Below are 57,671 nucleotides of genomic sequence, written 5' to 3' on the forward strand. Positions count from 1 at the left end.
CGCCCGCGGCGGCGGTTTCTTCTTCCTGCTCAACGTACTCAACCTGCCGTCCCTGCGCGACTGGCGCGCGACGCTCATCGAGCCCCAGGCCGGCTGGCGCGAAGTCGTCCGCCTCACCCGCCGGCTGGACTTCACCCCGGACGCTCCGCTCGCCGCCTTCCTCGCCGCGGCCTGCGACCTCGCAACGGACGGCGACCCAGCCGCCGCACTCGCGGCGCTTCCCGCAGGCGCCGACCCGGCCCCCGTCCATCACGCCGCGCTGCGCCACTACGGCGAAGCGGCCCTGCATGCCGCGCTCGCCGAGCGCCCCGCGCGCATCCGCGCGACTGCCAGCCACCTCGACGTGCATCTGCGCCTCAGTGACGTTCACCGTGACGTGCACCTCGACATCCGCCGCACCGGCCTCGACCTCGACCCCGGCTGGCTGCCCTGGCTCGGCCGCGTCGTGCGCTTCCACTACGACAGCGGAGGTTTCCCGTCATGAACGCACCCGCGACCCCACACCCCCAGTCCGCGCCCCGGCTCGACGGCGCCCGCCTGTCGCGCGCCTTCGTCCACGCCGGCATCGCTCACTTCGCGAAGCTGAGCCTTGGCGCTCCGTCCGCGGTGTTCGACGCCCTCGCCGCGAGCCACGCCGGCGACGACCTCGCGACCCTCCTCGACACCCCGCGCGACGACTGGCACGCCGCCTGCGTCGCGCTTGCGCGCGTCGCCCCCGACCTGCGCGGCCCCCTCGGGCGCCTGCTCGCCGACCTGCAGCTGCAGCTCCACGAATGGTTCGCGCTCGCGCTGTGCGGCGAGAACGAATCGAGCTACCTGCTCAACCTCGCGCTCGCCGAACTGCAGTCGCCCGGCGCGCTGCGCCCCGGCCTGCACCTCGTGGCGGCCGCAAGCGACGCCCTGTTCGGCGCCCAGTTGCCGCCGCTGGCACTCCCCAACCACCGCCTCGTGCGCGCCGGCGTCCTCGACGTGGTCGGCGACGGCCCGATGCCGACGCGCACGCTGGCCGTCGCGCCCGAACTGTGGGCGCTACTGTGCGGCGACACCAGCGCCTGGCGCGACACCGCCCCGCTGCCGGTCAGCGACGCGGTGCTGCCGCAGAGCTTCTGCGACCAACTGCCCTCGCTCGCCACCCTGCTGCGCAGCGGCACCACCCGCCACGTCGTGTTCCGCGGTGCGCGCGCGGCCGGCCTCGCCGCCGCCGCACGGCTGGCCGCCGCCGTGGGCCGTCCGCCGCTGCAGATGGAGGCCGCCATCTGGACGCGCCAGCCCGCGCTCGCCGCCGCGTGCCGCTACGCCGGCTGGCTGCCGGTGCTCGCGCTGGAGCTCGGTCCGGGCGAACGCCATGTGCTGCCCGAGCACCCCGCGCTCGCCGTGCCGCTGCTCCTCGTCACCGGCCGCGACGGCGCGATCGAAGCGCCCGCACTGGTCGAGATCGACCTGCCCCCGCTCTCCACCCACGAACGCTGCGGCGCCTGGCGTGCCGCACTGGCGGCGAACGACGAGCCACCCGGCGACATGCAGTCGAACGCGCAGGTGAACGCGCAGGCAATTGAATTCGCCGGCCACGCGCTACTCGACGGCCCCACCGTACACACGCTGGCCGAACGCGTGCGCCTCGACGCCCGGGTGCGCGGCGAAACACCCGGCCTCGCCCACCTGCGCCGCGCCCGCGCCGGCTTCGGCAGCGAACGCCTGCGCCAGCTCGCCCAGCCGGTCACGCGCGAAATCGGCCCCGACGAGCTGGTGCTGCCCGACGAACTGCTCGAACGCTTCGACGCCCTCGTCGCCCGCTGCCGCCAGCGCGAATCCCTCTCGGACGGGCTCGGCGCCAGCCTCGCCGAACCCGCGCCCGGCGTGCGCGCGCTGTTCTGCGGCGAAAGCGGCGCCGGCAAGACGCTCGCCGCGAGCCGGCTGGCGACGCTGCTCGGCGCGCCGCTCTTCCGCGTCGACCTCTCCGCGGTAATGAACAAGTACATCGGCGAATCGGAAAAGAACCTCGGGCGACTCCTCGACGAAGCCGCCGCGCTCGACGTGCTGCTCCTCATCGACGAAGCCGACGCCCTCTTCGGCCGCCGCGGCGAAGGCAAGGAAACCGGCGAGCGCTACGCCAACATGCTCACCAACTTCCTGCTCACGCGCATCGAACAGCACCCCGGCATCGTGGTCCTAACGAGTAACAACCGCGGCCGCATCGACAGCGCCTTCACCCGCCGCTTCGACGCCATCATCGAGTTTCCTCCGCCGGGCGTGGCCGAACGCCTGCGCATCTGGCAGTCGCACCTGGGGCAGCGCTCCCCCGACGCCGCCCTGTGCCGTCAGCTCGCAAGCTACTGCACACTGCCCGGCGGCCACATCCGCAACGCCGTGCTGCAGGCGGCGGCCCTCGACCCCGCAGAGGCCGGGAAGGAAGCCGGCGACACCACCCGCCCGATCGCCGCCGAACAGCTAGTCGCCGCGCTGATCGAGGAATACCGCAAGATCGGCCGCACCCCGCCACCGCAGCTGATGCATGCGCGGGCCACGTCATGAGCAGCCTCGCTTCCGGCCTGCGGCGCAAGACCGCGCCCGCTTCCGACAAGAAGACGCCCGGCGTGACACCCGAAAAGCAGCCGACCGGGAAGACGGCGGGTGACACGAAGACGCCCGGCGAGACCCCGGCGGATTCAGTCGCGAAGCCGCAGGGCAAGGAAGGCGAGGCCGGCGCCGCGAAGCAATCCCCCGCGGGCGCCCCCGGCTACCTGCAGGCCAAGCTCGCGGTGAGCCATCCTCAGGACACCGCCGAGCAAGAAGCCGACCAGGTCGCAAGCCAGGTGCGCCGCGCGATGCGCACCCCGGCGAACGGTTCCGGCGCCTGCCCTGCCTGCGGCGGCAACGCGCCGCGCGGCAGCCTCGAACCCGCGATCACCCCGCCGAAGAAGGAAGTCCTATCGCCCAAGCTGATGCGCGCCGCGGCAAACGAAGAAAAACCGACCGCCTCGCCAGGCGCGGAGACCGGCAAGGGCGAAGCGAAGCAAGGCGGAGGCGCCGACGCGCTCGCCGGCAAGGCGGCCCCCGCCGAAACCGAACAGCGCATCGCCGCCCGCCGCGGCCAAGGCGCGCCGCTCGACCCCGACCTGCGCGCGCAGCTCGAAAGCCAGCTCGGCCGCGACCTCTCCGCGGTACGCATCCACACCGACGCCGAGGCCGACGCGATGTGCGTCGAGATGCACGCGCGCGCCTTCACGGTCGGCAACGACGTGTATTTCGCCGCCGGCAGCTACGCCCCCGAGAGCGACGCCGGCCTCGAACTCCTCGCCCACGAGCTCACCCACGTCGGCCAGCAGGCCGAAGCCGGCGGCCCGCAAAGCGCCGCGCCGAAGTTGCAGCGCGATTTCTGGGACGACCTCTTCGGCGGCGGCGGCGACCCCGCCGACCCGATGGCCGCGTGCAACAAGGAACTCGACAACGCCGAGAAATGGGCCAAGGCCGGCCCCTACCCGGCCGCGCCGAAGGGCATCGTCGGCGCGGCGGGTTTCGGCGGCTTCGACGCGCAGTACCGCCCCGACGCCGTCGAAGGCGAAGGCGTGCTCGACATCAAGCAGGGCGTCGCCGCCGAATTCAAGGACACCCTGGTGCAGAACGCGGGCGTCGTCGCTCCTCACCCGGACCTCCCGGCCACGCCGGAAATCACCGCGCTCGCCGCCCGCATCAACGCAATCCCCGTCGCGATCGTGCGCAGCGCGCTGCTGTCGCTCTACCAGTGGACACCGGCTGAACAAGCGCCCTGGCTGGCCAACCTGAAGTCGCTGATCGAATCCACGTGGGGCGGCAAGCACAGCTTCTTCCTCAACAAGCCGCGCTGGACCTGGCTGGGCGCCGAAGTGCAGGTAGCCCTCGACATCGGCCGGCGCGCGAAGGCCGCCGGCGACCACATGACGGCCGAGATCTTCAAGACGCCCCCCGGCGAAAGCCTGCGCACCTTCGACATCTCGCACGAAGTCGGGTCGGGCAGCAAGGCCGACCCCGCCGACCAGACGGTGCGGCTCGCCAGCACCACCACCGGGCCGAAGGAATACGACCTGCTGCGCCAGTCCGTCGAGTTCGGCTACAACTCGGACGTGCTGACGGGGACCGCGGTCGCCCGGCTCAACGGATTCATCGCGCGTTTCAACGGCGCAGTCGGGAATGCCGCGCATCAGGAAGTGCGCGTCGAGATCGTCGGCCACACCAGCGCCGCCGGTACGGAGAAGTACAACCTCGACCTCTCCGAACGGCGCGCCAACGCGGTACGCGACTACCTCGCCAACAACGGCTTCGCGAACACCGCCACACGCGTGACCATAACGCCGCGCGGCGAAACCGAAGCCGACCAGACCCAACCAAAGCGCGCCACCGACCAGCGCGCGGACCTCATCGTCGATGGCGGCGAGCGCATGATCACGGCCGCCCACGAATGGGGGCACGCCTTCGGCGTGGATGACGAGTACGTGACCGGCGGCACGAGCATCGGCGATCCGGTCGACCACGACGCGATGACCAAGGCGATGACCGACGCCAACGGCGTCCATCTGCCCGGCGCAATCAAGGAACACAACGGCGGCATCATGTCCTTCGGCACCGAAGTGCGGCCGCAGCACTACGCCACCTTCCATCACGCACTGACCACCGTCACCGCCCAGTCGCCGTGGTCGCTGGGCCTGCACAAGCCCAAGTGGCAGGTCGCGATGGAATGCGGCGCCCCCTCACCCAAGGGCGACTGGCCGACGCCGACCCCGAACCCGCCGACCCCCGGGACCCCGCCGGGCAGCCCCGTGCCCGCGGACGGCAATGGAAGCGCCGTCGCCTAAATTCGCCCGCCGGCCAAGCGAACGGCCGGCGCGCGAAAGCCCGCGCGCGGCCTCGCGCAGCGCCAACACGCGCGCCCAGGGCACGTCCCCGGCCGCCTCATTGGCCTCCACTCCCGCGCCGCCGCCGGCACTCCCCGCCTACGCGACGCCTCCCGCACGCGTCAGCCAGCCCGGCGAGAGCATCGAGCGCGAAGCCGAGCAGCGTGCCAACGCCGTCGCGCCGCCCGCCACGCCCGACCCCACACCGACCGCGGCCGCCCCCCCTGCGCCGAGCCCGGCGACCTCCGGCGACAGCGACACCGTCCCGACATCGTCCGCCTCCCCATCGGCGTCCTCAGCAACGCCTTCGGTCAGTGCGACCACGACAAGTGCGACACCCGCATCCGCATCGTCCGCCGCGACCCTGCCCGCCTACGCCGCTGGCCGCGTCGCCGAACGCCGTGGCCGCGGCGAACCGCTGCCGCAGGACGCCCGCGGCATGCTCGAAGGCCATTTCGGCCGTGACTTCGCCGACGTGCGCATCCACACCGATGCCGAAGCCGCGCGCCTCGCCACCGCGCTCGGCGCACGCGCCTTCACGTCCGGGCGCGACATCTACCTCGCGCCCGACGCCTTCGCCCCCGACACCGCCGAGGGGCAGCGCCTCCTCGCGCACGAACTCACCCACGTCGTGCAGCAGGACGGCCAGGCCGCCGCCGTGCTCGCGCGCGCGATCGAACCGGCCGTGGCCAGCAGGTACCACGAGACCGACCGCACCACCGCCGCGCTCGCCGCGCTCGAACGCCTCGAGATCCCGGCGGTAAAGTCGCGCCACCTGCCGCTCTACAGCGGGCTCGCCGGCGCCGGCAACCTCAAGCGCGTGCGCGGCTACGGCCGCGAGGGTGCCGACCAGCGCTCGGTGTGGAACAGCCAGGCGCAGGTCGGCGCCGACGCGATCCGCGCGCGCCTCGGCGAACGCAACATCCCCGTGCCCGCCGACGCCAACGGCCGCATCCGCCTCAAGCCGCACCGCGGCGCGCGGCTCATGTCGAAGCGCCTGTCCGAGCTGCAGACGATGCTGCGCATCCCGGACTGGGACCGTCGCGGCCGCAAGGTCGCCCAGTTCCAGGTCGACCACATCGTCGAGCTGCAGGTCTCCGGCCAGATGGGCTCCGGCGTCGGCAACAGCCCCGAGAACATGGAACTGCTCGACCAACCGTCGAACAGCAGCTCCGGCGGCACGATCCGCAGCGGCATCTATCGCAAGGTCGACGCCTTCCTCGACACCTTCGACCCCAAGCCCGACCGCGGCCGCTTCCTGCGCCAGCACGACGTCGCGTTCACCAGCGTCGCCGCCACCGGCGGAGGCTCCGCCGCAGGCGCCTCCGCGTGGTGGACCAAGACCGAGATCGAGGAAGCCGAACCGCTCAGCACCGCGAGCCCGCCCAACGCGGCCGAAGACGCCGACACCCAGGGCACGGCAGGGGAATTCGTCCTCAGCGCCGGCCCCGGCGGCATCACCGTCGGCCGTTTCCGCCACAGCCCCGGCGCCGCGCCGAGCATCAGCCGCACGCAGGCGCGCGCGCTCGCGGGCCTCAAGATCACCGCGATCAACCTCACCGACAACACCGGCACCCCGGAAGGCCCGCTCGGCTCGCTCGCCGCCGAATGGGATCTCCCCGCCGACTGGCAACCGGAAACCCCGACAGTCACGGTTTCGCTCACCGGCGACGGCGAATACCGCGGCTACCCCTCGGCACTCCCCGCGCTCAACCTCGAATACGCCAAGCTCAGCCCGGTCAGCTTCACCAGCATCTCGACCGAAGACGGCGAACTCTCCGCCGACGGCACGCTGACCCCGTCAATCCCCCTCCTCAACGCGCCGATCACCGTGCGCCTGCGCGGCAAGGACATCACCTTCTCGCTCGACTACGGGCCCGACCAGATCAGCCTGCCGATCCCGCGCACCACCATCGACGACGCCTACGTCAACGTCTTCTACTCCACCGCGCGCGGCCTGGGGCTGGGCGGCCAGGTGATCTACTCGATCGAAGGGGTCGGCAGCGGCGAACTTGCGGCCTCGGTGTCCACCGCCGGCGGCGTCCAGTTCGAAGGCGGCTTCACCTTCGAGCGCTCGCTCTTCGACCGCGCCCGCGTCAGCGCCTGGTGGCGCAACGGCCAGTTCGGCGCCGAAGGCACGATCGGCATCGACACCCCGGACAAGATCAAGGGCATCAAGAGCGCCACCGCCACGGTCAGCGTCAACGAGGGCCGCTGGGCCTTCAACGGCAGCGCCGAACTCTCGGTGCCCGGCGTCAGCGCCGCCTCGATCGCCATCACGCAGGGCGAAAACGGCCTCAACATCGCCGGCGACGTCGCCCTCACCGCCAACCCCGCGATCCGCTCCGGCTCGATCCACGTCGAATGCGCGCAGACCGACGGCGACTGGAAGGTCTCCGCCACCGGCACCGCCGAACCCGCCATCCCCGGTTTCGACTCCCAGCTCACCGTCACCTACGACGACGGCGCCTTCGACGCCCAGTTCAGCGGCGCCTTCGAGCGCGGCATGCTCTCCGGCCAGATCACCGTCGGCGCCACCAACCGCAGCATCGGCGAGGATGGCAACCCCGGCGGCCCCCCGAGCGGCCCCGACGCCCCCATCATCGTCTACGGCAGCGGCTCCGCCACCATCCAGATCGCCCCGTGGCTGCAGGGCACCGCCGGACTCCGCCTCGACCCCAACGGCGAGATCACCGTCTCCGGCGAAATCGCCCTGCCCAGCTCGCTCGAGATCTTCTCCAAGCTCGAATACGACAAGCGCCTCTTCGGCATGTCGACCCAGATCCCCATCGTCCCCGGCGTCGTCGCCGAAGTCGGCGGCAACCTCAGCGCCAACGCCAGCATCGGCCCCGGCGCGCTCGACCAGCTGCGCGTCGGCATCGAATACAACCCCTCGCACGAGGAAAACACCCACGTCACCGGCGACGCCCACCTCAACGTCCCCGCCGAAGCGGGATTAAGACTCGCCGCCCGCGCCGGCGTCGGCCTCGGCATCACCGGCGCCAGCGCCACCGGCGGCCTCGAGATCGGCGGCGCGCTAGGCATCAACGGCGCCGCCGAAGCCAGCGTGCACATCGACTGGATGCCCTCCCAAGGCCTCGCCATCGACGCCGAAGCCACCCTCCACGCCCAACCCAGCTTCCGCTTCGACGTCTCCGGCTACGTCGCCGTCACGGTACTCGGCGCCAGCCTCTACGACGAACGCTTCGAACTCGCAGCCGTCGAACTCGGCTCCGGGCTCGAATTCGGCGTGCGCTTCCCCGTCACCTACCGCGAAGGCGAACCCTTCGACGTGTCGCTCGACGACCTCGAATTCGAAGTGCCGGACGTCGATCCCGCGGCGCTGGTCGACCAGCTTGGGGCGCAGATATTCTGACCCGCCGCTCACCCGGACAAGATCGCAGCATGCCTTTGCCATATTTCGGCTTGCGCGATATCGTATCCAATAGGCGTCCCGTAGGGCGGGAGAAGCAAAGCGCATCCCGCCACCCAAACGACGAATCTCACTCTCCGCGAGTGTCGCGCGAGGCAATCAACTCCCCAGCTCGGCTTGCCCGATAATCTGTAACATACTACGATACAGTCAATGATAAAGAGCTTTCGCCACAAAGGGATCGAAGCTTTCTTCAGAACGGGCAGCAAGGCTGGCATCACTGCCGCCCACGCCGGCCGGCTGGCCCGCCAGCTCGCCCTGCTAAATGAGGCGACGCATCCTGGACACATGGACGTGCCCGGTTGGAAGCTGCATTCGCTGGCAGGCAACTTGAACGGTCACTGGGCCGTGTCGGTCAGCGGGAACTGGCGCCTGACCTTCGCATTCGAAGGCGAGGATGCCGTGCTCGTCGATTATCAGGACTATCACTGAGGAGTTCGCCATGGCATCGATGCACAACCCGCCCCATCCCGGCGAAACGCTGCGCGAGGATGTCCTGCCCGAGCTCGGACTGACGGTTTCCGAGGCCGCCCGCCAGCTGGGCGTTTCCCGCGTCCAGCTTTCCCGCGTATTGCACGGGCGCGCACCCATATCGCCTGACTTGGCCCTGCGCCTCGAACAATGGCTCAAAGGGCCAACCGCCGACGTTTGGCTGCGCATGCAGATCGCGTACGATCTGTGGCAGGCACGGCATGGCGGAAAGCTGCCTCACGTGGCGCCCGCACAGCAGAAGGCGGCGTGACGGAACGCACCCCGCGGCCGTCACACGCCCATCAAATAGTGGTCTTCCCTATCGCCCTTTAGCCACAGCCCTGTCGTACCAACGGAACGAATGCCTCGATCCATGTTATTGGACAATATTCTGCATGGATATACACTTGAACTCACTAGACCAAGGACTTGCGCGCCGGAGCCGGTTTATCCGCCATGTCCAATATCACTTTTGCGCCGACACTTGGTGTCGACCATACGTTAGGGGTCGTCAGTGCTTCGGCTTCCGTTATGCAGTAGGCGCAAAACACATGGCACGTTCCAGCTAGGTGCGCCGCTTCCAATTCGGCCTGCGTCGGCCCAATCCCCCGCTGCACGCGCTTGCCGTTTGCGTCGAATGTTTCGATCTCCAGCCGGTCGTCGGAAATGAAGTGGTCGTGCGAGCCGCCGTGCTCACATTCACAAGGCCGGCGCGGCGTCTTTCCGCAGTCAATGCCTGCGATCAACAGTTCAGGTGAGCAGTGCTCCCACCTACCCGTAGTTTCAACGTTGAAGTGCAATAGTTCTCAGGACGCATAATAAATCTCCAGCGGCGTTTTAAATCCGTGTCTTTTTCTCGGCCGGATATTCAGCTCATGCGCGATTTGATCGCATTCGTGCTGGGTTAGATTTTTCATGCAGACGCCTTTTGGGATGTATTGCCGGATCAGGCCGTTCAGATTCTCGTTACTGCCGCGCTCCCACGAGTGGTACGGCGTGGCGAAGTAGCAGAGCAAGGGGAAGCGCGCTTCAAGTGTTTTGTAGTCATGGAACTCGGTGCCGTTGTCCAGCGTGAGGGTATGGAACTTGGCAGCGTGCTCGGTGATGGCGAGCGTAGCGGCAGTAGTCACTTGCGCGGCCGTGCGCGCGGTTAGTTTCTTGATAATGGCGTAGCCTGATTTGCGCTCGAGCAGCGTGAGGATGCAGTGATGCTTGTCCTGACCGATCACCGTGTCGCCTTCCCAGTGCCCGACCGTCAGGCGCTGCTCGATCGCGCGCTCACGTTCCGTGATGTGACGCTTACCCGCCAGCACGCCGCGCGAATCTTTGCTGTTGTACCGTTTGCGTCGTTGCTTGGGCATGATCCGCGTGTGCCGGTAGAGCGTCCCACCGGCCTTCTTGTCCTTGAGGATGTGCCGATAGATCGTCTCGTGACTGATCGTCCACACGCCTTCGGCCTTCACCGACGCCGAAATTTGCTCTGGGCTCCATTTCCTTTTCAGCAGCTGTTCCACCTGCTGCATTTGTTCCGCGCTGAACCAGGACGTCCGACGCGAACGGCGTCGTCGCGCCGCCGCATACTGCTGCGCCTTTTGCGCGCGATAGTTCCCGTCATGCCGAGTGGCGTTGCGTTGCAACTCTCGGCTGATCGTACTTGGCGAGCGCCCCAGTTCGCGCGAGATCTCGGCCTGCGAACATCCGCTGCGCATCAACGCCGTCATGCTGTATCGTTCTTCTTGGGTGAGCTGGTGGTACTTATGCATCATTGCATCCTTTTTCTTGGCGGGAATTGGATGCAAGGAGTATCTCAGCTCGCCCTCCTATTTCGTACGGCATTGCGCTTACTTTGTGAATCCGCGACCCCTAACATTTACGTCAACCGGACCTTGCGCAATAGGCGCTGTGCTCATGATTTATCTCCCTTCCGGCGCAAGGCCGGTTACGTTAGCGTTAGGCTTATTCAATCACGCATCACACGAATGAAAAATCCATGAAACAGTTATTCATTCGCAGCGCCATTCTCATTTCAATCTTAGGTATCAGCGCATCAGCAGTAATGGCTGTCGAAGTTGACGCTTGGGTTGGCCGGTACCGTGCGGCTTGGCCTGGAGGCTCTTCCGGCACAGATGGAGAACTCTCTATAGTCAAAGCATCCAAACCTGATCGTTGGTTACTCACATCACCCACAGATAAAAGGGCTATCGAACTACGCCCCTTTCTTCCGGGTGAGTATGAGGGTTTGCATACAGCAGGCACCGTTAAATGCTTGAACGGTGGCAACGTGGCTCTCTGTCGAGGAAAACCGGGAACTACCGTGTCTTTCGATGGTGGAGGGCCTGTTCCAGAAAATTTTGCAGTCCGCACAGGCTATTTCGGAGTTCTTATACAAAATGGGGCCGCGGCTTTTGAACTCACGAAACAAGGTTCAACGCCATGAACCTGCAAGGGCCTAACACTGCCCTAAGGGACTTCCCGTCAACCTCATCCTCTTGCAGACCGGCCGTAGGCCGATCGTGACGTCGATCACGTACTCATCTTCGGACCTCCGCGATCACGCGCGTGCATGACCGGTTTTCGACTGCCGGCATCGCCATGGACAAGGACAGAGCAGACTGCCTTTCCCTAATCGGCCTTGTTCGGCGCGCCAGCGCCGGGGCCCTGCGATTAACCGCACCGGCTGGCCTCAATCAGTCGTCGGCGCGACCGGGGCGCGGGGATCAGCCGCGACACCCTGCGTGGTCGGCCATTGGGTTAGCCAGGCTCTCAGCCGGTCGGTCTGACCTGTTTGTCTATCGCGTGCGCGCAGTCACGGGAACACCTTCAAAGAACGCCGATGCTTCAGGATGCCGGTTGTTCGACCGAGTCGTGCCACTGGCGCCACGCCTCGGGGTTGTAGCCTTCGCCCTTGGCGAGCACCGCCCACAGCTGGCGGGCATGCTTGTTGGCGATGGCGACCAGGGTCTTGTGGTAACCGACGCGTCCGTTGAGCGTCACGATCCACTGCTGCAGGCGCGTGAGCGCCTCGGGCGTGTTGCGAGCCTTGCGCAAGGCGGCGGCAAGCACGCTGCGGGCGCCCTGCACGAGCAGCGTTCTCAGGTAGTCATCGCCCCGCCGGGTGATGCGGCCGAGTTTGGGTTTGCCCCCGCTGGAGTACTGGCTCGGGGTGAGTCCGAGCCACGCGGCGAACTGGCGGCCGTTGTGGAACATCGTGGCGTCGCCGACGCTGGCGACCACGGCATCGGCGGTGAGCATCCCAACGCCGGGCAACTCGCGCGCACGTCGGGCGGCCGCGTCATCGGCCTGCTGAGCGGCAATCTGCCGGTCGCATTCGGCGATGCGCAGATCGAGCGCGTCGAGTTGATCGCGCACGCCTTGAATCAGGTGGCGAATCGGTGCCGGCTGCGCGGTGTCGAATTCGTGCTCGGCGAGTTTGCGTCGCAGCCGCGCGGCGCCGATCTCGACCACCATGCCGAATTCGGCGAGGAGCCCCCGGATGCGATTCAGGAGCGCCGTGCGCTCCTCGATCCAGCCCAGCCGCAGGCTGTGCCAGGCGAGCCGATGCTGCTGGGCCTCGGTCTTGACCGGAATGAAGCGCATCCCCGGCGCGAGCAGTGCCGCGACGATCGCCGCCGCATCCGCCCGGTCGTTCTTGACCGCCTGGCGCTTGCGGTAGGGACGCACGAACTCGGCGGCCATCAGCCGCGGCTCCAGCCCCAGCGCCTGCATCGTCCGCCCCCAGCAATGCGCTCCGCCGCAGGCTTCCATGCCGACGAGCGTGCCGCGCGGCAGTGTCGACAACCACGCGAGAAACCCGGCGCGGTTGAACTCGCGCGTCTCGATCACCCGGCCCGCGCCGTCCGTCACACAGGCGACGAACACGTTCTTTGCCAGATCCACGCCGACCGTCGTAGTATTCATTTGGACTTCCCCTTTCGCGATCTCAGATTGAGCTTCAGCAATTCAATCTTGGCACTTCGACGCCGGGCGGCCAATGCCGCGGGCGGAAGTGGGAAGTCCCTTTGTAGTCAGTCGACCTCGTTCCCTTCGGTCACTGGACGCTGCGCGATGAAGCCGCGCAGCGCCGGTCACTTCTACGTTTGGGAAAATCCAGCGATATACGGCAAATGGCAGATATCGGATGGATAGCTCTTCGGATCGTCGGCGGTACGATTGTTGCAATTATTGGCTACATAATCGGCCGCCGTTTCCTGGATGCAATTGGGCTGGAACGGCGCTTTAGCTCAGACGCATGGCGCTACACATTGGCGCAGCTTGGTGAGCTTATCCTTGTAATTTTTACCATTGGCGCCGTGGTCATCGGAGCAGCCGCCGTAGGCATTGCTCGTGCGCTCCTTGAATGAGAAATACGAAAGATAGGGGACGCCCACGATTTCCCCGAACGTTACCTCATGTTTTCAAACCTTTACGTTGCCATTGGCACCAATGGCGCGTATCGTTGACCGCGCGATTTCCAGGTAGTGTTGCTGTCTTGTCGGTTTCGTGTCCGCAGTTCTGCGGCGACAATCCCCCATTCTCACCTCGCCCTCTTGATCTCGCCCCACCCAGGGGCCATGCCCCGGCATTTTTCCGAGAATCAAGATATGACCAATGGTCGCGTCGGGTTCCGTGAACGGATTGTGCCAATTCACGACAAGGAGCACTTCATGCTACGCCCCATCCAGCGAACCGAACTCAAGACCTACTACTACACCCCCGTGCATTGTCCCTTTTGCGGCACCCGTGTCATGGGAGCCGACCCGGTCGACGAAACACGCATTACCGCCTGCGCTCACACCTTGTTCATCGCCCATGACACGGCGTTCGAATACCGCTCCGAGCGTTTCGACAGGAACCTCAGTCTGGACGGCCTGACCGCGAAGGAAGTCGAGGAACGTTGGACCCGAGAGGACGGCGGCGTCGACGGTCTCACCAACCAGGTCACGCTGGCGGACGCCATCAAGATTGCCGCTTACGCGCCGGCCCCGTCCGCCTACGGTTCGTACTACGGATTCGCCCCCACCGAGTGATCCGCACACCTCCGGGGTGAGGTCTTGTCGCTTGCCTCCAGCCTCCTGCAATCCGCAAGACCTGCCCCATACCGCGCTCGGCTCAGATGCCGAGAATCTTCATCGCCTTGGCCAAGGTGTCGACGGATTCTTGATGCTTGCCGGCCTTGTGCAAGGCTTCGCCGTCGGCGCGCAGTTGCTTGACCTCACTCATTTGCGCATCGGTCAGCTTGGGGCTGGCGGTGATGGCGGCGTCGATCTTTTTCATGTCGGCGGGGCAGTGGAGGGCCAGGGCACTGCCGGAAAACAGTGCGGCGAGGGTCAGGATGACGAGCTTCTTCATGGAAACCTCCTTGGGGACAACGCGGACGGACATGCCTGCGTGTGAAGTGAACAACTCGCCACCACCGCTTATTCCGCTGGGGGTCGTGCGGCTCGGCATCAAGGGGGCGTCGCAGGCCGTCCTGCCGCAGACCTTTGGCTGTGCGTAGCGGCTTTGCCTATTCGGCTTGCACGCTGAAGTCCGTTCCGCCTCGCGGGCTCGGCGTAAAGGTCACCCGGTAGCGTACCGCTTGCCCACATCGATCGACCGTCCAACGCTCCACGTACTGCCTTGGCCGCCGGCTTCTCTCGATCAACTCGGTGTCGAGGATCTTGTGGTTGGCACAGTCCGGGGCTTTCGCGCTGTCGAGCATGACGATGATGCTCAGGACGGCTTGCTGCAGGGGTTGCGTTGCGCCGCTCTCGCCACCGACAGGAGTGCGCTCGCCGCGCCGGATCGCCGCCTGTTCGGCGTCGTACCGCTGCGTCTTCAGCTCATCCTCCAGTTTTTGCTGACGCGCCTGGTGCCGCTCGCGAAAGGCGTCCGCCTTCTCCCTCCAGCTTTCGGTCGGCAAACGTTTCTCGGTTTCGGGCGATGCCGGGGGCCGTTCCGATTCAATCTCAAGGGCAATAGGGGACTGACCACGTTTTTCGGACAACGGACTGGATGGCCGCGGAGTTGTGTAGCATCTATGCATGCGCCATCCAATGCCATGCCGCGCCGCCCCCGCCTGTCACTGCCCAACGTCCCGCTGCATCTGATCCAGCGCGGCAATAGCCGGCAGGCCTGTTTCTACGCTCGCGAAGACTACCGACGGTATCTCGACTGGCTCGACGAGTACGCGGCAGCAACCGGTTGCCGCATCCCCATGACTGAGTGCCGGAGTGCGACACTGTCAGCGTCCCGTACAAAGTGACAAAAGTGCCAATGATCACCCGCCTCGCAGCGTCCCCCGCCAAGCATCCGTCTGCCGCGCTCCTGTGTGTCCAGATCCTGGGCATCCTGCTCTATCCACTGATGGAAGACACGTCGGCGGAGCGTGCGTTGTTCGGCGTTATCGGCCTGCTTGTGCTCGGTGCGGCGCTGTATGTCGTGAAGCGCGGTCCCTGGTTGACAGGCTTCGGCGTCGTGCTCGCCCTGCCGGTGGTGGTGCTTTCCATATGGCTGGCGTTCGACTTCGATCCCCGCAGAATGGTCCTCATGGCCGCGTTCGAGGCCGTGTTCTACTTCTACGCAGCGGGCAGTTTGATCGCCTACATGTTCGAGGATGATGTCGCATCGGCCGACGAGTTATTCGCCGCGGGGGCGACGTTCACCCTGCTCGCATGGGCATTCGCCTACGCCTACGTGGTGTGTCAGACCCTGCTGCCGGGTAGTTTCGGCGCCCTCGTGGCCCCGGGCGACCCGCGCACGTGGATGGAGCTGCTCTTCTTGAGCTTCACGACGCTGTCCGGCGTCGGGCTCGGCGACATCGTACCTCTCCTGCCGATGGCCCGTGCCCTCGTCATGATCGAGGAATTCTCGGGCGTGATGTATCTCGCCCTGGTCGTGTCACGGTTGGTTGGGCTGTCAGTGACAACTCGAACGGCGCGGGGGAAATAGGGGACGGACCACGATTTCCCGGAAGGTGAACGAGGATGAGTAAGTAGATTTGCCGCGCTGGGGACAACGATTCAAAAACGTCACCCCCTATTTCACTGCCCTACACCACCATCGGCGCAAGCCCACCGTCCATCGTCAGGATTGCGCCCGTAATGTAGCTGGCGCGCGGCGAGCACAGGAACAGTACGGCGTTGGCGATTTCTTCCGGCTGCGCAATGCGTCCGAGGGGAATTCTCGCGCTGGATCGTTCGAGCGCCTCGGCCGGGGTGACGCCGTTCAGACGCGCATCGGCGTCCAGCCCTTCCTTCATGCGCTCGGTGAGCGTGATGCCGGGGTTGATTGCATTGACGCGCACGCCCTTGGGGCCATAGGCGGCAGCCAAGCCGGCGCTGACGAGCATCAGGGCCGCATTGGCCGCACCGCCCGGCAGGTGGATCGGCGATGCGACTTTCCCGCCCGCGCCGACGATGTTGATGATGACGCCGCAGCCGCGCGCGCCCATCCGCTTGATCATCGGATCGATCAGATGGATGTAGGTGAAATATTTGGCCTGCATCGCGTCGTGCCAATGCTGCGGCGTCAGCTCTTCCGGGGGTGTCCGTTTCGCGCCGCCAGCCGAATTGACGAGCATGTCGACCGGCCCGTGGCGGGATTCCGCCTGCTCGATCGCGTCCGCAGCGGCGGCCGCATCGGTGAGGTCGGCATGGCACACGACGATGCGATCGCCGGCGTCGGAAAAGGTGTCGAGCAGCGACTGCCGGGCGGCTTCAAGATTCGCCGGATCGCGTGAAACGAGGCTGACCCTCGCACCCTCCTCGAGGAATCCCCGCGCGCACGCCAATCCGATTCCCTTGCTCCCGCCGGAGATGAGGGCGTGTCTGTTTTCGAGTTGCAGGTCCATATGGCGCTCCAGAAAAGGCGGCGAGGAGCGGAAACGAAATCCGGCATGACAGCAAGCGCGGCTCCGCGGGATTGATTATCACACGCTCGCCCCCTGCGCCTTTAGCCTCTGGTCGGAGATGATGAAGGCCCGTGGTCCGGACGTGAAAACGGGAGCCAGACCCTGCTCTCCCCGATAGGCAAGGCGCCAGCTGCCACTCCCGATACCAGCCCCCTGCAAATTGCCATGTCTCCCCTGCCTCGCAGACAGGGATTTGCACCAACGCCGGCATACGGATCAACCTGTGGGCAGGCGGCAACGGCCCGCCGGTGCTGCTGCTCCACGGCTGGCCGCAGACCGCCCAGATCTGGCACCGCATCGCGCCGCGACTGGCCAAGCACTAGCAAGATGCACGATCTCTTCGACGTGCTCGCGACGTGGCGCGAGAAGGCCGATACGGTCACCGGACACCCGCTGCCCTGCGGCCACTTCATCCCCGAAGAGGCCCCCAATGAGTTGCTGGCGGATCTGCTGACCTTCCTGCGCGGATGAGCGCCATCCCCGCATCCGGCCCCTGTCTCCGTTCCGTGCAGTAGCATGGCGCCATGCATACCCTCATCGACCACGTATTCATCGGCGCGCTGCGCCCGCTGCCGCCCGAAGGCCAGCTCACGGGCATGTTCAAGCAACCGGTCGACGGCCCCGTCGCCGTCACGGCCGAAGGCCTCGCCGGCGACCGGCAGGCCGACCGGCGCTACCACGGCGGCGCCGAGAAGGCCTTGCACCATTTTCCCGTCGAGCATTACGCGCGCCTCGCGCTGCGCTACCCCGAGCGCGCCGCCATGCTGCAGGCAGGCGTGCTCGGCGAGAACCTGTCGACCCGCGGCTGGACGGAGGAGTCGGTGTGCATCGGCGACCTGTTCCGCATCGGCAGCGCCCTCGTCCAGCTGAGCCAGCCGCGCCGGCCATGCTGGAAGATCGACCACCGCCTCGATATCGAGGGCGCCTCGCTGTTCGTCGCGCAGGAGGGGATCACCGGCTGGTACTACCGCGTGCGCGAAGCCGGCACGCTTGCGGCAGGCGACGCCTTCGAGCTGGTCGAGCGCCCCAACCCCGAAATCAGCGTCGCCACCTACTGGTGCGCAACGCAAGCGCACCGCCCGGACGCCGCGGCGCTGCGCGCGATCGCCACCGCCACCGGCCTCGCACCCGAGCAGGCCCGGCGCCTCGCCGAACGTGCCGCGTGGCTGGAGAACAATCCCCGGGGCGGCTGAAGGCGCCACTCACGGCGCGGACGGGGCGACGTCAAACCGCGCGGGGCGATCGAACGCGCCCGGCACCACCGGCCGCGCCGCAGACTTGTCATTGACATTTTCACGCGCGCGCCCGTGATATGCTTTCGGTCTTTTCTGACCATTCCTCCGCGCTGCCTGCCCGAACTGCGCCCGCGCCCGCTTCCCCGATGATCCCCCCTCTCGCCGCCCGCTCCCGCCTGTACGACCTGCACTGGCACACGGACGGCCCGCCGCTCGCAGTCGAAGCCTGGTGGGGACGCGAAACCCTGTCCGGCGGCTTCGAGTTCCACCTCGACACCCTGTCGCAGGATGCCTTCCTCGCCCTCGAGACTATGCTCGGGCAGGCGGTGACGCTGCGCACTGCGCTCTCCGACGGCAGCCGCAGCGAGCGCTCGGGCCTCGTGCGCACGGTCGCCAACCCCGGCAGCGACGGCGGCTGGAGCCGCTACCGCCTGACGGTGGTGCCGTGGACCTGGCTGCTCACCCGCGGCCGCCACAACCGCGTGTTCCAGGACAAGTCCGTGCCCGAGATCCTCGACGCCGTGTTCGCCGATTACCGCGCACACGCCGCGTGGCACTGGCACGAGGACGTCGCCCCTTTCCTCGCCGCGGCCCGCCCGCGCAGCTACTGCGTGCAGTATCGCGAATCCGACTACGCCTTCGTGTCGCGCCTGCTCGCCGAGGAAGGGCTGGGCTGGTGCATCGAGGAAGATGGCGAGGCCCCCGCGCGCCACCGCATGCGCCTCTTCGCCGACAGCACGCGCTTCGCGGAGGATCCCCTCTCGGCGCACGCGCTGGGCGGACGCGGCATCCGCTTCCACCGCGCCGACTCGCAAGAGGACCAGGACAGCATCGTCGCCTTCGGCGCCCAGCACCGCCTCGCCCCCACCGTGGGCACGGTGCTCGGCTACGATTACCGCAGCAAGCGCGCGACCGCAGCGAGCGTGCCGACCGCGCGCCGCGTCGGCAGTGCGGATCTGCCGATCCTCGAGCACTACGACTACGCCGGCCAGTACGCGCACGCGAGCGTGGGCGAGGCCGAGCGCTACCAGCGCCTCGCGATGGAAGCCACGGAGACACGCGGCAGCACCTTCCTCGGCCGCGGCACCGTGCGCAGCCTGCGCCCCGGCAGCTTCGTCGCCGTGAACGGCCTGCCGCTCGACCCCACTGCCCCCGCAGCATCCGCCACCATCGCCGGCGAACGCTTCGCGGTGCTCGACGTCATCCATGCCGGCATCAACAACCTCGACGCCGCGCGCATCGACGCGATCGCAGCGCGGCTGGCGCAAAATCCGGTGGTCGATGACGACGCGGGGCTCGCCACCGGCGACACGCTCCAACCAGTGCAGGCGCCGCGGGAACTACCCGCCGCCGTCATCGAACTCGCGCGCCGCCGCGGCTACGGCAACGCCTTCGACGCGCTGCGCGCCGAGCAGCCGTGGCGCCCCGTGCTCGCGGACGACACCGGCACGCGCGTCAACCCGCGCCCGACCGCGCCCGGCCCGATGAGCGCCATCGTCGTCGGCCCGCAGGGGGAGACCGTGCCGAACGGCGCCGACGAGCTGTGGTGCGACGCGCTGGGCCGCATCAAGGTGCGCTTCCACTGGCAGGAAGGCGAAGCCGCGGACGACCGCTCGAGTTGCTGGGTACGCGTCGCCACGCGCCAGGCCGGCGCCGGCATGGGCTGGCAGTGGCTGCCGCGCATCGGCCAGGAGGTGCTGGTGAATTTCCTCGGCGGCGACATCGACCGTCCCGTCGTACTCGGCGCGCTCTACAACGGCCGCGGCGAAGGCGGCGCTCCCCCCACGCCGGGCGGGCGCAGCGGGCCGGCAGCCGACACCGCCGTGTTCGACGCCGCGACCGACCACCGCCCGGCCGGACAGGGCAACCTCGCAGGAGGCAACAGCCCCGCGTGGCACGGCGCAGCCGGCGACAGCCACCGTCACCCCGGCGCGCTGAGCGGCTTCAAGACCCGCGAATTCGGCGCCCGCGGCCCCGGCGCGGGCCACAACCAGCTCGTCTTCGACGACAGCGACCAGCAGCTGCGCGTGCAGCTCAAGAGCACGCAGCACGCCTCTGAACTGAACCTCGGCCACCTCATCCACCAGGCCGGCAACTACCGCGGATCCTTCCGCGGCACCGGCGCCGAATTGCGCACCGACGCGTGGGGAGCGCTGCGCGCGGGCCGCGGCATCGTCATGAGCACCTGGCCGGCCCGCCACGCCTCCGAACCCGCCGGCGACTTCGCCCCTGGAATGGCCCTGCTGAAGCAGGCGTGCACGCTCGCCGACACGCTCTCGCGCGCCGCCGACACGCACCAAACCGTGAAGCTCGCCGCCGCGATCGGCAGCACCGCGGCCAACGCGAGCGCCGCCAATCCGGACCACCCGCCCCTCAAGGCGATGAGCAAAATCGCCGCCGGCATGGTCTCCCGCCACGATCTTGCCGAGGCCACCGCCGACGCGGACGCCGGCCACACTACCGTCGCCGCCGACAAGGTTCCCCACCTTTCCGCCCCCGCCATCCTGCAGGCCGCCCAGGCCGGCATCGGCCTCGTCGCCGGCCAGAGCGTGCAGATTGCCGCGGGCGACACCGCCACGCTCATGAGCGGAGAGGACACTAACCTCGCGATCGCAGGCAGCGCCCGCATCCACGCCGGCCAGGCGATCGGCCTGCTCGCTGGCGCCGTCGAACCCGGCGCGGACAACACCGGCATCCGCCTCATCGCCGCCAAGGACGACATCGAGCTGCAGGCGCAAAGCGACGAACTGAAGCTCCTCGCCCGCGACGACATGAAGCTCGTCAGCGCCAGCGCGAACATCGACTTCGCCGCGGCGAAGAAGATCGTCCTCAGCGTCGAAGGCGGCGCCAGCATCACGATCGACGGCGGCATCACCGTCGCGTGTCCGGGGACGATTACGGTGCATGCTTCGAAGAAGAGTTTTGGGGGGCCTACGAGCCTGGTGCACGAATTCAAGCAGAACCCGACGCAGGACTATGACGAAGGCTTCAGGCTCATCGACGCGCTCAGTGGCAAGCCCGTCGAGAACTTCTCCTACCGTATCCGTACCGCCGGCGGCGCGCTCGTGCAAGGCAATGCCGCCGCCGACGGCAAGACGGTGAGGGTGAATGCGTCAGCGCTCGAAGCCATGCATCTCGAACCCGATCTCATCCCCCTCCAACGCCCCGTGACACCGAAAGTCCGATGACGACGCCCGCTTCTCCCCTCACCATCTCCTATGCGACCCCGGTCGACGACAAGACCTGCAAAGACGTGCTGCTGCAGCCCGACATGCCGGGAATCATCATTTTCGTGCATGGCGTCAACAGCGAGGGGGAATGGTACGAGGCCGCCGAGCAGCACATTCTCGCCGGCCTGAATATGCGGCTGGGACGGAACGACCTGACGCCAAGGGAGTGGGATCCCGATAAGGCCCAACCGAAACCCGAAACCAGCGACCGCTCTCCCATCATTCACTTCTTCTGGGGTTATCGGCCGCAGGACGGCGAAGAGCGGCGCTGGCGCGTCCCCTTGCGGGACAGCAGTGATAAACGCAGATCGGCCTGGGCCAGGAACTACTCCCCCCGTCCCCCACTATATTGGGGCGGGGGACCGTTCCAGAACGGATGCAACAACCTGCCTCTGCTCTGGTCCCCTCTGGGCTTCCGACGCGATGTGTGGGCGGCACTCATCCCGATCGACGTGCAAAAGTTGAACCCGGAAGTCGACCGCCAGTTGCAAGACGCGCCACCACGCACTTATTACGCACACGCCGCGGGCCGGCTGGCAGGACTCGTGCGCAAGATTCGCGGCAGGTTCGCTGCTGACACGATCACGCTGATCGGTCACAGCCAGGGAACGCAGATCGTTCTGGCCGCGCTCGCCTTACTCGAGTCCACGAACCAGCCCGACTGCGTGATGCTCATGAACGGCCCCTACGCGTTCGACGCGAAGATCACCGACACCGTTGCCCAGGGCGACGATGCCCCCACGGCAGACGCCCGGCGCAAGACGTTCGAAAACATCGTCCGGCACTTCGATTCGGGCCATCGTAAGCTGACCCGCGAACTGGTCGAGTGTCTGCGGGTTGGCCAAACGGCCGACGGCGCCCCCTGGACCCCGTCGGCCCCCGGCGAACGCGACAATACCGGACGTATGTATATCTACTTCAATCCCCATGACCGAGTCATGGGCTCGACTGCACTGCAGAGCATCGGCTGGCAGGGGCTTCCGACTCAACTGCTCAAGACGTATACCGGTACCCTTTATCAACGCATGCTCGCGCGCTCCACGCCTTGCGGAACAGCCCCGGGCGAACAATACCTGTGGCCGCGCGAGCCGGACGGCAGCCTCAAACCCTTCTGGAACCTCATGAAGAAGACCAAGGGCTTGATTCCCATGGACCTGTGGGTGACGCCCGATCGAAATCAGCAGGTACTTATCAACGCCGAGGCGGTTTTTCATCCGATCGGCGCCGAAGAAATGCTCAATTTTGATGATTTGTCGAGCACCGCAAAACCATGGGACAGAAGCGGCGATTATGCATTTTTTCGCGACATCTACATCCCAGAAAGATGGATGGAGGAACGGTTGTCGCACGATCAGAGTACTTCGATCCGCCTCGAAACTCGCGAAGAGATGGAACAGCGGATTGGAGCCTATGTTCCTGAACCGACGGATCACAGTTCCCTTCCAATGCACGATCAATTTCTGACCCGTGTTCTAGCTTACGATCTACCGATCGGGCATTGCCAAAGCCATCAGGATCAAAAATTCTGGACTGACCTGAATCGCCTAGCCGACTGGCGCAGCACCGATCCATATTTCTTCGAGGGCACACTAGACATTCCGCCGATGCCGCCCCTCATCGACACCGAGACTTTCGACACACGTCGCCGCCAGCAGGAGCAGACGACCGCGCAATGGAAGCAGCGCAGCCAGAAAGAATCGCAGTTCGCATGAAACCAATTCTCCCCGCCCTTCTGGCCGCCCTCGCCTCGCTTTCCGGATGCGGCACCATCGCCTCCATCGCCACCGGTACAGGGGCCATGCCTCTGAACGAAATCCCCCGCTACGACGGACCACGCCAAGTCATCTATCGCATCGATGAGTATCGCTACATCACCACCGAGGCCTACCAGCATTGCGACCGCTACGGCTACCTGTACTGGCACGACGACCGGAAGAACCTGCACGCGAAGATCGGGTGGACCTCTCTGTGGCGGGGCCGGTTCGTCATCGAACCGGGCGAGGAGCGCATCGCCGTCCCTAATTTTGGCTGCGAAGACAAGGGCTGTTACCTCACCATTGATTTTTCCAACGACGGAGGCAAGACGTGGGACGTCTTTTCGTCAGCCAATCTCGGTGGTCGTTCAACCGTAGAAAATAACCCCGTCGAACGTGAGCGCATCCACTCCATCGAGGTACGGGTCACAACCGACGGCCTGATTTACGTCATCCCCGCTCATCGACACCACTATTACCGCTACCGACTGGACGGCACGCCCGACCAACGGCCGCGGGAAACGAGTCTGGAGGATCGCAAGAACGGGATTTACAACTGGGAAGACGTTGCCTCTGTACCCGAAGTCAAAACCCCTTCGGGCCAGGAGCGCTTCACCTGTGATTCCTCGCTCAATCCTCCGGCCCGCACGGACGATTAATGAACTTCCCGGGCATCGGTGGGCAGGTCATACCGGGCACAGCAACGGGAGGAGAAATGGGGTAAGAGTCGATTTTTTCAGAAACCGCCGACACGCTGCGCCGCCAACAGGAACAGACGACCGCAATGTGGAAGCAGCACCGCACGAAGGAATCGCAGTTCGCATGAAAGCCCTCCTCCCCGCCGCCCTCACCGCCCTAGCCACCCTGTCCGGATGCGGCACCATTGCCTCCATCGGCACCGGCGCCGGCGCCGTGCCCGTTCACGAACCACCGAAATATCACGGACCCCGCCAGGTCATATATCGAATCGACGAACATCGGTACATTACTATCGAAGACTACCGTCACTGCGACCGATACGGACTGATGTACTGGAATGACGATAGGGTGAATCTTCATGTATTGATGAGCCATAACAAACGGGTGGGGAACGGCCCATGGTGGGGAAGATTCGTGATCGAACCCGGCGAACAGAAGATCGCCGTTCCGGGCTTTGCTTGCGGAGACAAGGCGTGCTATCTCAATTTCACCTTCTCCATTGACGGTGGACGGAGCTGGAGCGAGGTCTTCACATCAGAGAAATACAGTGACAATCCGTGGGGCACCAACGACTCCTCTGCCCGAAAAAAGATTGAAGCCACTGACGTGCGCGTCACCGCCGACGGCCTGATCTACGTCATCCCCGCACATCGACACCACTATTACCGCTACCGGCTCAAAGGCACGCCCGACCAACGGCCGCAAGGAACAGCCTTGGCAGACGACAAGAACGGCCTCTACGACTGGGAGGATCTTTCCACCGTCCCCGACGTGAAAACCTCGTCCGGCCAGGAGCGCTTTACCTGTGATTCCTCGCTCAACCCTCCGCCCCGTCCGGACGATGAATGACGGTTCTATGCGCATTCCAATTGAAATCGATTTCTCAACAGACATTGCGACGGCGGCAGTGGTCGCGGGGATGGCTGGGCGTGCTCTTCGCCGGATGCTCGAGCGGGACATGCGCAGGCAGTGAATCGCGACGACGTTCTCGGAGTCTCCGCTCGATAGGCAATCTTGCCACGCTGTTCGCACTGATCCTTGCTGCGACAGGCTGCGCGAAGGATGTCAGCGAGTCCGCCCCCTCGCAACAGGCCTACATCAAACACGAATCTTGGGAGCGTCGTTGCCTAGGTTACTTCGAAATCGACCTCCCGAAGAATGTCGAAATTGCCGAACTAACGGAGGGGTACAGCTTTGGGAATGACGTCAAGGGACTTGGGGGCGACCAACGAATTGGGTCTGTCGAAATCAGCGAAGCATTAGACACGTCTCTGCCGGAGTTTCAAGAGGATTCGCTCAAGAACGGACGGCTTTATTACGAGCGAATTCTGCGCGGAAAATACGATACCCGTCGGCGCGCAGAGGCATATCACCGAGAGGTTCAGGAGCTCCGGATTTCCCGGCCATTGAGCATGGCTTGGCGCGTCGCCAACAAGTTCACCTTTGCCACTTGGGTTCCTGAAGGCAGCCGGGTTCTCTGGCTGGAGGGCCGCATGAGCGACGATCCGGACAAGGACAAGGGTTCCGCCAAGCTCGCCACGAAGATGATCGAGGACATGTGGCCCCGCTACCGCCCGCGCGAACCGACCCACATCCCCACCGAGCCCGGCCTGTGCCTGCCCTACGGATTCGTCTCGCCGCCGAAGGACCGGCCCGAGGACACCTTCACGGTCCACCTCCCCCACCGTAAGCCCGAGCATCCGTCACTGGTGTTCACGATAAGCATGGGGGCAGCCCTCGACGCGGGTCCGGACGTCAAACGCATCGACGATCTACGCGAAGAGTGGCGCGAGACGCCGCAGGAAGCGAAGCAGCGGCGCGAAGAGGACAAGCGCCGTGGCAACTGGCTCTCCGTCGGTCCCGGCGCGATGGTGGACGAGTATCTCAAGACCGAATACCTCACCGTCGCCGGACAGCGGGCGCGCCTGAGCGGCGTGCAGTTCAGTTCCTCGATGGACCAGCACACCTACGAGATCGAGATCGAAACCCTGGGCGATCCCGGTGACCCGCTCAAGCCGCGCATCGTGCTGATGGCGCAGGGCCTGAAATCGAGCTATTCGAGCTACAAGGGCCTCGCCGACAAGCCGCCTCCTCCGCCGGTCGACGAGGCGGTATCCATGCTGAAACAGATCGCACTGTCCATGCGCGTGCGACCGGGGGCACTTGCATCACCACAGTGACCCCACTGGGATCACCCCAATGCTCCGCTGCCTTGAAGTCTTGGCCCCTTTGGCAAAGGCCCCCTTTCGGCCTCAGGGCAATCGCACCGACTTGGCATATGCGAATGCCAAAGATTGTTAACTTTCATGACCTTACCGAGCCCCTGTTCACAGCGGCATAATTTGTGTAGTTTCCTACCTTTTTGGGCCGCCCATGAAGGCAGGAAACATCATGCCGCTGACGCAGGTGTTCGTCTCGATTTCCGATCCGCGCAGCGCGCGCCACAAGCGCCACGATCTTGCCGAACTGCTCACGGTGGCGGTTTGCGCGGTGCTGTCGGGCGTGGACGACTTCGTCGACATCGAATTGTGGGCCGAGGCCAAGATCGACTGGCTGCGGGGCTTCATGAAGCTTGAGCATGGCATCCCGTCCCATGACACGATCGGTCGCGTGTTCGGCATGATCACGCCCGATGAGTTCGAATCTGCATTCCGGCGCTGGGTTGGCATGGTGGTGCCCGCGTTGGCCGAGGACACGGTCGTGGCAATCGATGGCAAGACCAGCCGACGAACCGCCAGCAAGACCAAGACGCAGGCGAGTCCGCTGCACTTGGTCAGCGCATTCGTGGCCGGTATGGGTGTTGTGTTGGGCCAGACGGCGACCGCCGAGAAATCCAACGAGATCACGGCGATCCCGGAATTGCTCGCCAAGTTGGCGCTCGAGGGCTGCGTGGTGACGATCGACGCGATGGGCACGCAGACGAAGATCGCGCGCACGATCCGCGAGCGTGGCGCCCATTACGTGCTGTGCGTGAAGGACAACCATCCGAAGCTGCTCGACTCGATCATGTTTGCCGGTATCGGTCCGAACGGACCGCTGACACCGAGTTCGACGCACGAGACCAAGAATCCAGGCCACGGTCGTAGCGAAGTCAGGCGATGCTGGGCCTTTGATGCAACCGAGCGGCTCTACAAGGCCGAGGACTGGCAGGACATCGCCAGCTTTGCCGTGGTCGAGCGCGTGCGCACGGTGGGCAATCGCACCAGCACCGAGCGCGCCTACTACATCAGCAGCCTGCCCGCCGACGCCGAGCGCATCGCTCGGGCCGTACGCAGTCACTGGGAGGTGGAGAATCGCCTTCACTGGTGTCTGGATGTGCAGTTCAATGAGGATCAGTCACGGGTGCGCAGCGGTTATGCCGCCAACAACCTGGCCATCGTCCGCCACATCGTGATGAACCTGCTGCGGCTCAATACGACCCGCAAGGCGAGCATCAAATCGAAGCGCATGCTGGCTGCCACCGTCGATGAATTTCGCGCCGAGTTGCTCGGGGTTATGACATGAAGGTGCGATTGCCCTGCTTTCGGCCTGGCGCTCGTCGGAACGCTTCCGTGATCTAAACAATTCGTCCGCTACCCGGCGTGCAATCCAGCGGAGGCACTGATCATCACGGTTGCGTTGTGGGTCAGACACCATCGACGCGAGCAACAGTTTCACCGCGAAAAAGGCACGCGCCAGCCGAGGTCGCGGTGGCGGGCGAGGTGGCGCGGGGTCCAGGAATGCGGGCTCTTCATCACGAAGTAGTAGCGCGCGACGTGGTAGCTGGGGTCGAAGCCGTAGAAGTTGCGGCGCAGCGCGGCGAGTTCTTCTTCGCGGTAGGCGGCGAGCGGCTTTTCGGCTTCGTCGGCGGCGCGGCGGGCGGCCTTCGCGGTGATGCGCTCGGCGAGCGCGGGGTCGACGGCGAGGGCGGCGGCGTGGCGCGCGACTTCGGTTTCGAAGGTCCACGGGTCGGGACTGAAGGTGGCGTCGATGAGACCGGCGGCGTGGGCGTCGCGCGCGAGGAGCGGCAGGCGGTTGCCCATGATGCGGCGGCCGGCTTCGGGGCCGACGCGGCGCGGCAGGAGGTAGGTCCAGTATTCGGAGCCGAACAGGTTGCCCATGTTCTTGTAGTGCGGGTTCATGACGATGCCGTCGCGCGCCCAGACGTAGTCCGCGGCGAGCGCGAGGAAGCAGCCCCCTGCCCCAGCGTTACCGCGCAGCGCAGCGACGGTGAGGCGGTCGGTGAGCGTGAGCAGCGCGAGGCAGACGTCGTTCATGGCGTTGATGTTGGCCCAGGATTCGTCCGCGGGCGAGGGGGCGGCCTCGATGCGGTTGAGGTGGATGCCGTTGGACCAGAAGTCGCGCCCGCCTTCAAGGACGAGGACGCGGGTCGGGCGGGATCGGGCGAATCGAATCGCGGCGGTGAGGCGGCGGCATTGGTCGGTGGCCATCGCACCGTTGTAGAAGTCGAAGGCGAGGAAGCCGGTCGTGCCATCGGGGCTTTCGCGGTAGCGCAGTTCGCTCCAGCGGGCGTCGGTGGGGTCGCGGTGCAGCGGGATTTGAAGTTCGGGCAGCCCTTCGGCTTCGGCGGCGAAGGCGGCGGTTGCGGGAAGCTTGAAGCGGTGATCGCCGTCGGCGCGTTTGACGTGGCCGATCCAGACCGCGCCGTCGAGCGTTGCACGCAGGAGCGCGCCGTCGCGGCGGGCGATGGGGGCGCCGGGGGCGGCGGGACGAAGTTCGTCGGGGGTTGCGGGGTGGGCGTCGAAGAGGTGGCAGGGGGTGCCGAACAGCGCGTCGGCGACCCCGGGGAAGCCGTCGGCGGCGCGGAGTTTTTGCAGGATGGTTTGGGTGGTGTCGCGCGTCCAGTCGATTTTTCGGTCGGACTGTTTCATGAGCGGGCGTGCGATGCCGAACGGTGTTTGTTGCGGCGCTAAACCGCCCCCTCCGGGCGCTGTCTCGCGCTTCGTTGGACGCGTGGCGGACGCCTCAGCACGAAACACCGCCCGAAGGGGGCTGCGGTGTGCGGGACTGGATGTCGTTTCGTTGTCTTGGGCGTCTTGTTTCTTGCCGCGTTGCCCGGCGCTTTCGAGGATCTGCGCGAGCGGGGTCGGCGCCCATTTACCGGCACGCCAATCGGGGATGTTCCGGATGGCGGCTCTGACCGCATGCAGCACCGCGGCGGTGACTTCATTGCGGTAGAGGCTGGCTTTCGTCGCCTCGCGCATTGAAAAGCGGACACTCGCCCACACCGGGCCGGCATCCATCTCCGCTTCCGCCTGCAGCACGGTGACGCCCCACTCCGTCTCGCCGTTCATGATCGCCCAGTCGAGCGCGGAGGGGCCGCGGTCGCCGACGATGCCGGGGTGCACGATCAGCGTGAGGTGGCGCGACCAGATGGATTCGGGCACGGCACGCTTGAGGAAGGGCGCGAGGATCAGGTCCGGACGGAACAGCGCGACGGCTTCCTCGGCGACGCGATCGGCGATGTCGAATTCGACCGACAGCTCGTGGCCGTCGGCCTTGAGTTCGGCGAACAGGCGCTGCGTGAGGCTGTTGAAGCTGTGGGTGAGGAGGAGGATGCGCATCGGTGGATGGTCGTAGCCGGATCTCGGAACTAAGTTAGAAGGTTCCTTCCCCTTCAAGGGGGCGAGGACGGGGTTTCGCGAAGCACCGCTTCGCGCCGTCCGAGCGGGCTGGCTGTGCAAAGCCAGCCCTGGGACGGACAGGATGGGGATGGGTTGTTCCCCGGTGGAGCAGAAACCCATCCCCACCCCAACCCTCCCCTTGAAGGGGAGGGAGTCCTGAGGCCCCGGCAACTTTCGAGATCACTCTCTCATCCACGTCTTCGATCCCGATCAACAAATCCTCGGTAACTGCTCCCCCGACAACCAATCCACCATGCGCCGGCCGCCGAAGGCGGTGCGGATCTGGACGAAGGCGTTGGGGTCGGCGGTGACGGTGCCGATGCGGGCGGCGCGTTGGCCCAGCGGATGGGCGCGCATCGTGGCGAGCAGGCGCTCGGCGTCCTCGGCTGCGCAGATCGCGATGAGCTTGCCTTCGTTGGCGACGTAGAGCGGATCGAGACCGAGCAGCTCGCAGGCCGCGGCGACCTGGGGGTGGACGGGGATCGCGGCTTCGTCGAGGTCCATGCCGACGCCGGACTGGGTGGCGATTTCGTTGAGCGTCGTCGCGAGGCCGCCGCGCGTGGGGTCGCGCAGGACGCGGATGGTCGGGACCGCTTCGAGCATCGCGGCGACGAGGCCGTGCAGCGCGGCGGTGTCGGAAGCGATCTCGGAGTCGAAGGCGAGCGATTCGCGTTGCGCCATGATCGCCATGCCGTGGTCGCCGAGGGTGCCGGAGACGAGGATCGCGTCGCCGGGGCGGGCGTTCGCGCCGCCGATTTCGCGTCCGGCGGGCAGCGCGCCGACGCCGGTGGTGGTGATGAAGACGCCGTCGCCCTTGCCCTGCTCGACGACCTTGGTGTCGCCGGTCACGACCGGCACGCCGGCTTCGCGCGACGCGTGCGCCATCGACTGCACGATGCGCGCGAGTTCGGCGAGCGGGAAGCCTTCCTCGAGGATGAAGCTCGCGGCCAGATACAGCGGGCGGGCGCCCATCACCGCGAGGTCGTTCACGGTGCCGTGCACGGACAGGCAGCCGATGTCGCCGCCGGGGAAGAACAAGGGGCTGACGACGTGGGCGTCGGTGGCGACGACGAGGCGATCGCCCGGCGCGGGGGCGGGCAGCACGGCCACGTCGTCGCCGCGGTCGAGGTGCTCGTTGGCGAAGGCGGCGGCGAAGAGTTCGGAGATCAGCTGCGCCATCGCGCGGCCGCCGGCGCCGTGGCCCATGTCGACGCGGCCGTGCTTGAGGTCGAGCGGACGCACGTAGCCCTTCTTGACGGGGGAGGCGAGGCTCATCGGGTCATCCCGGCGACGACCGGGACATCCCGGAAGCGCCCGTAGTTGTAGTGCGCCGCGCAGGCGCCTTCGGAGGACACCATGCACGAGCCCATCGGGTTCTCGGGCGTGCACACGGTGCCGAACAGCTTGCAGTCGGTCGGCGTCTTCACGCCACGCAGGATCGCGCCGCATTCGCAGGCGCGGTTGTCGGGGACGGAGACGAATTCGAGGCCGAACTTCGCCTCGGCGTCCCAAGCGGCGAAGGGGCCGCGGATCCGCAGCGCGGAATACGGCACTTCGCGCAGTCCCCGCCATTCGAAGCTGCGGCGCGGCTCGAAGACTTCGGACACGATCGCCTGCGCCTTGAGGTTGCCGTCCGGCGTGACCGCGCGGGTGAACTCGTTCTCGACCTCGGCGCGGCCCTCGTTCACCTGCCGGATCAGCATGCGGATCGCCTGCATCACGTCGAGCGGCTCGAAACCGGCGATCACGACGGGCTTGCGGTATTCCTCGGCGAAGAAGGCGTAGGGACGGCTGCCGATGATCGTCGATACGTGCGCCGGGCCGATGAAGCCGTCGAGCGGCACGGTGCCGAGTTCGCGCACTTCGGGCGATTCGAGGATGGTCAGGATCGCCGAAGGGGTGAGCACGTGGTTGCACAGCACGCTGAAGTTCGCGTGCCCCAGCGCCTGCGCCTGGCGCAGTACCAGCGCGGTCGGCGGGGTCGTGGTCTCGAAGCCGATGGCGAAGAACACGACTTCGCGATCGGGCATCTTCTGCGCGAGCGCCAGCGCGTCCGCGGCCGAATACACCATGCGGATGTCGGCGCCGCGCGCCTTGGCCTTCAGCAGCGACAGGCCGTCGGACGCGGGCACGCGCAGGCAGTCGCCGTAGGTGCAGATCGTGACGTCGGGGCGCGCGAGCGCCAACCGGATCGCCATGTCGATGCGGCCGATCGGCAGCACGCACACGGGGCAGCCGGGGCCGTGGATCATGCGCACGTTGGCGGGCAGGAGATCCGTGACGCCGTAGCGCGAGATCGCGTGCGTGTGGCCGCCGCAGAACTCCATGAAGGCGTATCGCCGGCCGGGGTCAGCCTCGCGCGCGATCGCCTCCGCGAGCTTCGCGGCGAGCGCGCCGTCGCGGAACTCGTCGACGTATTTCATGCGCCGCCGTCTTCGGACGCAGACGCGCGCGCAGGGCCGGCGAGGCCCGTGTCGGCGAAGAGCGCGAGCGTCTGCTCGGCCTCGTCCTGGTCGAGCTTGGACAGCGCGTAGCCGACATGCACGATCACGTAGTCGCCGACCTCGGCACCGTCGACCAGCGCGAGCGAGATCTCCTTGCGCACGCCGCCGAGGTCGACGCGGCAGGCGTCACCGGGCAGCAGTTCGACGATGCGGGCGGGGATGGCGAGGCACATCTTTCATTCCTTGGAATCGGTGGTCGATGCAGTACGCGGGCCGGGCATGGCACTACGTAGGGCGGGAGAAGCCGAAGGCGCATCCCGCCGCCAACGGCCGAAAGTCGCGCCACGCCCCGTTGGCGGGATTCGCTGCGCTGCTCCCGCCCTACGATGCACGGCATTCCCCAGTCATCAGGTGATGCATCGCAACCCACGCCTGCCCCAACGCGAGGCCGGCGTCGCCGGGCGACAGGCGCTGCGCTTCGAGCACCGTCAGGCCACGCTCACGCAGCGCGGCGCCAAGGCGTTGCGACAGGATGCGGTTGTGCAGACAGCCGCCCGACAGCGCGACGACATCGAGGCACGTCTGGTCGGCAGCCCGGGCGACCCAGTCGTCCAGCGCGGCAACGAGCGTGACATGGAAGCGCGCGGCGCCGCGGGCGGCGTCCGTTTCATCGGCGAGCGTGGCCAGCAGCGGGAACAGGTCGAGTCGCGCTGCCCCGTCTATCGACCAGCCGTCGGCTTCGGGTGCAAGGTCGCCGACGCGATCGAGGTATCCGGCCGCCGCGCGTTCGAGCGCGATCGCGGCTTCGGCCTCGAAATGCATTACCGGGCACAGGCCCAGCAACCCCGCGGCGGCGTCGAAGACGCGGCCGAGGCTGGACGTGGGCGGGCACAGCGCACTGCGGCCGAGGAGCTGCGCGAGCATCGCCGCGGCGGGCTGGGCGGCGAAGCGCGTCGCGATCTCGTCGGCGCGGCCCGCGCGGTGCAGCACCGCCGCGGCCATGCGCCAAGGTTCGCGCGCGGCGCGGTCGCCGCCGGCGAGCGGCAGCGGTGCGAGGTGGCCCAACCTCTCGAAGGACGCGCCGTCGACGCGCAGCAGCTCGCCACCCCAAGCCGTGCCGTCGCTGCCGAGACCCACGCCGTCGAGCGCGAGGGCCAGCGCCGGACCCGCGTGGCCGTGCTCGGCGAGCACCGCGGCGACGTGCGCGTGGTGGTGCTGCACGGGAAACGCCGGCACGCCAAGGCGCGCGGCGATTTCGCAGGCGCGGCGGCTGGAGTGGAAGTCCGGGTGCAGGTCGTGCGCGACCGCGGCGGGCGTGTGATGGGCGACGATCGCCTCGACCCACGCGTCCATGTCATGGCAGGCCTCCGAGGTGTCGAGATCGCCGACGGTCGCGCCGATGTGTGCCTCACCGTCGCAGGCGAGGCACAGCGCGTTCTTGAAGTATGCCCCGAACGCGAGCACGGACGGGCCGCGCGGCGCCAGCGGCAGCGTCACGGCAAAGGGGGGCGCCTCGTGCGCGGTCGTCATGGGAGGGGATCAGGCCGACTGCGCCTCGGCCGCGCGAGCACCGCGCGCCTTCGCCATCCCCCGCTCCAGCCACGCCAGCCATTCGGCGATGCCCTCGCCGCTCGTCGACGACGTGCGGATCACCTCGATCGCCGGATTCACGCGCCGCGCGTAGCCGATCGCGCGCTCGACGTCGAAAGTCAGGTGCGGCAGCAGATCCACCTTGTTGAGCAGCATCAGGTCGGCGGCGGCGAACATGTCGGGGTACTTTAGCGGCTTGTCCTCGCCTTCGGTCACGGACAGGATCGCGACCTTGTGCGCCTCGCCGAGGTCGAAGGCGGCCGGGCAGACGAGGTTGCCGACGTTCTCGATCAGCAGCAGGCTGTCGTCGGCAAGCTGCATCTGCGCGAGCGCGCGGCCGACCATGTCGGCGTCGAGGTGGCAGCCCTTGCCGGTGTTGATCTGCAGCGCCGGGACGCCGGTCGCGCGGATGCGCTCGGCGTCGAACTCGGTCTGCTGGTCGCCTTCGATGACCGCGGCCGGCACGCGGCCGGCGAACTCGGTGAGCGTGCGCACGAGCAGCGCCGTCTTGCCCGAGCCGGGGCTGGAGACGAGGTTCAGCGCGAAGATGCCGCGGGCGGCCAGCTGGCGGCGGTTTTCATCGGCGAGCGCGTCGTTCTTGCCGAGGATGTCGCGCTCGATTTTCACCATCTGCGACTGCGTCAGGCCGGGCGCATGCGCGTGCGCGGGGCCGGCGCCGAAGTGGAGGTGGCGATGGCCGGCGTGGATGTGCGTGTCCTCGCCTGCGGCAGCGGCCTCGGACGCAGGATCGTGCGAATGCTCATGGTCATGCGCGGGCGTCACCGTCTTCCACGCCCGCGTCGCGCCCCCCTTCGCGCGCGCGGCCTTCGACCACCCTGCACCGCCAATGCTCGCGCCCGCCCCACCGCATCCACACACCGTACACATGTCCTGCTCCGTCCAAACAACGTGTTCCGCGCGAACCGTAGATACTGTTATCCGGGTCAAGCGCCGTGCAATCTGGCGTAGGGCGGATGAGCCGAAGGCCGAGTTGGCCATCTGCGCCGTCGCATGCGCATCGATCACATCTGCCATGCGGCGGAAGGCGCTGCGCTTTTCCGCCCTACAATCCTGCTTCACTCGACTTCGATTTCCTTCACCCGCATCTCGGTGCCGCCGGTCGGCCGCAGCTGGTAGCCGTCGCAGTGCGGGCACGGGTCGTAGCGCTGCACGAGCGGCACGCTGCGGTCGCACGCGGGGCACCAGCCGGCGCCCGCAACCGGCTCGATCTTGATCGCCGCGCCGTCCGCGAGCGAGTCGCGCAGCACCACGTCGAGGCAGAAGCGCAGCGCCTCGACCTCCACCGACGCCAGTTCGCCGATCGCCAGCACGATCGTCTTCACCCGCTGTGCGCCCTGCCCCTGCGCCGTTTCCTCGACGATGCCGCGGATGCTCTCGGCGAGCGACATCTCATGCACTGGCCGCGTCTTCCATCGTGATTTCGTATTCGATGCAGGGGTCCAGCGACAGCGCGAGCGCCTTCAGCCGCAGCAGCGCCGCCTCGTCCGACTCCGCCGCCCAGCCGCAGCCTTCGCGCACGAAGGGGCCGTCGGCGTGGAAGTTCCACTCGGTCGGCGTGACGATCGCGTACTCGGCGATGCGCTCGCCGTCGAGGCGCACGGCGTGCATCAGCAGCCCGCGCGCGGTCTCGACGCAGGCCAGTCCCGCGTTTTCGCCGAGCGGTGCGGCATCGACCAACAGCGGCATGTCGGACGCGAGCGGATGGCGCAGGCGGCTGGCACAGTCCGAGAGGTCCACGACGCGCGCGAAGAGGCGCGCGGCGATGCGGTGGCGATGCGTGAGCAGGTTGCGCACCATCATCGAACCGGCATGGCGCGCGAGCACGCCCGACTCGTGTGCGCGACCGAACAGCGTCGGCGCCGCGCAGAAGTCCGCGGACGGCACGCCACCCAGTTCGTGCGCCCAGGCACCTGCCGCGAGCGCCGGCAGCAGCGGCACCGCCTCGCCCTCCAGCGTCGACGAGCCCATCTCGATCAGGTCCGCGAGCGCCGCGCCGATCGAGCCGCCGCGCCGCGCGCGTTCGACGAATTCGCGCAGGCCGCTGGGTTCGCGCGCGGCACGGAAGAAGCCGGTGAGAAGCTCGACGACGACGAGGTCGAGCAGGTCGCCCCCCAGGTCGTAGGCTGCGCGCGAGTCGCCGCTCAGCCCCAGGCGACGTTGCAGCTCCACGAAACGGTCGCTGCGCGGCGGGTGGCCGAACAGTTTCGGCCAGTCGAGCATCAGGCGCGACAGGTGTTCCTGCGCGATTTCGGTCGCGAGAATGCGCTCCTCGGCCCACGCTTCGGCACGCGCGAGATTCGGCGCACCGGCAGCAACGCAGGCCGCCTTCGCCGCAATGCCCTGTGCGCGCGAACACACGCCGAAGAGCGTCGGCACGAGCCCGATGGCCTCGTCGACGCTGCACCCGACCAGTCTCTGCGCGGCCTGCGGCAGGGGTTTTTCCACCCGCAGTCCGCTGATGCGACGCCCGTCGCGGATCGCGCGCAGGCGCAATGTCCCGTCCGGCGTCATGCCAGGCCTCCGCGACCCGGCGACGCCCCGCCGACCGCGGCAAAGCACCGCCTTCCGTGAACCATGCCTTCTCCTTGCGCCGCCCGATCGGTGACGTTGATTGCGCTCCGACCGGCCCTTGCAGCGCGGAAATGGAATCCGGGAATTCTGGAATCCTGGAACCCTGACGATGATAGGCGCAGACGCACCCGCACGGAAGCCTGCCGCCTCACACCTCGAGCGGATCCACGTCCAGCTGCCAGCGCAGCTCCCGCGCCGTACGCTGCCCGCGCAGCACCTCGATCCAGTGCGCGAGGAAGCCCTGCAGGGGCGCGCGCTCGTCAGCCTCGGCCAGCAGTTGCGCGCGTTCGCGCCGCGCGAGCCGCGTCAGGCGCATCGGCACCGCGTCGAACACGCGCACGCCCGCCGGCGCGATCTCCTGCGCAAGGCGGCGCGCGTGGGCGAGGAACTGCAGCGCATCGTCGAGCAGCGGCGCGTCGGCACGCAGCATCGCCTGGAAGGTGAAGGGCGGGAAGCCGGCCGCGCGGCGCTCGTCCAGCGCGCTCGCGGCGAAGGCGTCGAAGTCGTGCTTCACCAGGCAGCGATACAGCGGGTGGTCGGGGTACTCGGTCTGGATCAGCACCTCGCCCGGCAGGTGAGCGCGTCCGGCACGTCCGCCGACCTGCATCAGCTGCTGGAACAGGCGCTCCGGCGCGCGAAAATCCGCCGCGTGCAGCGACGCGTCGGCGCCGATGACGCCGACCAGCGTGAGCTGCGGGAAGTCGTGGCCCTTCGCCATCATCTGCGTGCCGACGAGGATGTCGGCCTCGCCGCTGGCGATCTGCGCGAGCAGGCTTTCCCACTGGTTGCGCGTGCGCGCCGAATCGCGGTCCACGCGCAGCACCCGCGCTTCGGGGAAGAGCTCCACCAGGCGCGCCTCGACGCGCTGCGTGCCACGGCCGAAGGGCTGGATGTCCTGGTTGCTGCACACCGGGCAGTGGTGCGGCACCTCGGTGTCGCAGCCGCAATGGTGGCAACGCAGGCGGCGGTCGGCGAGATGCACGACGAGGTTGGCCGAGCAGTGCGGGCACTGGCTCACCCAGCCGCAGGCGGGGCAGGACAGCACCGGCGCGTAGCCGCGGCGGTTGAGGAACACGAGGCTCTGCTCGCCGCGCGCGAGGCGCTCGCCGATTGCGGTCTTGAGCTGGGGGCTGAGCCCTTCGTCGAGCTTCATGCGGCGCAAGTCGATGCGGCGCACGGTCGGCAGCGTGCTCGCCAGCGCGCGCGCGTCCAGACGCAGGCTGCGATAGCGCTCCAGACGTGCGTGCTGCCAGCTCTCCAGCGAAGGCGTCGCCGAGCCGAGCACCACCGGCACCTTGCGCTGCCGTGCCCGCCACACCGCGACGTCGCGCGCCGAGTAGCGCACCCCCTCCTGCTGCTTGTAGGAGGCGTCGTGCTCCTCGTCGACGAGGATGAGGCCGAGGCGCGGCAGCGGCGCGAACACCGACAGGCGCGTGCCGAGCACGATGTCGGCGCGGCCTTCGAGGGCCTGCACGAAACCGCGCGAGCGCGCCCCTTCGGCGAGCGCGGAATGCAGGCTGACGACGCAGGCGGCGGGGAAGCGGTTCGCGACGCGCGATTCGAGCTGCGGCGTGAGCGCAATCTCGGGCACCAGCATCAGCACCTGCCGGCCCGCCGCCAGCGCACGTTCGGCTAGACGCAGGTACACCTCGGTCTTGCCGCTGCCGGTGACGCCCTGCAGCAGCCAGGGCGCGAAACCTTCCGGGCCTGCCGAGACCGCCTCGACTGCGGCGCGCTGCTCGTCGGTGAGTTCCGGCCGGTTCGCCGCCGGCTGCGAGGGGTCCGCGCCGCGCACCGCGACGACCCAGCCGCGCTTCATCGCGTCGCCCAGCGCCGCACCCGCGGGCAGCTCGCGCGCCGCGCTGCGCCGGATCACGCCGGCCGCGCGCAATTCGCCGAGCAGCGCCAGCGCCCGGCTCGCGCGGCGGGACTCGACCAGTGCCGCCTGGCCTTCCGGGCTCAGGTCCAGCAGCGGGTCGCTCTCGCGGTCGCTCACGGCATCGGCGCGGCGCAGTCCGGGGGGCAGCGCAAGCGCGATCACTTCGCCGAGCGGCGCGTGGTAGTAGCGCGCGACGAAGCCGACCAGCTCCAGCCAATCCGCCGGCAGGGGCGCGACTTCGCGCTGGATATGACGCACCGCCTTGAGGCGCGCGGGGTCCAGGTCCGATTCAGCGAGCAGCGCGACGATCACGCCGCTCTTCTCGCCCCGTCCGAAGGGCACCCGCACGCAGCGGCCAACATCCTCATTGCATGCATCTTGCGATGAATAATCAAAGAGTTGCGGCAGCGGAACGGGGAGCGCGACACGGACGATGGACATTCGGATCTCGTGTTCTACACGATTTTTGTTTAACTATCAGTTGCTTACGGCTGATTGTTAAATTCGTTGTTCGGAAACGGGGGTTAACTCTTTGCCGTGAAACCCTTCCGGCGCTTGTCCACAAAAGCTGTGGATAACTTTGTTGATAGCATGGGTGAAACGTCCTGAACCCGGCGCCGCACCTGCCCTTCTGTCACTTTGCCTTAACAGTAGGCAAATTTTTATTCTTTAAATTTCATGCACTTATGGATTTCGGTGAATAAGCCCCAATTCCATGCAGGATCCAGCTTCAGTTTCGGTCTGTTGTGCATAAGTCAAGCGATCGATGCAGATTTTCCGCTTGACAAGGCTGGAACGGTCGCCTCCGGCTGCGCGCCCGCACCGGAGCGGTGCCGCCGCGGCACTCAACGCGGCCCCAAAAGGGAACCCCGGCGGGGTGCGCGGTGCGCGTCCCGGCCGGGGTTCGGGTGCTGTTGCGGGACGCTCAGGCGCCGGCGCGGATCTTGCGACTGTGCTCGTGCACGGCCTCGACCAGCACCGACACGGACTCGGGCGGCGTGAACTGCGAGATGCCGTGGCCGAGGTTGAAGACATGGCCGGGGTGGTTGCCGTAGGAATCGAGCACACGCTTCGCTTCGCGCGCGACCGCTTCGGGCGGCGCGAACAGCACGTTGGGGTCGAGGTTGCCCTGCAACGCGACCTTGTCGCCGACGAGCTTGCGCGCACGGCCGATGTCCATCGTCCAGTCGAGGCCCACGGCGTCGCAGCCGATGTCGGCGATGCTCTCGATCCACAGGCCGCCGCCCTTGGTGAACACGATGTTCGGCACGCGCTCACCGTCGCGCTCCTTGATCAGGCCGTCGACGACGCGCTTGAGGTAGGGCAGCGAGAACTCGTGGTAAGCGGCCTCGGACAACGCGCCACCCCAGGAGTCGAACACCATCACGGCCTGCGCGCCGGATTCGATCTGCGCGTTGAGGTAGGCGACGACGGAGTCGGCCGTCACGGACAGGATGTGGTGCATCAGGTCGGGGCGCGAGTAGGCCATCGCCTTGACCTTGCGATAGTCGTCGGACGAACCGCCTTCGACCATGTAGCAGGCGAGCGTCCACGGGCTGCCGGAGAAGCCGATCAGCGGCACGCTGCCGTTGAGCGCGCGGCGGATCTCGGCGACCGCGTCCATCACGTACTGCAGCTCGGCGTGCGGATCGGGGATCGCGAGGTTGCGGATCTCCCATTCGTCGCGCAGCGGGCGCTCGAAGCGCGGGCCCTCGCCTTCGGCGAAGTACAGGCCCAGGCCCATCGCGTCCGGCACCGTGAGGATGTCGGAGAACAGGATCGCGGCGTCGAGGTTGTAGCGCGCGAGCGGCTGCAGCGTGACCTCGCAGGCCATCGTCGGGCTCTTGCACAGGTTCAGGAAGCTGCCGGCGCGCTTGCGGGTCTCGCAGTACTCGGGCAAGTAGCGCCCCGCCTGCCGCATCAGCCACAGCGGCGTGTATTCGGTCGGCTGGCGCAGCAAGGCGCGCAGGAAGGTGTCGTTCTGAAGGCGGGTCACGGTTACGTCCTCAAATCTGCCCGATGCGGGCGCAATCCGCAATTATCCGCGTTTTCCGCCGTCATGCCGAGCCCGGTGGACTACCCGGCTCGCCGGGGCGGAAAACGAGCTTCCGGCGCCGCCTGGAGCGACGCGCGTTCAGCGGCACACCAGCACGGGAATCGTGCAGTGCGCGAGCACCTTGTTGGTCTCGCTGCCCAGCAGCAGCGCGTTGATGCCGCGCCGGCCGTGCGAGGCCATGCAGATCAGGTCGCAGCCGCGGCTCTCGGCGATCTGGATGATCACGCGGTGGGGTGTTTCGCTGCTTTCGAGGACTGCGTCGGCGGCGATCCCGGCCTCCTGCGCGCGGGCGAGCGCGACCTCGATGATGCGCTGGCCGTGCGTGGCGGCTTCGCGGGCGAAGCGGCGCGACTTCTCGGGATCGTAGTGGCCGTCCTCGCCGAAGTTGGTCACCGGGAACGGCGCTTCGGCCGTGGCGTTGAGAATCGTGAGCCGTGCGCGCAGTTCGCGAGCGAGCCCGATCGCGCGGTCGAGGGCGCGATCGGACAGCGGCGAGCCGTCGGTGGGGACGAGGATGTGCTGGAACATGGTGCGTCCTTGGGGTGAGAGGTTGCCGGGCGCCGCGCCGGCGCCGGTGTCGATCGGGGATGCGAGCACGCGCGGCCGTCCTCAGATCGGGGAATGGTGGCCGATCGCATTCGCCTGCATGCGGCGCACGAGACGCCACGCCTGCGGCACGATCACGACCAGCGCGGTGATTGCGAGCACCGTCGCCGAGATCGGCTGGGTCACGAAGATCGACAGGTCGCCCTGGCTGATCGCGAGCGCGCGGCGGAACTGCTGCTCGGACAGCGGCCCCAGGATCAGGCCGACCAGCACCGGGGCGACCGGGATGTCGTAGCGGCGCATCACGAAGCCCAGCAGGCCGATGCCGTACAGCAGCGCGAGGTCGAACCACGAGTTGCGGATGCCGTAGGCGCCCATCGTCGCGAAGATCAGGATGCCGGCGTAGAGCAGCGGACGCGGGATCGCCAGCAGCTTCACCCACACGCCCACGAGCGGCAGGTTGAGCGCGAGCAGGATCACGTTACCGATGTACATGCTCGCGATCAGGCCCCAGATCAGCTCCGGCTGCGTGTCGAACAGCAGCGGGCCGGGCTGCAGGCCGTACTGCTGGAACGCGGCGAGGATGATCGCGGCGGTCGCGGTGGTCGGCAGGCCCAGCGTCAGCAGCGGCATCAGCGTGCCGCTCGCGGAGGCGTTGTTGGCCGCTTCCGGCCCGGCCACGCCTTCGATCGCGCCCTTGCCGAACTCGTCGGCATGCTTGCTGAGCTTCTTCTCGGTCGCGTAGGAGAGGAAAGTCGGGATCTCGGCGCCGCCCGCGGGGATACAGCCGAACGGGAAACCGAAGGCGGTGCCACGCAGCCACGGCTTCCACGAGCGCTTCCAGTCCTCCTTGCTCATCCAGATCGAGCCCTTCATCTGCTCGATGGTGTCGACGCCACGGTTGAGGTAGGTGGCGACGTACAGGGTCTCGCCGACCGCGAACAGACCCACCGCGACGACGACGATGTCGAGGCCGTCGAGCAGTTCCGGGATGCCCAGCGTGAAGCGCGCCTGGCCGGTCTGGCTGTCGAGGCCGATGAGGCCGATCGTGAGCCCGAGGAACAGCGCCGCGAGGCCGCGCGCGGGCGAGGCGCCGAGCACCGCCGACACCGTCACGAAGGCCAGCACCATCACCGAGAAGTACTCGGCCGGGCCGAATTTGAGCGCGACGTCGACCGCGAAGGGCGACACGAAGGTCAGCAGCACGGTGCCGATGGTGCCGGCGACGAAGGAGCCGATCGCCGAGGTCGCGAGCGCCGCACCGGCGCGGCCGCGCTTGGCCATCATGTTGCCTTCCATCGCGGTGACGATGGTCGCCGACTCGCCCGGCGTATTGAGCAGGATCGAGGTCGTCGAGCCGCCGAACATCGCGCCATAGTAGATGCCGGCGAACATGATCAGCGCGCCGGTGGGCTCGAAGCTCGCGGTGGCCGGCAGCAGCAGCGCCACCGTCAGCGCGGGGCCGACGCCCGGCAGCACGCCGACCGCGGTGCCCAGCGTGACGCCGACGAAGCCGAGGAACAGGTTCTGCAGGCTTAGCGCGACCGCGAAGCCGGAGAGGAGTGCGTTGAGGGTTTCCATCTCAGCCTCCGAACGGGCCGGCGGGCAGGCTCAGGCCCAGGCCGCGCGTGAAGAGGAAGTACACGAGCGTCGACAGCACGGCCGCGATCCCGAGGTCGCGCACCGGCTTCATGCTGCCGAAGCCGCGTGCGACCAGCACGAAGAGCAGCGTCGAGGCGAGGACGAAGCCGGCCCAGCCGATCAGCACCATGTGCAGCACCACGCCGGCGCTGATCAGCACGAAGCCCATGCGGTCGGGCGCGGCGTGCGTCTCGGCCTCGTCCGGCATCGCGCGCCATCCGCCGGACAGCGCCTGCCACGCGAGCCAGGCGCCGCACAGCATGAGGCCGGTGCCGATGAGGTAGGGGAAGAGGCGCGGGCCGACCTGCGCATAGCCCTGCGTCTCGGCGATGCCCTGGGTCTCGAACGCCACGAAGCTGCCCAGCGCCAGCAGCACGAGCGAGATCAGCAGCTCGCCGGCATCGATGCGTGCGCGCGTGCTCATTTCTTCACCAGCCCGAGGTCGCTGACAAGCTTGAACACGGTCTTCTGCTCGGCCTCGACGTAGTGGCGGAACTCGTCGCCGGTCATCAGCATGTCGACCCATTCGTTCTTCGCCAGCGTCGCCTGCCACGACTCACTCCTGGCCATCTGCGTCACCGCCTTGACCAGCTCGTCGCGCTGCGCGTCGCTGATGCCGGGTGCCGCCATGATGCCGCGCCAGTTAACGAACTCGACATTGATGCCCTGCTCCTTCAGCGTCGGCACGTCGATGTCCTTGACGCGCGCGGGCGCCGTCACCGCCAGCGCGCGCAGCTTGCCGGCCTTGATCTGGCCGGCGAACTCGTTGAAGCCGCCGAGACCCACGGTGACGTGGCCGCCGAGCACCTGCGCGAGCACCTCGCCGCCGCTGCCGAAGGCGACGTAATTGAACTTGCCCGCCTCGCCGCCGATCGCCTGCACGATCATTCCGGCGGTGAGCTGATCCACGCCGCCGGCGAAGCCGCCCGCCCACGACACCGCGGCCGGGTTCGCCTTGTACGCGGCGACGAGGTCGGCCATGGATTTGAGCGGCGAGCTCGCCGGCACCACCAGCACCTCGTACTCGCCGGTAAGGCGCGCGATCGGCGTGACGTTCGCCAGCGTGACCGGCGACTTGTTAATGAACACCGCCGACACCATGCCCTTGCCGCTCGCCATCAGCGCGCCACCGTCGCCCTTGCTGCTGTTAATCAGCTGCGCGAGCCCGATCGTGCCGCCCGCGCCGGCGACGTTGTTCACCTGCACGCGCTCGGCGAGCTTGTTGGCCTGCAGCGCGGCCTGCACCGCGCGGCCGAGCTGGTCGTAGCCGCCGCCGGGTGCGGCGGGCACGAGGATCTTGTAGTCCGCGGCGCCGGCCAGGGTCGTGGCGCCCGCGAGGGCGAGGCCGGCGAGGGCCGTCCTCAGCGCGCGGCCGAAGCCGGCGCCGATAGCGTGATGTCGCATGTCGAGTGTCTCCGGAAGAGGTCCCGCGGGCCGCGGCGGCGCGGCCCCGCGCGGGAGGGGTGCTGCGGACGGACGAAGCCGCTTACGGCTTGACCATGCCGAGGTCGGTCACCAGCTTGGTGATGCGCGCGACGTCGGCGTCGAGGAACTTCTTGAACTCGGGGCCGGTGAGGTACATGTCCTGCCAGTCGTTGCGCTTCAGCGCGTCCTTCCACGAGTTCGACGTGACCGCCTTGTCGAGCGCGGCGACCAGCTCCTTGTGCTGCGCCTCGCTGATGCCGGGCGCGGCGAAGATCGCGCGCCAGTTCACCATCTCTACATTGACGCCCTGCTCCTTCAGCGTCGGCACGCTCTCGCCGGCGATGCGCTCGGCGCCCGAGACCGCCAGCGCGCGCAGCTTTCCGGACTTGATCTGCGACTGGAACTCGCCGAAGCCGCTGATGCCGGCCGCGACGTGGCCGCCCATGATGGCGGCCTGCGCCTCGCCGCCGCCCGAGTAGGCGATGTAGTTCACCTTCGCCGGATCGACGCCGACCGCCTGCGCGATCAGGCCCGCGAGGATGTGGTCCGAGCCGCCCGCCGAGCCGCCGCCCCAGGACACCGCGCCCGGATTGGCCTTGAACTGGTCGACCAGCTCCTTCAGGGTCTGGATCTTCGAGCTCGCCGGCACCACGACGACCAGGGTCTCGCCGCTCAGGCGCGCCAGCGGCGTGACCTGGGTCAGGTTCACCGGCGACTTGTTGGTCGCGATCGCCCCGACCATCACCATACCGCCGACCAGCGTCGCGCCGCCGTCACCCTTCGCGCCATTGACGAACTGCGCCAGCCCGATCGTGCCGCCCGCGCCACCCTTGTTGTCGACGGTGACCTTCTTCGCGAGGCCTTCGGCGTTGATCGCCGCCTGCAGCGCGCGCGCGGTCTGGTCCCAGCCGCCACCCGGGTTGGCCGGCACGAGGATCTTGACGTTGTCGAGGGCGAGCGCCGGGGCGCTGGCGACGAACCCGAGGCCGAGCGCTGCGGCGACGAGGGTGGTTTTGACGATGTTGCGGATCATGCTTGTCTCCTCCTTGATATCGGACCGGTCGCTCCGGCCCTGCATGAAGGCGGACGATACGGAGAAGGGCTTTCGATTGGCTTTCAGTGGTCGACAGCGCCTTGTTCCTCCCCCTTCAAGGGGGAGGTTCGGAGGGGGATGGGTTTCCGGCGGGGCTGATTAACCCATCCCCACCCCAGCCCTCCCCTTGAAGGGGAGGGAGCGACCGCGCAGCACTAACGCCGACATTACAAATTAAGCCTGTCCGGCCTCGTCCGCGCGGCGCGGAAACTCGACTTCGACCTGCAGCCCGCGTCCGCCCGGAGCATCGGCGAGGCGCACTTCGCCGCCGTGCGCGAGCGCGATCTCGCGCACGATCGCCAGCCCCAGGCCGCTGCCGTCCGGCCCGCCCTGGCCGAGGATGCGGTAGAAGCGCTGGAACACCTTGTCGCGCTCGGCGACCGGAACGCCCGGCCCCTCGTCGCTCACCGCGAGCACGACGTGCCCGTCCGCGGTGCCGGTCGCGACGACGACCTGCGTGTCGGGCGGGCTGTAGCGGATGGCGTTGTCGACGAGGTTCGCGACGAGCTCGCGCAGCATCGCCGCGTTGCCGGTCATGGGCGCCGGCCCGGTCTCCTCGAACGCGAGCTCGATGTGCCTCTTCAGCGCCAGCGGCACGAGCTCCAGCGCGACCTCGCGCGCGATGTCGGTGAGGTCGACCGGCCCCTGCTCCTGGATCAGCCCGTTTGCCGGCTCCGCGCGCGACAGCGACAGCATCTGGTCGGCCATGCGGCGCGTGCTGCGGATCGTCGTGAGCAGGCTCTCGAAGATGCGCCGCATCTCGCCCGGGTCGCCCTGGCGCGCGCCGAACTCGGCCTGCGTGCTCAACACCGCGAGCGGCGTGCGGATCTGGTGCGCGGCGTCGGCGAGGAAGCGCCGGCGCGCCGCGAGCATCGCCGACAGGCGCTCCATGTGGTGGTTGATCGCACCGATCAGCGGCTGCACCTCGCTCGGCACGTTGCCGGTGGGCACCGGCGTGAGGTCATCCTCGGCGCGCTTCTGCACCGCGTCGCGCAGATCGACGAGCGGACGGAAGGCCGTGCCCAGCGCCAGCGCCAGCATCAGCGCGCCCAGCCCGACGAGCAGCAGCTGGCGGCGCAGGCTGTCGAAGAACAGCTCGCGCGCGAGCGCGACGCGCGACTCAGTGGTCTCGGCGAACACGATGGTCACCGCGTCGCCGCCGACGAGCGCCGGGTCGTACAGGCGCTTCTTCATCGCGCCGACGCGCACGTCCTCGCCGCGGTACTGCATCTCCGCCAGCAGCAGCGTGCCGTCCTCGGCCGGCGCGCGCGGCGCGCTCAGATCCTCGTAGCCGGTCACGAGGTCCCCGTCGGGTGCGAACACCGCGTAGAAGATGCGCTCCTGCACGCCGGCCTCGAACACGTCGAAGGCCGAGGTCGGCACGTCGACGGTGATCTCGCCTTCCAGCGAATGCACCTGCTCGGCGATCGCGCGCACCGACGCCGTGAGCGAGCGGTCGTAGGCGCGATTGACGGCCTGGCGCGCGCCCAGCCAGGACAGCACGGCGTTGATCGCGAGCAGGATCAGCAGCGGCGGCAGCAGCCAGCGCGCGACGCGCCCGCGCAGGCTCAGCGGCGCGCGCATGCCCGCCCGCGCGGAGCCTCAGTCACCGCCCGCCTCGCCGATCAGGTAACCCAGGCCGCGCAGGGTCGTCACGACCGCGCCCGAACCTTCCAGCTTCTTGCGCAGGCGATGCACGTAGATCTCGATCGCCTCCGGGCGCGCCTCCTCGTCGAAGCTGAACACCTTCTCGAACAGCGCCTCGCGCGCGAGCGGCCGCCCCTGGCGCGCGATCAGCGCCTCCAGCACCGCGAGCTCGCGCGGCGTCAGCGACAGCGGCTTGCCGTCGACGGTGGCGAGGCGCGAGTTGAGGTCGAATTCCAGCCGGCCGATCTTCACCGTCGGCACGAGGTTGCCGGCACGGCGCAGCAGCGCCTTGATGCGCGCCTCCAGCTCGGTGAGCTCGAAGGGCTTGGGCAGGTAGTCGTCGGCGCCGAGGTTGAGCCCCTTCACGCGGTCCTCGGTCGAGCCGCGCGCGGTGAGGATGATCACCGGCGTGGTCCGGGTCGCGTCGCGCCCGCGCAGGCGTCGCAGCACCTCCAGCCCGTCCAGCCCGGGCAGCGACAAATCGAGCACGACGAGGTCGTAGGGCTGGGTGAGCAGCGCGTGGTCGGCATGATCGCCGCGGCGCATCACGTCGACGGCGTAGCCCGCCTGCACCAGCGCCTTGGAAACCCATTCCGCGAGTTCGGTATGATCCTCTACGAGCAGCAGGCGCATCGGCTGAAAGTGAATCGAAAGCAGTTGGAAGGATCATCGTGCCGCAAACGACAGCATCGCGCAAAGCCGCAGCCGACCGCCAGGAGGAATCCGGATTGAGCACCGCCCTGCCCCGCCTGCTCCGCACCGTCGCGCTCGCGTGCGCGTGTCTGCTGCCGGCCGCAGGCGCCCACGCGGAACGGGACGACACGCTTTACGCGGCGGCGGTACGCGAGGGCCGCGTCATCATCTACGCGGCAACCGACGAGCGCATCGCGCGCCCGCTGCTCCGCGCCTTCGAACAGCGCTACCCCGGCGTGCGCGTGCACTACGAGGACCTCAACAGCGGCGAGCTGTCGCGACGCTTCGTCGACGAGGCCGCGCGCGGCGAACAGGCCGACGTCGTGTGGAGCTCGGCGGTGGACCTGCAGGTGAAGCTCGTCAACGACGGCTACGCCCAGCCCTGGCGCTCCGCCGAAACGGCCGCGCTGCCCGCCTGGGCGGTGTGGAAGGACGAGGCCTTCGGCACGACCTTCGAACCCGTCGCGATCGCCTACAACCGCAAGCTGCTCGCACCCGCCGAAGTGCCCACCACGCACGCCGAACTGCTGCGTCTGCTCGCGCAGCAACCCGAGCGCTTCCGCGACAAGCTCGCGACCTACGAGCCCTCCACTTCCGGCCTCGGCTTCATGCTGCACACCCAGGACGTGATCGCGAACCCTGTTGTGTTCTGGAAGCTCGCCCAGGCCTTCGGCCGCACCGGCACCGTCACCCTGGCCTCGACCACCGGCATGCTCGACCGCATCGCGTCCGGCGAGGCCCTGATCGGCTACAACGTGCTCGGCTCCTACGCGCTGCTGCGCGCCCACGACGACCCCGCGATCGGCGTCGTGCTGCCGCGCGACTACACGCTGGTGCTGAGCCGCGTCGCCTTCATCTCGCGCGGCGCGCGCCATCCGAACGCCGCTCGCCTGTGGCTGGACTACCTGCTGTCGCGCGAAGGGCAGCAGCTGCTCGCGCAAAACCCGGGCTTCTTCTCGGTGCGCGACGACGTGCCCGACGACGCCGCGGCCGCGGAACTGCGCCGCCAGCTCGGCGGCGCCTTCCGCCCGATCCCGATCGGGCCCGGCCTGATGACCTACCTCGACCAGGTCAAGCGCCGAGACTTCCTGCGCAAGTGGCACCACACGCTGTTCCCCGCGCCCTGATTCCCGGCTCATATGAAGTCTGCTCGGGCACCTTGTCCCTCCCCCTTCAAGGGGGAGGTTAGGAGGGGGATGGGTTTCTGTCGGGACTGCTTAACCCATCCCCACCCCAACCCTCCCCTTGAAGGGGAGGGAGTGACCGTGCGGCACTCAACCTGGCATCGGCTGTTTCTTCGCCCCGCTCAGAAGCGGTGACGGATGCCCGCCATCACGACGCGCGGATCGTCGCCGGCGTCGGGCGTGAGGTTGCCGAGCGCGTAGTTGGCGTCGTCCTTGTTGCTGAGCTGCGAATACGCGGCATACAGCGTCGTGCGCTTGGACAAGTCGTGCATGTAGTACGCCGACCAGCCCTGCGCGTCCTCGGCCGCGGCGTCGTTGCGCTCGTCGCGCTTCGCGTAGCTCAGCGCGATCGTGTCGCTGCCGGTGACGCGGATCTCGGCGCCGACATCGAAGGTTCGCGCCTTGCCGCTGCCGACCGAGCCGCTTTCCCTGTCCTGGGTGTAGGCAAGATAAGGTTTCACGAGCCCGAAGTCGTACGCGAGCCCGCCGCCCGTCGTGCGCACACGGCCGCCGGTGGCGTTGCGATACACGCTCTGCGTCGTCAGCGAGGCCGCCAGCGCGCCGTTCTTGTACAGCGCGGTGATGCCGTGGCCGTTGCCTTCCTTCAGCGCGTCGCCGTTGCCGCTCTTCTCCCCCAGCCAGTAGCCGAGATCAAACTCAAGGCCGGCAAACGTCGGCGAGCGGTACTTCACCATGTTGTCGAAGCGCGTCTCGTAGGCCGGCTTGACCCCGCCCGTCTTGCGCGTCAGCAGGCCCACGCTGCGGTCGGCCGAGCCGGTGGCGTCGAACGGGTCGAGGGCGACGAAGGCTGGCGAATACTGGCGACCGAGGGTGAGGCGGCCCCAGCTGGCGCTTTCGAGGCCGACGAAGGACTGGCGCCCGAACAGCCGGCCGCCCTGCTCCGCGGTGCCGGTCGACGGATCGAAGCCGCTTTCGATGGTGAAGATGGCCTTCAGGTCACCGCCGAGCGCCTCGCTGCCCTTGAATCCCAGGCGCGAGCCGTTCAGTTCGCCGTGGTCGACGCCGACGCGCTCCTTGTCGCCCGCCGATTCGCGCGCGAGGTTGAGGTCCAGCAGCCCGTAGATCGTGACGTTGGACGGCGTCGATTGCGCCAGCGCCGCGAACGGCATGGCGACGGCCGCCGCGACGGCCGCGGCGATGATTTTCTTGTGCATTGTGCTCCTCCGGTTGCGCTCATTTTGACCTCGGCCACACTTGCGTGGCCGGGTGCAGGGCATTCAACACAAATTCGCTTTCAGTCTGCTTTCCGTGCATCGGCGGCGGAAGCGCCGACCGCGTCCAAAGATCGGAGCGAAAACGTGCGCGCCTGCATCGAGAAAGTCGACGCGCCGCGGCGTCGGGATCGATCAGGGATCCCCCGTCATGCGCCCGGCGTCAGTCTAGCAAGCCACCGCAGGGTCGACTCAGGCCAGCTCGTCGGCAAAGGCGTGATTGACGTCGCGGTGATGGAGCTCATCCGCGCGCACCGCGATGATGACCTCGCGCAAGCGCGCGTCCTGGGCGAGATTCCAGTAATCGATCGCGATCTTCGGCGCCGGGACGTTGGCGTAGGTGCCGTTGTCCACGCCGGCCAGATACTCGGTGTAGCTGTAGACCGCCTCTTCCTCGAAGTAACCGACGACGCGATGCGCGGTGCGTGGCGAGATCAGGTACAGCAGGAAGTAGAAGTTGAAGAACACGCCCTGCGCGATCACGATCAGCAGCCGTTCGAGACGCGTCGGCTGGGCGACGTGAATGAAGGTCATCAGGTGGATGCGTTCGTTGTCCGCTTCATCCAGAAGCGTGCGGATCCAGCCGCGGTCGCCTTCCATCCGGCGCAGCGCACGCAGATGCTGCAGCGCGCCCCCCACCATGCCGGGCACGGCCGCAACCGTTTCCAGCACCACCGCACGATGGCCGTAGCGACGCGCGAAAACCGTGTCGGCGAAGAAGCGCATCGCCTTGGTGAAGGCCAGCGCAATGCGGTCGGAGAAATCGCGCGGGACGTGGTGTCGCTCTAGCGGAGGAGTATCTGACATAGGCAGCCAAGGGTCGTGAATTAACGCAATGCTCGTCCTTGCTTTGCGCAATCTGATTGATATTGCAGCGCAATTCCGTTCGTTACCGAACACACGGGAGATTTTTCGGATCACCCGAATCCGGGCGCGGCACGCGCCCGCGGGATTTATTCGATCCTGTGCGCGCTGACGTACCGAACATCCGCACCGAGACGGGTAGTGTGAAATCGGCGACAGGAACATCGCGCATCCCAGGCGATCCGGTCGCATCACTCACACGGAGGTCAGTCTCATGAACAGCATCGTTTACATCGTCGGCGCAGTTGTCATCGTCCTGGTGATCTTGTCGTTTTTCGGGCTTCGCTAGCGCATCCGACTGAACAGTTGTTGATCGCCGCGCGAATCAGCGCTTGCGATCCGGGGTCGCGCGCTGCGCAATGGTGCATGGCGCGGGTGCGGGTGTAGTCTGACGCCGCCTTCCGACAAATCGTGCGCGATTCCGCATCCATGCTGACCGATCACGCCGCAGAAGTCCTCAAGCATCCGGGTGCGTTCGTGCTCCGGACGCTGAAGGCGTTCCGCGCCAACCAGGGCCTGCTGCTGGCCGGCGCGATCGCCTATTACGCGCTGCTATCGACCGTGCCGCTGCTCATCCTCACCGTGATCGGGCTGTCCCACATCATTGGCGAGGACGAGTTGCTGCAGACCCTCGGGCGATACCTCGAATGGCTGCTGCCGGGTCAGTCGCATGCGATCGTGGCGGAACTGGCGAATTTCCTGGCGCACCGCGAAGTCATCGGCTGGGTGTTGCTCGCCACCATGCTGTTCTTCAGCTCATTGGCCTTCACCGTGCTGGAGAACGCGATGTCGGTGATCTTCCACCACCGGGTGGCGATCAGGCGGCGCCACTTCCTCGTCTCGGCCGTGATGCCGTATGTCTACATCCTGTTCCTTGCGTTCGGCCTGCTGCTGGCGACGCTGGTGGCGGGCAGCCTGCAGGCCATGGGCGAGGAACGGGTGGAGTTCCTCGGGCGCAGCTGGTCACTTGGCGGCGTGTCCGGCGTGCTGCTCTATCTGCTCGGTCTCGCGGGCGAAATCTTCATGCTGACGTCCGTCTACCTCGTGATGCCGGTGGGCCGGCTGTCACTGCAACACGCCCTGCTCGGTGCGGTCACCGCGGCGCTGCTGTGGGAGCTCTCGCGCCATGTGCTCGTGTGGTATTTCACCACGCTGTCGCAAATCAGCACCGTCTACGGTTCCCTGACGACGGCGATCGCGGTTCTGCTGAGCCTGGAGGTTGCGGCAACCCTGCTGTTGCTGGGGGCGCAGGTCATCGCTGAGTACGAGCGCAGCGGCACTGGCGCCCCTGAAGCACGACCGCAGCCGTTCACGACCGGGCAGGGCTGACTGGCACGACGGTCCGGCGCCGGATCGAAGCCGGCGGCTCGGGATGCCGCTCAGCGCCGCCAGAACACCGGCGTCATCACCACCAGCAGCGTGAAGATCTCCAGGCGACCCAGGATCATCGTGAAACTCAGCACCCAGGTCTGGAAGTCGGTCAGCCCCTGGTAATTGGACGCCGGGCCGAGCGCGCCGAGGCCCGGGCCGGTGTTGTTGAGGCAGGCCACCACGCCCGAGAACGCCGTGACAATGTCCAGCCCGGTCGCCGACAACAGCAAGGTCAGCGACACGATGGTCACCATGTACATGAAGCTGAAGCCCAGCACCGCGTGCAGGATGTCGTCCGACACCGGCTGCCTGCGGATGCGCACCGGATGCACCGCCTGCGGGTGCAGCGAGCGCACGATCTCGCGGAACACCTGCTTGTACAGGATCATCGCGCGCATCATCTTGATGCCGCCGCCGGCCGAGCCGGAGCAGGCGATGAAGCTGCCGAGGAACAGCACCCAGATCTGCGCGAACATCGGCCACAGCGTGTAGTCGTAGGTCGCCAGCCCGAGCGAGGTCGAGATCGACACGACGTGAAAAGCGACGTAGCGCAGCGTGCTGAGGAAATCCGCATGCACGTCGAACTGCACGAGGTACACGGTGAGGACGACGGTGCTCAGCGCGAGCGTCGCGAAATAGAACGGCAGCTCGGGGTCGGCGAGATAGGGCCTGAGGCTGCGGCGCGCGAAAGCGAGGTAATGGGTCGCGAAGTTGAGGCCGGACAGCAGCGCGAACACGATCACGATCATGTCCACCGACACGTTGCCAAAGTGCCCGAGCGACGCGTCCTTGCTCGAAAATCCCCCCAGCCCGACGACGCTGAAGGTGTGGATGATCGCCTCCCAGCCGTCCAGCCCGGCGAGCCACAGGCTCGCGGCGCACGCCACGGTGAGCAGGCAGTAGGTCAGCCACAGGCCCTTCGCGGTCTCGGCGATGCGCGGCGTCAGGCTCTGCTCCTTCATCGGCGTCGGCACCTCGACCTTCATCAGCTGCCGCCCGCCGATGCCCAGCAGCGGCAGGATCGCGACCACCAGCACGATGACGCCCATGCCGCCGATCCAGTGCATGAAGGTGCGCCACAGGTTGATCGACACCGGCAGGTGATCCAGCCCCACCAGCACCGTGCCGCCGGTCGCGGTAAGGCCCGACACCGCCTCGAAGTACGCGTCGGTCACCGACAGGTCGGGGATGAAGTCGAGCAGCGGCAGCGCGCCGAACACCGGCATCACGATCCACGTCAGCGCCACCAGCAGGAAACCGTCGCGCGTATGCAGGTCGCGCTTCCTGCCGCGCGTCGGCAGCCACATCAGCAGGCCCGCCGCCAGCGTGATCAGCACCGCGTGGTCGAACGCGACGGTCGCGCCGTCGCCGACGAACCACGACACCGCGAGCGGAAACAGCATCAGCACGCCGAACAGCATCACGATCAGGCCCAGTGCGTTGAGCACCGGGTGGGTATCGGCGCGGCGCCTCATAGGAAGCCGAAGCTCACCTGGAACAGCTTTTCGACCTGATGCACGAGCTTCTTGTGCGTGCAGAACACGATCACGTGATCGCCGCTCTCCACGACCGTGTCGTGATGCGGCATCACCACCAGGCGGCGCGCGACCTTGCCGTCGGGCCGCATCTCGTCGCGCACGATCGCACCGATGGTCGCGCCCTTGGGCAGCGGAATCTCCGCGATTGCGCGGCCGACCACCTTGGAGTCCTTGCGCGTGCCGTGCGCGATGATCTCCAGCGCCTCGGCCGCGCCACGGCGCAGGCTGTGCACGGCGACCACGTCGCCCTGGCGCACGTGCTGCAGCAGCGAGCCGATCGACGTCTGGGCGGGCGAGATCGCGATGTCGATCGGCCCCCCCTGCACCAGATCGACGTAGCTGCGGCGGTTGATCAGCGCCAGCGTGCGGTGCGCCCCCATGCGCTTGGCGAGCGACGCCGACATGATGTTGTCCTCGTCGTCGTTGGTCAGCGCGAGGAACATGTCGGCCTCGTCGATGCCCTCGTTCTCGAGCAGCTTCTCGTCGGTCGAGTCGCCGCGCAGCACCAGCGCGCGGTGCAGCTGGCTCGCGAGGAAGTCCGCGCGGCGGCGATCGACCTCTATGACTTTGACATTGTGATCGTCCTCGATGCCGCGCGCCAGGCGCAGGCCGATGTTGCCCCCGCCGGCGATGATGATGCGACGGATCGGCCGATCCTCGCGCCGGATCTCGCGCATCACCTGGCGGATATGCACGCTCGCGGCGAGGCAGAACACCTCGTCGCCGGGCAGGATCATCGTGTCGCCCTCGGGGATGATCGCCTCCCCGTCGCCGCGGTAGATCGCCGCGATGCGCACCTCGACGTTGGGCATGTGGTAGCGCAGCGCCTTCAGCGGATGGCCGACCAGCGGCCCGCCCTCGAACGCGCGCACGCAGATCAGGCTCAGCACCCCGCCGGCGAACTCCATGACCTGCAGCGCCTCGGGGAAGGCCACCAGACGCTTGATGTAGTCCGTGACGACCTGCTCCGGACAGATCGAGAAATCGACCGCGAAGTTGTTGTCGTCGAGCAGTTCCGGGTAATCGACGAAATCGCTCGAACGCAGCCGCGCAACGCGCGTGGGCAGGTTGAACAGCGTCTTCGCGACGCGACACGCACACAGGTTGGTCTGGTCCGACTGCGTCACCGCGATCAGCAGGTCGGCGTCGTCCGCCCCCGCCTCGCGCAGCACCGACGGCGACGCGGCGTTGCCGATCACCGTGCGCAATTCGAGGCGATCGCGCAGCACCTCGAGATGCTCGGCACTGGTGTCGATCAGGGTGATGTCGTTGGCTTCGGAGACGAGGTTTTCCGCCACCGACGCGCCCACCTGGCCCGCCCCGAGGATGATGATCTTCACCTGACAGACGCCCCGGACATTATGGAAGCCTGATTCTACGCGAGCCGCCGGCCCGCGCAGCGGGACTGTTGCGCGCCCGCCTCAGTCTCTCAGGCTTCCTCGGTGCGCCGGCTGCCGTGCAGGCCCAGCTGCTTGAGCTTGCGGTACAGGTGCGTGCGCTCGAGGCCGCTCTTCTCCGCCAGGCGCGTCATGTTGCTGCCTTCGAGGCGCAGGTGGTGCTCGAAGTACAGGCGCTCGAAGGCCTCGCGCGCCTCGCGCAGCGGCTGGTCGAGCGATACCGCGACCGCGCCTTCGGTGGACGGGATCAGCAGCCGACGCACGTCGGTCAGCGCGATCTCCTCGTCCAGCGTCCCCAGCGCGAGCGACTTCACCGCCGCGCGCAGCTCCGCATAACCGCCCGGCCAGGGCTGCGCGCGCAGCGCGTTCAGCGCCGCCGTCGAGAAGTGGCGGCGCGGCACCTCGCCGGCCTCCACGAGGTGCAGCAGGAGCTGCGCGGCGATCTCGGGCAGGTCGTCACGCACATCCGCGAGCGAGGGCGGCGCCAGGCTCACCTCGAACAGGCGCACCGCAAGCGACTCCTCCCAACCTTCGCGCACCAACGACTCCAGCGTATGGTCGGTCGCGACCACCAGGCGCAAGTCGTAGCGCTCCAGCCGTTCCAGCGCGAACGCGAGGTTCTTCTGCTGCGTGCGCGACAAGCGCGCGAGCTCGCCGACGAACAGCACGCCACCCTGGCCGGCCTGCAGCTGGTTCACGTCCAGCGGTACCGATACGGCGGCAAGATCCAGCCACGACGACGCCTTCGGCTGCACGCTGCGCGCCGCGAGTTCCGCGATGCTGCCCTGCCCCACGCGCAGCAGCAGCACGCGCGAATTGACCACCACCTGCTGCACCAGCCGCGCCAGTTCGCGCAGCGGCGCCGAGCGCGTGAAGGCCGCGAGCGTCAGCGGCGCCGGCGCACCGGGTGCGGCCGGGCGCTGCAGGCCGCGCTTCACCGCCGACAGCAGCTTCTGCAGGCCGATCGGCTTCTCCAGATAGTCGATCGCGCCGATGCGCGTCGCCTCGACCGCCGTGTCTATCGTGCCGTGTCCGGACATCATCACGACCGGCATGTTGAGCTGGCCGTTCGCCGACCACTCCTTCAGCAGCGTGATGCCATCGGTATCGGGCATCCAGATATCCAGCAGCACCAGGTCCGGACGCCGCGCATTGCGCACCGCACGCGCCGCAGCGGCGTTCTCCGCCAGCACCACGTCGTGGCCTTCGTCGCGCAGGATCTCCGACAATAGTTCGCGGATACCGACTTCGTCGTCAACGATAAGTATGTTTGCCATTTGTCACTAATCACATTTCCGCGGAAGCGAGGCGCAAGCGAATGCGCACCTCGGCCCCGCCGGTTTCGCCGTTCAGCAGGCGAACCTCGCCGCCATGTTCGTCGATGATCTTCTTCACCATCGCCAGCCCCAGGCCCGTCCCGCGGCTCTTGGTCGTGAAGTACGGTTCGAACGCGCGCGTCAGCAGCTGCGCCGGAAAGCCCGGCCCATTGTCGCGCAGCTGCAGCGCGACGCGATCGCCATCGAGGCGCGTCGTCAGGGTGACCACGCCGCCTTCCTGCCCCGCGAGCGCGTCCTCCGCATTCTGCAGCAGGTTATGGATCACCTGCCGGATCTGGCTCGCGTCGCCCGCCACCGGCGGCAGGTTGCGCCCCAGCTCGGCGCGGATCATCACCGGCGAACTCTCGTACAGGTTGAGCACCTCGCCGACCAGCGCATTCAGGTCGAGGCGACCGAGCACCGGACTAGGGAGCTTCGCATAATCCCGGAAATCGTTCACCATGTTTTTCATCGCCTCGACCTGGTTGACGATCGTGCGCGTCGCCCGTTCGAGCACCTCCCGCCCCTCGTCATCGAGCCGGTCCGCGAGCTTGTACGCCAGCCGCTCCGCCGAGAGCTGGATCGGCGTGAGGGGATTCTTGATCTCATGGGCCAGCCGGCGCGCCACCTCCGCCCACGCCGCCGTGCGCTGCGCGGCAATCAGGCGCGAAATGTCGTCAAACACCACCACCAGGCCCCCGCCCGAGGCCTGCGGCAGGCTCGCACCGTGGATCAGCAGCGTCTGCGTCGCCCCCTCCTGAGACACCAGCTCCTGCTCCTCGTGCCAGTCGCCCGCGTTGTCGGCGAAGCCCCTCACCAACGCGTCGCGAAAGCCGTGGTGCTTCGGCCACTGTGCCAGCGTCAGCTCCTCGTAGCCCTCCAGCTCGTCCTGCAGGATCGCCATCGCGCCGGCGTTGGCCGCACGCAGCTTGCCGTCCGCGGCGAACGCGAGCACCCCCGTCGACAGGTTCGCCAGCACGCTCTCGAGGTAGGCGCGCGAGGATTCGACCGCGGCGCGGTTGCGATCGGCGAGATCGCGCGCCTCCACGAGTTGGCGCGTCATACGGTTGAAGGACTGCGTCAGCACGCCCAGCTCGTCGCGCGCCGGTAGCGCCTGGCGCGGGCTGAAGTCGCCTTGCGCCACCGCCTGCGTGCCCTCGGCAAGGATCAGCAGCGGCGCCACCAGCCTCCGCGACAGCACGAACGCCACCGCGACCGCCGCGAGCAGCGCGACCAGCAGGGTCAGCGTCAGCGTCAGGGTGTAGATGCGGTTCAGCCCCGCGCGACCGAGGGTCAGCTGCTGGTACTCGCGATAGGCCTCCTGCACCGCCTCGGCGTTGCGCACGAAAGACTCCGGCACCGCCTGCATCAGCTGCAGATAATGGGTATCCATGTTGAGCGTGCGCGACGGGATGGGCACCACGACGCGTATCGTCAGCCCCTCGCCCGTGCGGCTGTCGACGACGTGGTAGCGCTGCGTCTGGCGGGCCTCGCGCAGCTGCGCCGCGCTGGGCAGCTCGGGAAAGAGTCCCCCGAGGCCGTCCGAGACGGTCACCACGACCTGCCCCGAAGGCCCGATCACGGTCGCGCTGGCGACGCCCGCCTGTTCGCGCAGACGATTGAGCAGGGTCGGCGGCACGGGCTCGACTCCCTCGAGATCGAGCGCCATGTCGCGCGCCTTGTCGCTCACCTGGCTGGTTAGATAGTCGAGCGCATTCTGCCCCAGCGCGATGCCACCCTCGAGCGCCGAATCGACGCGCACGTCGAACCACGACTCGATGCTGCGCACCACGAACTGCAGCGACACGGCATACACCACGACGCCGGGCACCAGCGCCATCAGCGCGAACATCAGCATCAGGCGGTACTTCAGGCGCGACCCGAACTGGCGTGTGCGGTACTCGCGCCACAGGCGGCGCAACTGGAAGGCGACAAGCCCGAGCAGTGCGACGACGATC

Annotated in this window: 48 protein-coding genes (2 of these 48 running past the window's edge); 20 read left to right on the forward strand and 28 right to left on the reverse strand. The window is 67.5% G+C overall.

Annotated features, from left to right (window positions below):
• From AzCIB_RS23275 to AzCIB_RS23300, 6 genes are all read left to right on the forward strand, one after another.
• On the forward strand, positions 1-484 hold the 3' portion of the coding sequence (locus AzCIB_RS23275; RefSeq protein WP_050418079.1) for a hypothetical protein. It extends 11 nt beyond the left edge of the window; only the last 484 of its 495 coding nucleotides appear in the window; the start codon falls outside the window, past its left edge; its stop codon occupies positions 482-484.
• Positions 481-2,532, forward strand: coding sequence for an ATP-binding protein (locus AzCIB_RS23280; protein ID WP_050418080.1), 2,052 nt, complete (start codon positions 481-483; stop codon positions 2,530-2,532). Before AzCIB_RS23275 ends, AzCIB_RS23280 begins: the two co-directional genes overlap by 4 nt.
• Positions 2,529-4,829, forward strand: coding sequence for an eCIS core domain-containing protein (locus tag AzCIB_RS24945; protein WP_050418081.1), 2,301 nt, complete (start codon positions 2,529-2,531; stop codon positions 4,827-4,829). Before AzCIB_RS23280 ends, AzCIB_RS24945 begins: the two co-directional genes overlap by 4 nt.
• Entirely contained in the window at positions 4,810-8,244 is a 3,435-nt protein-coding gene (locus AzCIB_RS23290; RefSeq protein ID WP_083447112.1) for an eCIS core domain-containing protein, read from the forward strand. The genes AzCIB_RS24945 and AzCIB_RS23290 overlap by 20 nt, the downstream gene beginning before the upstream one ends.
• A gap of 210 nt (positions 8,245-8,454) precedes the next feature.
• The gene (locus AzCIB_RS23295; protein WP_050418082.1) at positions 8,455-8,733 is read left to right on the forward strand and encodes a type II toxin-antitoxin system RelE/ParE family toxin; all 279 of its coding nucleotides are present in this window, start codon (positions 8,455-8,457) and stop codon (positions 8,731-8,733) included.
• Between the two features lie 10 nt (positions 8,734-8,743).
• Entirely contained in the window at positions 8,744-9,043 is a 300-nt protein-coding gene (locus tag AzCIB_RS23300) for a HigA family addiction module antitoxin (RefSeq protein WP_050418083.1), read from the forward strand.
• A 535-nt stretch (positions 9,044-9,578) separates the two neighbouring features.
• Here the strand turns inward: AzCIB_RS23300 and AzCIB_RS23305 are convergent.
• The gene (locus tag AzCIB_RS23305; RefSeq protein WP_050418084.1) at positions 9,579-10,535 is read right to left on the reverse strand and encodes an IS30 family transposase; all 957 of its coding nucleotides are present in this window, start codon (positions 10,533-10,535) and stop codon (positions 9,579-9,581) included.
• Between the two features lie 227 nt (positions 10,536-10,762).
• On the opposite strand from AzCIB_RS23305, the gene AzCIB_RS24355 reads away from it, so the two are divergent.
• Complete coding sequence (locus AzCIB_RS24355) at positions 10,763-11,209, forward strand: hypothetical protein (protein WP_157058553.1); 447 nt, start codon at positions 10,763-10,765, stop codon at positions 11,207-11,209.
• 401 nt (positions 11,210-11,610) lie between these two features.
• On the opposite strand, the gene AzCIB_RS23310 is transcribed toward AzCIB_RS24355, so the two are convergent.
• Positions 11,611-12,690, reverse strand: coding sequence for an IS110 family RNA-guided transposase (locus tag AzCIB_RS23310; RefSeq protein ID WP_050418085.1), 1,080 nt, complete (start codon positions 12,688-12,690; stop codon positions 11,611-11,613).
• Positions 12,691-12,896: 206 nt separating this feature from the next.
• Here AzCIB_RS23310 and AzCIB_RS23315 point away from each other — a divergent pair, with 206 nt between their 5' ends.
• Complete coding sequence (locus tag AzCIB_RS23315) at positions 12,897-13,133, forward strand: hypothetical protein (RefSeq protein WP_050418086.1); 237 nt, start codon at positions 12,897-12,899, stop codon at positions 13,131-13,133.
• A 303-nt stretch (positions 13,134-13,436) separates the two neighbouring features.
• A complete protein-coding gene (locus AzCIB_RS23320) occupies positions 13,437-13,799 on the forward strand; it encodes a hypothetical protein (RefSeq protein ID WP_050418528.1) in 363 nt (120 codons plus the stop codon).
• Between the two features lie 82 nt (positions 13,800-13,881).
• Here the strand turns inward: AzCIB_RS23320 and AzCIB_RS23325 are convergent, their stop codons facing one another.
• Positions 13,882-14,121: a PA2433 domain-containing protein gene (locus tag AzCIB_RS23325; RefSeq protein ID WP_050418087.1), complete on the reverse strand. Its 240-nt coding sequence runs from the start codon at positions 14,119-14,121 to the stop codon at positions 13,882-13,884.
• A 157-nt stretch (positions 14,122-14,278) separates the two neighbouring features.
• Positions 14,279-14,674 carry a hypothetical protein gene (locus AzCIB_RS23330; protein ID WP_050418088.1) on the reverse strand — a complete coding sequence of 132 codons (396 nt, stop codon included), beginning with the start codon at positions 14,672-14,674 and terminating at the stop codon, positions 14,279-14,281.
• A 353-nt stretch (positions 14,675-15,027) separates the two neighbouring features.
• On the opposite strand from AzCIB_RS23330, the gene AzCIB_RS23335 reads away from it, so the two are divergent.
• Positions 15,028-15,702: a potassium channel family protein gene (locus tag AzCIB_RS23335; protein WP_157058555.1), complete on the forward strand. Its 675-nt coding sequence runs from the start codon at positions 15,028-15,030 to the stop codon at positions 15,700-15,702.
• A gap of 100 nt (positions 15,703-15,802) precedes the next feature.
• Here the strand turns inward: AzCIB_RS23335 and AzCIB_RS23340 are convergent, their stop codons facing one another.
• Positions 15,803-16,603, reverse strand: a complete 801-nt coding sequence (locus AzCIB_RS23340) for an SDR family oxidoreductase (RefSeq protein ID WP_050418089.1) — start codon at positions 16,601-16,603, stop codon at positions 15,803-15,805.
• 387 nt (positions 16,604-16,990) lie between these two features.
• On the opposite strand from AzCIB_RS23340, the gene AzCIB_RS24360 reads away from it, so the two are divergent.
• The 8 genes from AzCIB_RS24360 (at position 16,991) to AzCIB_RS23375 (ending at position 27,085) form a co-directional block, all read left to right on the forward strand.
• On the forward strand, positions 16,991-17,134 hold the full coding sequence (locus AzCIB_RS24360) for a hypothetical protein (RefSeq protein WP_198149587.1): 144 nt from the start codon (positions 16,991-16,993) through the stop codon (positions 17,132-17,134).
• 53 nt (positions 17,135-17,187) lie between these two features.
• Positions 17,188-17,856 (forward strand): MOSC domain-containing protein, encoded by a 669-nt coding sequence (locus tag AzCIB_RS23345; RefSeq protein ID WP_050418090.1) that lies wholly within the window; start codon positions 17,188-17,190, stop codon positions 17,854-17,856.
• A gap of 188 nt (positions 17,857-18,044) precedes the next feature.
• The gene (locus AzCIB_RS23350; protein ID WP_232299306.1) at positions 18,045-21,086 is read left to right on the forward strand and encodes a type VI secretion system Vgr family protein; all 3,042 of its coding nucleotides are present in this window, start codon (positions 18,045-18,047) and stop codon (positions 21,084-21,086) included.
• Positions 21,083-22,840: a T6SS effector phospholipase Tle3 domain-containing protein gene (locus AzCIB_RS23355; protein WP_050418091.1), complete on the forward strand. Its 1,758-nt coding sequence runs from the start codon at positions 21,083-21,085 to the stop codon at positions 22,838-22,840. Before AzCIB_RS23350 ends, AzCIB_RS23355 begins: the two co-directional genes overlap by 4 nt.
• Positions 22,837-23,541, forward strand: coding sequence for a T6SS immunity protein Tli3 family protein (locus AzCIB_RS23360; protein WP_157058556.1), 705 nt, complete (start codon positions 22,837-22,839; stop codon positions 23,539-23,541). The genes AzCIB_RS23355 and AzCIB_RS23360 overlap by 4 nt, the downstream gene beginning before the upstream one ends.
• 163 nt (positions 23,542-23,704) lie before the next feature.
• Entirely contained in the window at positions 23,705-24,430 is a 726-nt protein-coding gene (locus tag AzCIB_RS23365; protein ID WP_050418093.1) for a T6SS immunity protein Tli3 family protein, read from the forward strand.
• Positions 24,431-25,074: 644 nt separating this feature from the next.
• Positions 25,075-25,761 (forward strand): T6SS immunity protein Tli4 family protein, encoded by a 687-nt coding sequence (locus AzCIB_RS23370; protein WP_157058557.1) that lies wholly within the window; start codon positions 25,075-25,077, stop codon positions 25,759-25,761.
• 193 nt (positions 25,762-25,954) lie between these two features.
• A complete protein-coding gene (locus AzCIB_RS23375) occupies positions 25,955-27,085 on the forward strand; it encodes an ISAs1 family transposase (protein ID WP_083446821.1) in 1,131 nt (376 codons plus the stop codon).
• Positions 27,086-27,234: 149 nt separating this feature from the next.
• Here AzCIB_RS23375 and AzCIB_RS23380 read toward each other — a convergent pair whose 3' ends face one another.
• The 17 genes from AzCIB_RS23380 to AzCIB_RS23460 all read right to left on the reverse strand — a co-directional run bounded on the left by AzCIB_RS23380 (position 27,235) and on the right by AzCIB_RS23460 (position 46,751).
• The gene (locus tag AzCIB_RS23380) at positions 27,235-29,145 is read right to left on the reverse strand and encodes a hydrogenase maturation protein (RefSeq protein WP_050418095.1); all 1,911 of its coding nucleotides are present in this window, start codon (positions 29,143-29,145) and stop codon (positions 27,235-27,237) included.
• A gap of 270 nt (positions 29,146-29,415) precedes the next feature.
• The gene (hypE, locus tag AzCIB_RS23385; protein ID WP_050418096.1) at positions 29,416-30,480 is read right to left on the reverse strand and encodes a hydrogenase expression/formation protein HypE; all 1,065 of its coding nucleotides are present in this window, start codon (positions 30,478-30,480) and stop codon (positions 29,416-29,418) included.
• Positions 30,477-31,628 (reverse strand): hydrogenase formation protein HypD, encoded by a 1,152-nt coding sequence (hypD, locus tag AzCIB_RS23390; RefSeq protein ID WP_050418097.1) that lies wholly within the window; start codon positions 31,626-31,628, stop codon positions 30,477-30,479. Before hypD ends, hypE begins: the two co-directional genes overlap by 4 nt.
• Positions 31,625-31,882: a HypC/HybG/HupF family hydrogenase formation chaperone gene (locus AzCIB_RS23395; RefSeq protein WP_050418098.1), complete on the reverse strand. Its 258-nt coding sequence runs from the start codon at positions 31,880-31,882 to the stop codon at positions 31,625-31,627. Before AzCIB_RS23395 ends, hypD begins: the two co-directional genes overlap by 4 nt.
• A gap of 148 nt (positions 31,883-32,030) precedes the next feature.
• A complete protein-coding gene (locus AzCIB_RS23400; RefSeq protein ID WP_050418099.1) occupies positions 32,031-33,179 on the reverse strand; it encodes a Kae1-like domain-containing protein in 1,149 nt (382 codons plus the stop codon).
• A gap of 9 nt (positions 33,180-33,188) precedes the next feature.
• On the reverse strand, positions 33,189-34,127 hold the full coding sequence (gene hypB, locus AzCIB_RS23405; protein WP_050418100.1) for a hydrogenase nickel incorporation protein HypB: 939 nt from the start codon (positions 34,125-34,127) through the stop codon (positions 33,189-33,191).
• 188 nt (positions 34,128-34,315) lie between these two features.
• Entirely contained in the window at positions 34,316-34,657 is a 342-nt protein-coding gene (gene hypA, locus AzCIB_RS23410) for a hydrogenase maturation nickel metallochaperone HypA (protein WP_050418101.1), read from the reverse strand.
• Complete coding sequence (locus AzCIB_RS23415; RefSeq protein WP_050418102.1) at positions 34,650-35,771, reverse strand: nickel-dependent hydrogenase large subunit; 1,122 nt, start codon at positions 35,769-35,771, stop codon at positions 34,650-34,652. The genes hypA and AzCIB_RS23415 overlap by 8 nt, the downstream gene beginning before the upstream one ends.
• Positions 35,772-35,979: 208 nt before the next feature.
• Positions 35,980-38,151: a primosomal protein N' gene (locus AzCIB_RS23420; protein ID WP_050418103.1), complete on the reverse strand. Its 2,172-nt coding sequence runs from the start codon at positions 38,149-38,151 to the stop codon at positions 35,980-35,982.
• A gap of 484 nt (positions 38,152-38,635) precedes the next feature.
• Positions 38,636-39,706, reverse strand: coding sequence for a uroporphyrinogen decarboxylase (gene hemE, locus AzCIB_RS23425; protein WP_050418104.1), 1,071 nt, complete (start codon positions 39,704-39,706; stop codon positions 38,636-38,638).
• A 138-nt stretch (positions 39,707-39,844) separates the two neighbouring features.
• The gene (locus AzCIB_RS23430; RefSeq protein WP_232299307.1) at positions 39,845-40,363 is read right to left on the reverse strand and encodes a universal stress protein; all 519 of its coding nucleotides are present in this window, start codon (positions 40,361-40,363) and stop codon (positions 39,845-39,847) included.
• A gap of 12 nt (positions 40,364-40,375) precedes the next feature.
• Positions 40,376-41,893 (reverse strand): tripartite tricarboxylate transporter permease, encoded by a 1,518-nt coding sequence (locus tag AzCIB_RS23435; protein ID WP_050418105.1) that lies wholly within the window; start codon positions 41,891-41,893, stop codon positions 40,376-40,378.
• 1 nt (position 41,894) lies between these two features.
• Positions 41,895-42,377 carry a tripartite tricarboxylate transporter TctB family protein gene (locus tag AzCIB_RS23440; RefSeq protein ID WP_050418106.1) on the reverse strand — a complete coding sequence of 161 codons (483 nt, stop codon included), beginning with the start codon at positions 42,375-42,377 and terminating at the stop codon, positions 41,895-41,897.
• Entirely contained in the window at positions 42,374-43,357 is a 984-nt protein-coding gene (locus tag AzCIB_RS23445) for a Bug family tripartite tricarboxylate transporter substrate binding protein (RefSeq protein WP_083447113.1), read from the reverse strand. Before AzCIB_RS23445 ends, AzCIB_RS23440 begins: the two co-directional genes overlap by 4 nt.
• A gap of 82 nt (positions 43,358-43,439) precedes the next feature.
• A complete protein-coding gene (locus AzCIB_RS23450) occupies positions 43,440-44,411 on the reverse strand; it encodes a Bug family tripartite tricarboxylate transporter substrate binding protein (RefSeq protein ID WP_157058558.1) in 972 nt (323 codons plus the stop codon).
• 234 nt (positions 44,412-44,645) lie between these two features.
• Positions 44,646-46,055 (reverse strand): sensor histidine kinase, encoded by a 1,410-nt coding sequence (locus tag AzCIB_RS23455; protein ID WP_050418107.1) that lies wholly within the window; start codon positions 46,053-46,055, stop codon positions 44,646-44,648.
• 18 nt (positions 46,056-46,073) lie between these two features.
• Complete coding sequence (locus AzCIB_RS23460) at positions 46,074-46,751, reverse strand: response regulator (protein ID WP_050418108.1); 678 nt, start codon at positions 46,749-46,751, stop codon at positions 46,074-46,076.
• Between the two features lie 95 nt (positions 46,752-46,846).
• On the opposite strand from AzCIB_RS23460, the gene AzCIB_RS23465 reads away from it, so the two are divergent.
• Complete coding sequence (locus AzCIB_RS23465) at positions 46,847-47,938, forward strand: ABC transporter substrate-binding protein (protein ID WP_083447114.1); 1,092 nt, start codon at positions 46,847-46,849, stop codon at positions 47,936-47,938.
• A gap of 179 nt (positions 47,939-48,117) precedes the next feature.
• Here the strand turns inward: AzCIB_RS23465 and AzCIB_RS23470 are convergent, their stop codons facing one another.
• Entirely contained in the window at positions 48,118-49,170 is a 1,053-nt protein-coding gene (locus tag AzCIB_RS23470; protein ID WP_050418110.1) for a porin, read from the reverse strand.
• A 249-nt stretch (positions 49,171-49,419) separates the two neighbouring features.
• A complete protein-coding gene (locus AzCIB_RS23475) occupies positions 49,420-50,034 on the reverse strand; it encodes an alternative oxidase (protein ID WP_050418111.1) in 615 nt (204 codons plus the stop codon).
• A gap of 486 nt (positions 50,035-50,520) precedes the next feature.
• On the opposite strand from AzCIB_RS23475, the gene AzCIB_RS23480 reads away from it, so the two are divergent.
• On the forward strand, positions 50,521-51,420 hold the full coding sequence (locus AzCIB_RS23480) for a YihY/virulence factor BrkB family protein (protein ID WP_050418112.1): 900 nt from the start codon (positions 50,521-50,523) through the stop codon (positions 51,418-51,420).
• A 50-nt stretch (positions 51,421-51,470) separates the two neighbouring features.
• Here AzCIB_RS23480 and AzCIB_RS23485 read toward each other — a convergent pair whose 3' ends face one another.
• The 4 genes from AzCIB_RS23485 to AzCIB_RS23500 all read right to left on the reverse strand — a co-directional run.
• Positions 51,471-52,937, reverse strand: coding sequence for a TrkH family potassium uptake protein (locus tag AzCIB_RS23485; RefSeq protein ID WP_050418113.1), 1,467 nt, complete (start codon positions 52,935-52,937; stop codon positions 51,471-51,473).
• The gene (trkA, locus tag AzCIB_RS23490; RefSeq protein ID WP_050418114.1) at positions 52,934-54,340 is read right to left on the reverse strand and encodes a Trk system potassium transporter TrkA; all 1,407 of its coding nucleotides are present in this window, start codon (positions 54,338-54,340) and stop codon (positions 52,934-52,936) included. Before trkA ends, AzCIB_RS23485 begins: the two co-directional genes overlap by 4 nt.
• Before the next feature lie 89 nt (positions 54,341-54,429).
• The gene (locus tag AzCIB_RS23495; protein WP_050418115.1) at positions 54,430-55,674 is read right to left on the reverse strand and encodes a sigma-54-dependent transcriptional regulator; all 1,245 of its coding nucleotides are present in this window, start codon (positions 55,672-55,674) and stop codon (positions 54,430-54,432) included.
• 10 nt (positions 55,675-55,684) lie between these two features.
• On the reverse strand, positions 55,685-57,671 hold the 3' portion of the coding sequence (locus AzCIB_RS23500) for a sensor histidine kinase (RefSeq protein WP_050418116.1). 128 nt of this gene lie beyond the right edge of the window; 1,987 of the gene's 2,115 nt are visible here — the last part of the coding sequence; the start codon falls outside the window, past its right edge; the stop codon is at positions 55,685-55,687.

This window comes from Azoarcus sp. CIB (assembly GCF_001190925.1).
In the GTDB taxonomy this organism is placed as follows: domain Bacteria; phylum Pseudomonadota; class Gammaproteobacteria; order Burkholderiales; family Rhodocyclaceae; genus Aromatoleum.

What these genes read in the sequence shown, in the direction of transcription:
- AzCIB_RS23280 (WP_050418080.1), top strand. Translation starts at nt 481, where the DNA reads ATGAACGCACCCGCGACCCCACACCCCCAGTCCGCGCCCCGGCTCGAC.
- AzCIB_RS23480 (WP_050418112.1), top strand. Translation starts at nt 50,521, where the DNA reads ATGCTGACCGATCACGCCGCAGAAGTCCTCAAGCATCCGGGTGCGTTC.
- AzCIB_RS23335 (WP_157058555.1), top strand. Translation starts at nt 15,028, where the DNA reads ATGATCACCCGCCTCGCAGCGTCCCCCGCCAAGCATCCGTCTGCCGCG.
- AzCIB_RS23450 (WP_157058558.1), bottom strand. Translation starts at nt 44,411, where the DNA reads ATGATCCGCAACATCGTCAAAACCACCCTCGTCGCCGCAGCGCTCGGC.
- AzCIB_RS23375 (WP_083446821.1), top strand. Translation starts at nt 25,955, where the DNA reads ATGAAGGCAGGAAACATCATGCCGCTGACGCAGGTGTTCGTCTCGATT.
- AzCIB_RS23370 (WP_157058557.1), top strand. Translation starts at nt 25,075, where the DNA reads ATGAGCGACGATCCGGACAAGGACAAGGGTTCCGCCAAGCTCGCCACG.
- AzCIB_RS23325 (WP_050418087.1), bottom strand. Translation starts at nt 14,121, where the DNA reads ATGAAGAAGCTCGTCATCCTGACCCTCGCCGCACTGTTTTCCGGCAGT.
- AzCIB_RS23305 (WP_050418084.1), bottom strand. Translation starts at nt 10,535, where the DNA reads ATGCATAAGTACCACCAGCTCACCCAAGAAGAACGATACAGCATGACG.
- AzCIB_RS23380 (WP_050418095.1), bottom strand. Translation starts at nt 29,145, where the DNA reads ATGCGCATCCTCCTCCTCACCCACAGCTTCAACAGCCTCACGCAGCGC.
- hypB (WP_050418100.1), bottom strand. Translation starts at nt 34,127, where the DNA reads ATGTGTACGGTGTGTGGATGCGGTGGGGCGGGCGCGAGCATTGGCGGT.
- hypD (WP_050418097.1), bottom strand. Translation starts at nt 31,628, where the DNA reads ATGAAATACGTCGACGAGTTCCGCGACGGCGCGCTCGCCGCGAAGCTC.
- AzCIB_RS24945 (WP_050418081.1), top strand. Translation starts at nt 2,529, where the DNA reads ATGAGCAGCCTCGCTTCCGGCCTGCGGCGCAAGACCGCGCCCGCTTCC.
- AzCIB_RS23350 (WP_232299306.1), top strand. Translation starts at nt 18,045, where the DNA reads ATGATCCCCCCTCTCGCCGCCCGCTCCCGCCTGTACGACCTGCACTGG.
- AzCIB_RS23420 (WP_050418103.1), bottom strand. Translation starts at nt 38,151, where the DNA reads ATGTCCATCGTCCGTGTCGCGCTCCCCGTTCCGCTGCCGCAACTCTTT.
- AzCIB_RS24360 (WP_198149587.1), top strand. Translation starts at nt 16,991, where the DNA reads ATGCACGATCTCTTCGACGTGCTCGCGACGTGGCGCGAGAAGGCCGAT.
- AzCIB_RS23455 (WP_050418107.1), bottom strand. Translation starts at nt 46,055, where the DNA reads ATGCGCGCGCCGCTGAGCCTGCGCGGGCGCGTCGCGCGCTGGCTGCTG.
- AzCIB_RS23310 (WP_050418085.1), bottom strand. Translation starts at nt 12,690, where the DNA reads ATGAATACTACGACGGTCGGCGTGGATCTGGCAAAGAACGTGTTCGTC.
- AzCIB_RS23315 (WP_050418086.1), top strand. Translation starts at nt 12,897, where the DNA reads ATGGCAGATATCGGATGGATAGCTCTTCGGATCGTCGGCGGTACGATT.
- AzCIB_RS23300 (WP_050418083.1), top strand. Translation starts at nt 8,744, where the DNA reads ATGGCATCGATGCACAACCCGCCCCATCCCGGCGAAACGCTGCGCGAG.
- AzCIB_RS23470 (WP_050418110.1), bottom strand. Translation starts at nt 49,170, where the DNA reads ATGCACAAGAAAATCATCGCCGCGGCCGTCGCGGCGGCCGTCGCCATG.
- AzCIB_RS23290 (WP_083447112.1), top strand. Translation starts at nt 4,810, where the DNA reads ATGGAAGCGCCGTCGCCTAAATTCGCCCGCCGGCCAAGCGAACGGCCG.
- AzCIB_RS23400 (WP_050418099.1), bottom strand. Translation starts at nt 33,179, where the DNA reads ATGACGACCGCGCACGAGGCGCCCCCCTTTGCCGTGACGCTGCCGCTG.
- AzCIB_RS23345 (WP_050418090.1), top strand. Translation starts at nt 17,188, where the DNA reads ATGCATACCCTCATCGACCACGTATTCATCGGCGCGCTGCGCCCGCTG.
- AzCIB_RS23320 (WP_050418528.1), top strand. Translation starts at nt 13,437, where the DNA reads ATGCTACGCCCCATCCAGCGAACCGAACTCAAGACCTACTACTACACC.
- AzCIB_RS23495 (WP_050418115.1), bottom strand. Translation starts at nt 55,674, where the DNA reads ATGGCAAACATACTTATCGTTGACGACGAAGTCGGTATCCGCGAACTA.
- AzCIB_RS23475 (WP_050418111.1), bottom strand. Translation starts at nt 50,034, where the DNA reads ATGTCAGATACTCCTCCGCTAGAGCGACACCACGTCCCGCGCGATTTC.
- AzCIB_RS24355 (WP_157058553.1), top strand. Translation starts at nt 10,763, where the DNA reads ATGAAACAGTTATTCATTCGCAGCGCCATTCTCATTTCAATCTTAGGT.
- AzCIB_RS23485 (WP_050418113.1), bottom strand. Translation starts at nt 52,937, where the DNA reads ATGAGGCGCCGCGCCGATACCCACCCGGTGCTCAACGCACTGGGCCTG.
- AzCIB_RS23435 (WP_050418105.1), bottom strand. Translation starts at nt 41,893, where the DNA reads ATGGAAACCCTCAACGCACTCCTCTCCGGCTTCGCGGTCGCGCTAAGC.
- AzCIB_RS23460 (WP_050418108.1), bottom strand. Translation starts at nt 46,751, where the DNA reads ATGCGCCTGCTGCTCGTAGAGGATCATACCGAACTCGCGGAATGGGTT.
- AzCIB_RS23395 (WP_050418098.1), bottom strand. Translation starts at nt 31,882, where the DNA reads ATGTGCCTCGCCATCCCCGCCCGCATCGTCGAACTGCTGCCCGGTGAC.
- hypE (WP_050418096.1), bottom strand. Translation starts at nt 30,480, where the DNA reads ATGAGCCTCGCCTCCCCCGTCAAGAAGGGCTACGTGCGTCCGCTCGAC.
- AzCIB_RS23445 (WP_083447113.1), bottom strand. Translation starts at nt 43,357, where the DNA reads ATGCGACATCACGCTATCGGCGCCGGCTTCGGCCGCGCGCTGAGGACG.
- AzCIB_RS23360 (WP_157058556.1), top strand. Translation starts at nt 22,837, where the DNA reads ATGAAACCAATTCTCCCCGCCCTTCTGGCCGCCCTCGCCTCGCTTTCC.
- AzCIB_RS23415 (WP_050418102.1), bottom strand. Translation starts at nt 35,771, where the DNA reads ATGACGCCGGACGGGACATTGCGCCTGCGCGCGATCCGCGACGGGCGT.
- AzCIB_RS23340 (WP_050418089.1), bottom strand. Translation starts at nt 16,603, where the DNA reads ATGGACCTGCAACTCGAAAACAGACACGCCCTCATCTCCGGCGGGAGC.
- AzCIB_RS23440 (WP_050418106.1), bottom strand. Translation starts at nt 42,377, where the DNA reads ATGAGCACGCGCGCACGCATCGATGCCGGCGAGCTGCTGATCTCGCTC.
- AzCIB_RS23365 (WP_050418093.1), top strand. Translation starts at nt 23,705, where the DNA reads ATGAAAGCCCTCCTCCCCGCCGCCCTCACCGCCCTAGCCACCCTGTCC.
- AzCIB_RS23295 (WP_050418082.1), top strand. Translation starts at nt 8,455, where the DNA reads ATGATAAAGAGCTTTCGCCACAAAGGGATCGAAGCTTTCTTCAGAACG.
- AzCIB_RS23355 (WP_050418091.1), top strand. Translation starts at nt 21,083, where the DNA reads ATGACGACGCCCGCTTCTCCCCTCACCATCTCCTATGCGACCCCGGTC.